Source organism: Nocardia sp. NPDC051030 (assembly GCF_040683015.1).
In the GTDB taxonomy this organism is placed as follows: domain Bacteria; phylum Actinomycetota; class Actinomycetes; order Mycobacteriales; family Mycobacteriaceae; genus Nocardia.
In genome coordinates this window covers 344,235-400,027 of record NZ_JBFBCD010000009.1, presented here as the reverse complement: position 1 = coordinate 400,027, position 55,793 = coordinate 344,235, and the positions used below count along the sequence as shown (strand labels likewise).

General features: G+C 66.2%; 58 protein-coding genes and 1 tRNA gene (1 of these 59 only partly in view). 21 read left to right on the top strand and 38 right to left on the bottom strand.

Going from position 1 to position 55,793, the window contains the following annotated elements; genetic code table 11:
* Together purQ and purS are read right to left on the bottom strand one after the other, a co-directional pair.
* Nucleotides 1-527, bottom strand: the 5' portion of a protein-coding gene (gene purQ / locus AB0N05_RS29850; RefSeq protein ID WP_364699905.1) for a phosphoribosylformylglycinamidine synthase subunit PurQ. It extends 151 nt beyond the left edge of the window; only the first 527 of its 678 coding nucleotides appear in the window; the start codon lies at nucleotides 525-527; its stop codon lies off the left edge, out of view.
* On the bottom strand, nucleotides 524-757 hold the full coding sequence (purS, locus tag AB0N05_RS29845) for a phosphoribosylformylglycinamidine synthase subunit PurS (RefSeq protein ID WP_067704605.1): 234 nt from the start codon (nucleotides 755-757) through the stop codon (nucleotides 524-526). The genes purQ and purS overlap by 4 nt, the downstream gene beginning before the upstream one ends.
* A 171-nt stretch (nucleotides 758-928) precedes the next feature.
* Between purS and AB0N05_RS29840 the strand changes: the two genes are divergently transcribed.
* The gene (locus AB0N05_RS29840) at nucleotides 929-1,573 is read left to right on the top strand and encodes an MBL fold metallo-hydrolase (protein WP_364699902.1); all 645 of its coding nucleotides are present in this window, start codon (nucleotides 929-931) and stop codon (nucleotides 1,571-1,573) included.
* Here AB0N05_RS29840 and AB0N05_RS29835 read toward each other — a convergent pair.
* Genes AB0N05_RS29835 through AB0N05_RS29815 form a run of 5 tightly spaced genes read right to left on the bottom strand, consistent with a single transcriptional unit; the run spans nucleotide 1,558 to nucleotide 5,956 of the window.
* Nucleotides 1,558-1,704 (bottom strand): hypothetical protein, encoded by a 147-nt coding sequence (locus tag AB0N05_RS29835; RefSeq protein WP_364699900.1) that lies wholly within the window; start codon nucleotides 1,702-1,704, stop codon nucleotides 1,558-1,560. The two genes, AB0N05_RS29840 and AB0N05_RS29835, sit on opposite strands and share 16 nt — an antisense overlap.
* Nucleotides 1,705-1,718: 14 nt before the next feature.
* Nucleotides 1,719-3,104 carry a dipeptidase gene (locus AB0N05_RS29830; protein WP_364699898.1) on the bottom strand — a complete coding sequence of 462 codons (1,386 nt, stop codon included), beginning with the start codon at nucleotides 3,102-3,104 and terminating at the stop codon, nucleotides 1,719-1,721.
* A 14-nt stretch (nucleotides 3,105-3,118) separates the two neighbouring features.
* Nucleotides 3,119-3,574: a hypothetical protein gene (locus AB0N05_RS29825; protein ID WP_364699896.1), complete on the bottom strand. Its 456-nt coding sequence runs from the start codon at nucleotides 3,572-3,574 to the stop codon at nucleotides 3,119-3,121.
* Nucleotides 3,571-4,998, bottom strand: coding sequence for an APC family permease (locus AB0N05_RS29820; protein WP_364699894.1), 1,428 nt, complete (start codon nucleotides 4,996-4,998; stop codon nucleotides 3,571-3,573). The genes AB0N05_RS29825 and AB0N05_RS29820 overlap by 4 nt, the downstream gene beginning before the upstream one ends.
* A 46-nt stretch (nucleotides 4,999-5,044) precedes the next feature.
* Nucleotides 5,045-5,956, bottom strand: a complete 912-nt coding sequence (locus AB0N05_RS29815; RefSeq protein ID WP_364699892.1) for a glutaminase — start codon at nucleotides 5,954-5,956, stop codon at nucleotides 5,045-5,047.
* Nucleotides 5,957-6,025: 69 nt separating this feature from the next.
* On the opposite strand from AB0N05_RS29815, the gene AB0N05_RS29810 reads away from it, so the two are divergent.
* From AB0N05_RS29810 to AB0N05_RS29795, 4 genes are all read left to right on the top strand, one after another.
* A complete protein-coding gene (locus AB0N05_RS29810; RefSeq protein ID WP_364699890.1) occupies nucleotides 6,026-7,498 on the top strand; it encodes a glutamate decarboxylase in 1,473 nt (490 codons plus the stop codon).
* The gene (locus AB0N05_RS29805; protein ID WP_364699888.1) at nucleotides 7,495-9,021 is read left to right on the top strand and encodes an amino acid permease; all 1,527 of its coding nucleotides are present in this window, start codon (nucleotides 7,495-7,497) and stop codon (nucleotides 9,019-9,021) included. The genes AB0N05_RS29810 and AB0N05_RS29805 overlap by 4 nt, the downstream gene beginning before the upstream one ends.
* 111 nt (nucleotides 9,022-9,132) lie before the next feature.
* Nucleotides 9,133-9,570 carry an HIT family protein gene (locus AB0N05_RS29800; RefSeq protein WP_364699886.1) on the top strand — a complete coding sequence of 146 codons (438 nt, stop codon included), beginning with the start codon at nucleotides 9,133-9,135 and terminating at the stop codon, nucleotides 9,568-9,570.
* Between the two features lie 129 nt (nucleotides 9,571-9,699).
* Nucleotides 9,700-10,659, top strand: coding sequence for an alpha/beta hydrolase family protein (locus AB0N05_RS29795; RefSeq protein WP_364699884.1), 960 nt, complete (start codon nucleotides 9,700-9,702; stop codon nucleotides 10,657-10,659).
* Between the two features lie 104 nt (nucleotides 10,660-10,763).
* Here AB0N05_RS29795 and AB0N05_RS29790 read toward each other — a convergent pair whose 3' ends face one another.
* Nucleotides 10,764-10,994 carry a DUF397 domain-containing protein gene (locus tag AB0N05_RS29790; protein WP_364699882.1) on the bottom strand — a complete coding sequence of 77 codons (231 nt, stop codon included), beginning with the start codon at nucleotides 10,992-10,994 and terminating at the stop codon, nucleotides 10,764-10,766.
* 341 nt (nucleotides 10,995-11,335) lie between these two features.
* Nucleotides 11,336-12,394, bottom strand: coding sequence for a DUF2330 domain-containing protein (locus AB0N05_RS29785; protein ID WP_364699880.1), 1,059 nt, complete (start codon nucleotides 12,392-12,394; stop codon nucleotides 11,336-11,338).
* Between the two features lie 66 nt (nucleotides 12,395-12,460).
* Here AB0N05_RS29785 and AB0N05_RS29780 point away from each other — a divergent pair, with 66 nt between their 5' ends.
* The 3 genes from AB0N05_RS29780 (at nucleotide 12,461) to AB0N05_RS29770 (ending at nucleotide 15,531) form a co-directional block, all read left to right on the top strand.
* On the top strand, nucleotides 12,461-14,620 hold the full coding sequence (locus AB0N05_RS29780) for a S9 family peptidase (protein WP_364699878.1): 2,160 nt from the start codon (nucleotides 12,461-12,463) through the stop codon (nucleotides 14,618-14,620).
* A 219-nt stretch (nucleotides 14,621-14,839) separates the two neighbouring features.
* The gene (locus AB0N05_RS29775) at nucleotides 14,840-15,094 is read left to right on the top strand and encodes a type II toxin-antitoxin system prevent-host-death family antitoxin (protein ID WP_364699876.1); all 255 of its coding nucleotides are present in this window, start codon (nucleotides 14,840-14,842) and stop codon (nucleotides 15,092-15,094) included.
* Nucleotides 15,091-15,531: a type II toxin-antitoxin system VapC family toxin gene (locus AB0N05_RS29770; protein WP_364699874.1), complete on the top strand. Its 441-nt coding sequence runs from the start codon at nucleotides 15,091-15,093 to the stop codon at nucleotides 15,529-15,531. Before AB0N05_RS29775 ends, AB0N05_RS29770 begins: the two co-directional genes overlap by 4 nt.
* A 55-nt stretch (nucleotides 15,532-15,586) precedes the next feature.
* Here AB0N05_RS29770 and purB read toward each other — a convergent pair whose 3' ends face one another.
* The 3 genes from purB to AB0N05_RS29755 form a co-directional block, all read right to left on the bottom strand.
* On the bottom strand, nucleotides 15,587-17,008 hold the full coding sequence (purB, locus tag AB0N05_RS29765; protein ID WP_364699872.1) for an adenylosuccinate lyase: 1,422 nt from the start codon (nucleotides 17,006-17,008) through the stop codon (nucleotides 15,587-15,589).
* A 91-nt stretch (nucleotides 17,009-17,099) separates the two neighbouring features.
* Complete coding sequence (locus tag AB0N05_RS29760) at nucleotides 17,100-17,705, bottom strand: TetR family transcriptional regulator (protein ID WP_364699870.1); 606 nt, start codon at nucleotides 17,703-17,705, stop codon at nucleotides 17,100-17,102.
* Nucleotides 17,706-17,780: 75 nt separating this feature from the next.
* Nucleotides 17,781-18,953, bottom strand: a complete 1,173-nt coding sequence (locus AB0N05_RS29755; protein WP_364699868.1) for a pyridoxal phosphate-dependent aminotransferase — start codon at nucleotides 18,951-18,953, stop codon at nucleotides 17,781-17,783.
* Between the two features lie 542 nt (nucleotides 18,954-19,495).
* Between AB0N05_RS29755 and AB0N05_RS29750 the strand changes: the two genes are divergently transcribed.
* Nucleotides 19,496-20,377 (top strand): M23 family metallopeptidase, encoded by an 882-nt coding sequence (locus tag AB0N05_RS29750; protein WP_364700121.1) that lies wholly within the window; start codon nucleotides 19,496-19,498, stop codon nucleotides 20,375-20,377.
* Nucleotides 20,378-20,446: 69 nt separating this feature from the next.
* Here AB0N05_RS29750 and purD read toward each other — a convergent pair whose 3' ends face one another.
* Complete coding sequence (gene purD / locus AB0N05_RS29745; protein ID WP_364699865.1) at nucleotides 20,447-21,730, bottom strand: phosphoribosylamine--glycine ligase; 1,284 nt, start codon at nucleotides 21,728-21,730, stop codon at nucleotides 20,447-20,449.
* 95 nt (nucleotides 21,731-21,825) lie between these two features.
* On the opposite strand from purD, the gene AB0N05_RS29740 reads away from it, so the two are divergent.
* Complete coding sequence (locus tag AB0N05_RS29740; protein WP_364699862.1) at nucleotides 21,826-22,203, top strand: PH domain-containing protein; 378 nt, start codon at nucleotides 21,826-21,828, stop codon at nucleotides 22,201-22,203.
* A 34-nt stretch (nucleotides 22,204-22,237) separates the two neighbouring features.
* Nucleotides 22,238-22,663, top strand: coding sequence for an HIT family protein (locus tag AB0N05_RS29735; protein WP_364699859.1), 426 nt, complete (start codon nucleotides 22,238-22,240; stop codon nucleotides 22,661-22,663).
* Here the strand turns inward: AB0N05_RS29735 and AB0N05_RS29730 are convergent.
* From AB0N05_RS29730 to AB0N05_RS29710, 5 genes are all read right to left on the bottom strand, one after another.
* Complete coding sequence (locus tag AB0N05_RS29730) at nucleotides 22,639-24,117, bottom strand: ATP-binding protein (RefSeq protein ID WP_364699857.1); 1,479 nt, start codon at nucleotides 24,115-24,117, stop codon at nucleotides 22,639-22,641. The genes AB0N05_RS29735 and AB0N05_RS29730 overlap by 25 nt on opposite strands.
* Nucleotides 24,114-24,860, bottom strand: a complete 747-nt coding sequence (locus tag AB0N05_RS29725) for a response regulator transcription factor (protein WP_364699854.1) — start codon at nucleotides 24,858-24,860, stop codon at nucleotides 24,114-24,116. Before AB0N05_RS29725 ends, AB0N05_RS29730 begins: the two co-directional genes overlap by 4 nt.
* A gap of 138 nt (nucleotides 24,861-24,998) precedes the next feature.
* A tRNA-Thr gene (locus tag AB0N05_RS29720) sits at nucleotides 24,999-25,070 on the bottom strand.
* Between the two features lie 165 nt (nucleotides 25,071-25,235).
* Nucleotides 25,236-25,478, bottom strand: coding sequence for an MbtH family protein (locus AB0N05_RS29715; RefSeq protein ID WP_019931522.1), 243 nt, complete (start codon nucleotides 25,476-25,478; stop codon nucleotides 25,236-25,238).
* A gap of 135 nt (nucleotides 25,479-25,613) precedes the next feature.
* Entirely contained in the window at nucleotides 25,614-26,447 is an 834-nt protein-coding gene (locus tag AB0N05_RS29710; RefSeq protein ID WP_364699852.1) for an alpha/beta hydrolase, read from the bottom strand.
* Between the two features lie 205 nt (nucleotides 26,448-26,652).
* On the opposite strand from AB0N05_RS29710, the gene AB0N05_RS29705 reads away from it, so the two are divergent.
* Both AB0N05_RS29705 and AB0N05_RS29700 read left to right on the top strand, forming a co-directional pair.
* Nucleotides 26,653-26,823 carry a hypothetical protein gene (locus AB0N05_RS29705; RefSeq protein ID WP_364699850.1) on the top strand — a complete coding sequence of 57 codons (171 nt, stop codon included), beginning with the start codon at nucleotides 26,653-26,655 and terminating at the stop codon, nucleotides 26,821-26,823.
* A gap of 4 nt (nucleotides 26,824-26,827) precedes the next feature.
* Entirely contained in the window at nucleotides 26,828-28,312 is a 1,485-nt protein-coding gene (locus tag AB0N05_RS29700) for a trehalose-6-phosphate synthase (RefSeq protein ID WP_364699847.1), read from the top strand.
* Here AB0N05_RS29700 and AB0N05_RS29695 read toward each other — a convergent pair.
* The 15 genes from AB0N05_RS29695 to AB0N05_RS29625 form a co-directional block, all read right to left on the bottom strand.
* Nucleotides 28,309-29,265, bottom strand: a complete 957-nt coding sequence (locus tag AB0N05_RS29695) for an oxidoreductase (RefSeq protein ID WP_364699845.1) — start codon at nucleotides 29,263-29,265, stop codon at nucleotides 28,309-28,311. The genes AB0N05_RS29700 and AB0N05_RS29695 overlap by 4 nt on opposite strands.
* Nucleotides 29,266-29,275: 10 nt before the next feature.
* Nucleotides 29,276-29,650, bottom strand: coding sequence for a hypothetical protein (locus tag AB0N05_RS29690; protein WP_364699843.1), 375 nt, complete (start codon nucleotides 29,648-29,650; stop codon nucleotides 29,276-29,278).
* A complete protein-coding gene (locus AB0N05_RS29685) occupies nucleotides 29,647-30,216 on the bottom strand; it encodes a hypothetical protein (RefSeq protein ID WP_364699840.1) in 570 nt (189 codons plus the stop codon). The genes AB0N05_RS29690 and AB0N05_RS29685 overlap by 4 nt, the downstream gene beginning before the upstream one ends.
* 48 nt (nucleotides 30,217-30,264) lie before the next feature.
* Entirely contained in the window at nucleotides 30,265-30,771 is a 507-nt protein-coding gene (locus AB0N05_RS29680; protein WP_364699837.1) for a h domain protein, read from the bottom strand.
* Nucleotides 30,768-31,541, bottom strand: coding sequence for a hypothetical protein (locus AB0N05_RS29675; protein WP_364699835.1), 774 nt, complete (start codon nucleotides 31,539-31,541; stop codon nucleotides 30,768-30,770). The genes AB0N05_RS29680 and AB0N05_RS29675 overlap by 4 nt, the downstream gene beginning before the upstream one ends.
* On the bottom strand, nucleotides 31,538-32,956 hold the full coding sequence (locus AB0N05_RS29670) for an MlaD family protein (RefSeq protein WP_364699832.1): 1,419 nt from the start codon (nucleotides 32,954-32,956) through the stop codon (nucleotides 31,538-31,540). The genes AB0N05_RS29675 and AB0N05_RS29670 overlap by 4 nt, the downstream gene beginning before the upstream one ends.
* Nucleotides 32,953-34,167: an MCE family protein gene (locus tag AB0N05_RS29665; RefSeq protein WP_364699830.1), complete on the bottom strand. Its 1,215-nt coding sequence runs from the start codon at nucleotides 34,165-34,167 to the stop codon at nucleotides 32,953-32,955. The genes AB0N05_RS29670 and AB0N05_RS29665 overlap by 4 nt, the downstream gene beginning before the upstream one ends.
* A complete protein-coding gene (locus AB0N05_RS29660) occupies nucleotides 34,167-35,417 on the bottom strand; it encodes an MCE family protein (RefSeq protein WP_364699827.1) in 1,251 nt (416 codons plus the stop codon). Before AB0N05_RS29660 ends, AB0N05_RS29665 begins: the two co-directional genes overlap by 1 nt.
* On the bottom strand, nucleotides 35,414-36,472 hold the full coding sequence (locus tag AB0N05_RS29655; protein WP_364699825.1) for an MCE family protein: 1,059 nt from the start codon (nucleotides 36,470-36,472) through the stop codon (nucleotides 35,414-35,416). The genes AB0N05_RS29660 and AB0N05_RS29655 overlap by 4 nt, the downstream gene beginning before the upstream one ends.
* Before the next feature lie 2 nt (nucleotides 36,473-36,474).
* Nucleotides 36,475-37,506, bottom strand: coding sequence for an MCE family protein (locus AB0N05_RS29650; protein WP_364699822.1), 1,032 nt, complete (start codon nucleotides 37,504-37,506; stop codon nucleotides 36,475-36,477).
* Nucleotides 37,503-38,744 carry an MCE family protein gene (locus tag AB0N05_RS29645; protein WP_364699820.1) on the bottom strand — a complete coding sequence of 414 codons (1,242 nt, stop codon included), beginning with the start codon at nucleotides 38,742-38,744 and terminating at the stop codon, nucleotides 37,503-37,505. Before AB0N05_RS29645 ends, AB0N05_RS29650 begins: the two co-directional genes overlap by 4 nt.
* 9 nt (nucleotides 38,745-38,753) lie before the next feature.
* Nucleotides 38,754-39,569 (bottom strand): ABC transporter permease, encoded by an 816-nt coding sequence (locus AB0N05_RS29640; protein ID WP_364699817.1) that lies wholly within the window; start codon nucleotides 39,567-39,569, stop codon nucleotides 38,754-38,756.
* A 40-nt stretch (nucleotides 39,570-39,609) separates the two neighbouring features.
* Nucleotides 39,610-40,374, bottom strand: coding sequence for an ABC transporter permease (locus AB0N05_RS29635; RefSeq protein WP_364699815.1), 765 nt, complete (start codon nucleotides 40,372-40,374; stop codon nucleotides 39,610-39,612).
* Between the two features lie 301 nt (nucleotides 40,375-40,675).
* The gene (locus AB0N05_RS29630; protein ID WP_364699813.1) at nucleotides 40,676-41,578 is read right to left on the bottom strand and encodes a 3-oxoacyl-ACP reductase; all 903 of its coding nucleotides are present in this window, start codon (nucleotides 41,576-41,578) and stop codon (nucleotides 40,676-40,678) included.
* Between the two features lie 45 nt (nucleotides 41,579-41,623).
* Nucleotides 41,624-41,812 carry a ferredoxin gene (locus AB0N05_RS29625; protein WP_364699811.1) on the bottom strand — a complete coding sequence of 63 codons (189 nt, stop codon included), beginning with the start codon at nucleotides 41,810-41,812 and terminating at the stop codon, nucleotides 41,624-41,626.
* Between the two features lie 154 nt (nucleotides 41,813-41,966).
* On the opposite strand from AB0N05_RS29625, the gene AB0N05_RS29620 reads away from it, so the two are divergent.
* The 3 genes from AB0N05_RS29620 to AB0N05_RS29610 all read left to right on the top strand — a co-directional run bounded on the left by AB0N05_RS29620 (nucleotide 41,967) and on the right by AB0N05_RS29610 (nucleotide 45,288).
* Nucleotides 41,967-43,160 (top strand): acyl-CoA dehydrogenase family protein, encoded by a 1,194-nt coding sequence (locus tag AB0N05_RS29620; protein ID WP_364699809.1) that lies wholly within the window; start codon nucleotides 41,967-41,969, stop codon nucleotides 43,158-43,160.
* Nucleotides 43,161-43,183: 23 nt separating this feature from the next.
* On the top strand, nucleotides 43,184-44,311 hold the full coding sequence (locus AB0N05_RS29615; RefSeq protein WP_364699807.1) for an acyl-CoA dehydrogenase family protein: 1,128 nt from the start codon (nucleotides 43,184-43,186) through the stop codon (nucleotides 44,309-44,311).
* 89 nt (nucleotides 44,312-44,400) lie between these two features.
* On the top strand, nucleotides 44,401-45,288 hold the full coding sequence (locus AB0N05_RS29610) for a neutral zinc metallopeptidase (RefSeq protein ID WP_364699805.1): 888 nt from the start codon (nucleotides 44,401-44,403) through the stop codon (nucleotides 45,286-45,288).
* Nucleotides 45,289-45,297: 9 nt separating this feature from the next.
* Here the strand turns inward: AB0N05_RS29610 and AB0N05_RS29605 are convergent, their stop codons facing one another.
* A complete protein-coding gene (locus tag AB0N05_RS29605; protein ID WP_364699802.1) occupies nucleotides 45,298-45,993 on the bottom strand; it encodes a maleylpyruvate isomerase family mycothiol-dependent enzyme in 696 nt (231 codons plus the stop codon).
* A gap of 66 nt (nucleotides 45,994-46,059) precedes the next feature.
* Nucleotides 46,060-46,479, bottom strand: a complete 420-nt coding sequence (locus tag AB0N05_RS29600) for a VOC family protein (protein ID WP_364699800.1) — start codon at nucleotides 46,477-46,479, stop codon at nucleotides 46,060-46,062.
* A 179-nt stretch (nucleotides 46,480-46,658) separates the two neighbouring features.
* Between AB0N05_RS29600 and AB0N05_RS29595 the strand changes: the two genes are divergently transcribed.
* Complete coding sequence (locus tag AB0N05_RS29595; protein WP_364699797.1) at nucleotides 46,659-47,855, top strand: nucleotide disphospho-sugar-binding domain-containing protein; 1,197 nt, start codon at nucleotides 46,659-46,661, stop codon at nucleotides 47,853-47,855.
* A 117-nt stretch (nucleotides 47,856-47,972) separates the two neighbouring features.
* On the opposite strand, the gene AB0N05_RS29590 is transcribed toward AB0N05_RS29595, so the two are convergent.
* The 3 genes from AB0N05_RS29590 to AB0N05_RS29580 form a co-directional block, all read right to left on the bottom strand.
* A complete protein-coding gene (locus tag AB0N05_RS29590; protein WP_364699795.1) occupies nucleotides 47,973-48,971 on the bottom strand; it encodes a sigma-70 family RNA polymerase sigma factor in 999 nt (332 codons plus the stop codon).
* A 130-nt stretch (nucleotides 48,972-49,101) separates the two neighbouring features.
* Nucleotides 49,102-50,748, bottom strand: coding sequence for an acyl-CoA synthetase (locus AB0N05_RS29585; RefSeq protein WP_364699792.1), 1,647 nt, complete (start codon nucleotides 50,746-50,748; stop codon nucleotides 49,102-49,104).
* 168 nt (nucleotides 50,749-50,916) lie between these two features.
* Complete coding sequence (locus tag AB0N05_RS29580; protein ID WP_364699790.1) at nucleotides 50,917-51,954, bottom strand: LLM class F420-dependent oxidoreductase; 1,038 nt, start codon at nucleotides 51,952-51,954, stop codon at nucleotides 50,917-50,919.
* Between the two features lie 62 nt (nucleotides 51,955-52,016).
* Here AB0N05_RS29580 and AB0N05_RS29575 point away from each other — a divergent pair, with 62 nt between their 5' ends.
* Genes AB0N05_RS29575 through AB0N05_RS29560 form a run of 4 tightly spaced genes read left to right on the top strand, consistent with a single transcriptional unit; the run spans nucleotide 52,017 to nucleotide 55,626 of the window.
* A complete protein-coding gene (locus AB0N05_RS29575; protein WP_364699787.1) occupies nucleotides 52,017-52,982 on the top strand; it encodes an OB-fold domain-containing protein in 966 nt (321 codons plus the stop codon).
* Nucleotides 52,983-52,994: 12 nt separating this feature from the next.
* A complete protein-coding gene (locus tag AB0N05_RS29570; RefSeq protein ID WP_364699785.1) occupies nucleotides 52,995-54,050 on the top strand; it encodes a thiolase domain-containing protein in 1,056 nt (351 codons plus the stop codon).
* Nucleotides 54,047-55,213, top strand: coding sequence for a thiolase domain-containing protein (locus AB0N05_RS29565; RefSeq protein ID WP_364699782.1), 1,167 nt, complete (start codon nucleotides 54,047-54,049; stop codon nucleotides 55,211-55,213). Before AB0N05_RS29570 ends, AB0N05_RS29565 begins: the two co-directional genes overlap by 4 nt.
* Nucleotides 55,210-55,626, top strand: a complete 417-nt coding sequence (locus tag AB0N05_RS29560; RefSeq protein WP_364699780.1) for a nuclear transport factor 2 family protein — start codon at nucleotides 55,210-55,212, stop codon at nucleotides 55,624-55,626. The genes AB0N05_RS29565 and AB0N05_RS29560 overlap by 4 nt, the downstream gene beginning before the upstream one ends.
* Nucleotides 55,627-55,793: the final 167 nt, after the last annotated feature.

Here is a 55,793-nt window from a genome sequence, read left to right as displayed (position 1 = left end):
GAACCGTTCGGGTTCTCGCCGGAGTAGCGGAAGACCACGCGGCCCTCGCCTTCCAGCTCGTCGAGCACGGCATCGGAAGCCTGGAACCGGCCCTCGGCGTTCTTGACCGGGATCAGGATCTGCGCGCCCGGCTCATAGCGGGAGGTCCAGGCGGTCGAGGTGTTCTCGACGGCCAGCCACTGATCGCGGCAGACGAAGTGCAGGCCCTCATTGCGGGTGAGCGCGCCCGGGAGCAGGCCCGCCTCGCAGAGGATCTGGAAGCCGTTGCAGATGCCGAGCACGGGCATGCCCCTGCCGGCGGCCTGCACGACCTCACCCATGACCGGGGCCATCGAGGCGATCGCACCGGCGCGCAGGTAGTCGCCGTAGGAGAAGCCACCGGGCACGACGACCGCGTCGACACCCTTCAGGTCGGCGTCGGCGTGCCACAGGCTCACGGCCTCGGCACCCGCGAGCCGGACGGCGCGGGCCGCATCGACATCATCGAGCGTGCCCGGGAAGGTGATGACTCCGATGCGAGCGCTCACAGCCGGACGACCTTCCATTCCTCGATGACCGTGTTGGCCAGCAGCTGTTCGGCGATCTGCTCGAGTTCGGCGTCGCTCACGGCGTCGTCCACATCGAGTTCGAATCGCTTGCCCTGCCGCACATCCGAGATTCCGGGGTGACCCAGACGCCCCAGCGCGCCGATGATGGCCTGTCCCTGCGGATCCAGGATTTCGGCCTTCGGCATCACCTCGACCACGACACGTGCCACGCGTTGCTCCTCAGCTGGTGGGGCGGCGCTCGGCACGACCATTGGAGTGCACGCGGCCGAGCGGGGGTTTCGCTGATCAGGGTAGTTGGCGCGCCCGGCGCACGTGCCGCCGGGTCGGACCCTCCGCGCGTGCGTGGCGCACGCCACATGTGCCCGAGCTACCGTGGCCATATGCGCATAGCCCATTTCGGACACTCGTGCCTGCTCGTGGAGATGGATGGAACCAAGGTCCTTTTCGATCCGGGCACTTTCTCGCACGGATTCGAAGGCATTACCGGACTGGATGCCATTGCCGTCACGCATCAGCATCCGGACCACATCTGCCCGAATCGCATCGAGGCGCTGATCGCCGCGAATCCGCAGGCCCGGCTGCTGTCGGATCCACAGACGGCGCAGCAGCGCGGCGAGCCGTGGGAGGCCGTGTACGCCGGAAACGTCCTGAAAGTCGGCAATGTCCAGGTCACCGGTGGTGGTGGCAGGCATGCCGTCATCCACCCGGAGATCCCGGTCATCGACAACACCGTCTTCCAACTCGGCAGCACCGACGACCCGTCCCGGTTCGTCCACCCCGGCGATTCCCTCTGGGTCCCGCCGACCCCAGTCGGAGTGCTGGCAATCCCCGCGGTCGCCCCATGGATGCGCATCAGCGAAGCCGTCGACTACCTGCGCGCCGTAAATCCCATGGCAGCCTTCCCCATCCACTTCGGCATCATCGTCCCGGAAGCCCAGGGCATCTATTTCGGTCGATTGAACGAAATGAGCCCATCGAATACCGAATTCCGAGTCATTCAACCCGAGGATCACGCCGAATTCTGATCACCCGCGACATCCACGCCGGTATCGGTGAATCCGCGCCCGCCCAGAACCGTCCCGACGAATTCACGGATCGCGGCGGGCTGCGCGGCACCGGAATAGCCGAAGGGCGACAAGGGGATCGACGAATCCACCGACCGGGCGTAGGTCAGCGCGTGTAGGAGGCGAGGAACAGGGCCTCGGCCAGTGCCATGTGTTCGATTTCGGTGGGGTCCACGCTTTCATTGGGGGCGTGGATCAGGCAGGTGGGCTCCTCTACGCCGATGAGCATGATCTCCGCGTCCGGGTAGGTGTCGGCGAAGACATTGCAGAGCGGGATGGAACCGCCCTGGCCCATGGTGGTGGCCTCGCGGCCGTAGGAGGCGGCGAAGGCCTGCTCCATGGCGGAGCGAGCCGGGCCGCCGGTGCCGGAGCGGAAGGGGGAGCCGGTGGACTCCTTCTCGACGGTGACCTTGGCGTGCCAAGGGGTATTGGATTCCAGGTGGGCGGTGAGCGCCTTGAGAGCCTGCTGCGGATCGGTACCCGGCGGGATGCGCAGGTTGAGGCGGGCGGCGGCGCGAGGCTGAATGGCTGCGGCGGAGCCGACGACCTTGGGGGCGTCGATGCCGAGCACCGTCAAAGCCGGTCGCGCCCAGAGCATATCGGCGATCGAGCCGGAGCCGACCAGGTCGACGCCGTCCAGAACACCGGCGTCGGAACGGAATTGCGCCTCCGGGTACTGCACGCCGTCCCACTTCTGGTCATTGGTGAGTCCGGCGACGGTGGTATTGCCGTCGGCATCACGCAGGGTGGCCAGCAGGTGGATGAGGGCGGCGAGCGCATCGGGCGCGGCACCGCCGAACATGCCCGAATGCATTTCGCTGGCAAGGGTTTCCACGGTGACGACCACATTCACGGTGCCGCGGAGCGTCTCGGTGAAGGTGGGCGTGCCGACCGCGAAGTTGCCGCAGTCGGCGACCACGATGGCGTCGGCGCGCAGCAGATCGGCGTGCTTGGGAACGAAGTCCTCCAGGCCGCCGGTGCCTTGTTCCTCGGAACCTTCGGCAATGAGCGTCAGGCCGACGGGGTAGTCGCCACCGCCGAGCTGCCGCAGGGCACGCAGGGCGGTCAGGTGCATGACGATATTGCCCTTGCAGTCGGCCGCGCCGCGCCCATACCAGCGGCCGTTCTGCTCGGTGAGCTGCCAGACCGGTGTGCGCCAGGCGTTTTCGTTCAATGGGGGCTGCACATCGTAGTGGCAGTAGAGCAGCACGTGCGGCGCACCGGGCGGGCCGGGGCGACTGGCCACCACGGCCTGTGAGCCGTCGGCGGTCTCGTGCAGCCCGACATCGGTGAGGCCCTCGGCGGCGAAGGCGTCGGCCACCCATTGCGCGGCCTTATGGCACTCCTCGATCGGGAACTGGCGTTCGTCGTAGACCGACTTGAACGAAACCAGTTCGGTCAGATCGCTTTTGGCCTGCGGCATGAGCGCCTGTACCGCGGTGCGCAGTGCGGCGGTCCGGGAGTCATCGGCAGCCCCAGCGTTTTTGGTCATCAGCCCTCCTGTTGTCAGTGATCCGTCTCGGATTTCACCGTGTTCCCAGTCTTCAGGGTGCCGGTTTTCTGAAGATAGGCGGCAAGCCGGTCGGGGCAATAGGTTTCGATGGCGAGGGCGGTCGCGGTGAAGATGTCGCGATCGGCGATGACCGGCCGGCTGCCGGGACCACTGGCCCCATTGCTGATCGCGGCATCGTATCGGGCCTTGATCAGCGGCGAATCGGGGTCCTGGCACACCAGTCCGCCGTCCTCGCCGAGCGCGTCGGCGATCACCTGCGGGTCCGGCGCGGCCAGTCCCGCCTCGATGAGCCGCGATTGCAGCACCTGTGCGCGGCGTAGCGAATCCTCATTGTCCTGATGCCGCTGGAACACGATCATGCCCGCGACGGCGACGGCCACCAGCGCCACCGCCACCGACAGGTAGGTGATCCGCCGCACCGAATCGCGGACGTCCCCGGTTTCGGTCATGCCAGCGCCTCCTCGGGAGCCCCGGTCTTCCAGGCGGGTTTGCGGAATCGCAGGAACAGGAACGGAATCAGCAGGCCGACCACACCCATGCCGAGCCCGATGAGCAGCACATAACGCAGGCCATTGCCGCTGCCGTACTGCGAGGGCGGCACGAAGCCGATCAGGAAGGCCGCGATGGAGGAGACGGTGCCCAGGCCGCACAGCGCGATCAGAGCCGGTGCCTTGTATCCGCGCGGATGATCAGGCTGATTGCGCCGCAACCGAATCGCCGCGATGAACATGAGCACGTACATGATCAGATACACCTGTGTGGTGATCACCGACAGAATCCAGTAGGCGCTGGAGACATCGGGGATGAAGGCGTACAGCAGCGCCAGCAGCGTGGTCACCACGCCCTGCGCCACCAGCATGTTCTGTTGCACCCCATGCTTGTTCACGCGCGTCAGGATCGGCGGCAGGTAGCCCTCGTTGCGCCCGATCAGCAGCAGTCCCTTGGACGGTCCGGCCAGCCAGGTGAGCATGCCGCCGAGCGCCGCCGCGACCAGCATGACGCCCAGGATCGGGGTCAGGAATCCGATGTGGAAGTGATTGAAGAAGCCGTCGAACGCCTGCATGACACCGGCGGTGAGGCTGAGGTTCTGCGACGGCACCACCCAGCTGATCACCACGGCGGGCACGATGAAGATGAGCAGCACCAAGCCCACCGCCATGGCCATGGCCCTCGGGTATTCCTTGCCCGGATCGCGCAGCGAGGACACGTGCACGGCGTTCATCTCCATGCCCGCGTAGGACAGGAAGTTATTGACGATGAGCACCAGGCTGGCCAGGCCCGTCCACGCCGGGAACAGGTGTGAGGAGTCCATCGGCGCGGCGGAGGCATTGCCCTGCGCCAGGAAGACGAAGCCCAGGATCACCAGCAGCACACCGGGAATCAGGGTTCCGATGATCAATCCCATACTCGACAGTCCCGCAACGGTTTTGGTGCCCTGCGAGGACACGAACACCGCCGCCCAGTAGATCGTGATGATCACAATGGCCACGTAGACGCCATTGGAGGCCAGCGACGGATTGATGATGTAAGCGAAAGTGCTTGCCACATAAGCCAAGAGGCTCGGGTAGTAGAAGATCGTCATGGCGAACTGGCACCAGACCGCCAGGAACCCCATGGGTTTCGAGATGCCCTCCCCCACCCACTTGTAGACTCCGCCGGTCCAGCCGGAGGCCAGCTCGGCCGCCACGAACGCGGTCGGCAGCAGGAACAGCAGTGCGGGCAGCAGATACAGGAAGACGCAGGCCAGGCCATAGACGGCCATGGTGGGTGCGGCGCGCAGGCTGGCCACCGAGCTGGTGGTCATGAGCGCCAGGGTCACCCAGGACATGTACTTGGTGGCCGTCGCCGCCTTGGTCGTCGTCGTGCCGGACATTCCCGGTCACCGATCCTTTCCGAAAGCGTCTGGACTACAACGGAATTCAGAACACCGAGAAGTGGCCGGCGCGCGCGAAGGCCTCCAGGGCCACCGCACCCGATACCGAATTGCCCTTCTCGTCCAATCCCGGACCCCATGCGGCTATCGCACAGCGATCCGGGACGACGGCCAGGATCGCGCCGCCGACACCACTCTTGCACGGCAGTCCCACCCGATACGCGAATTCACCGGCCGCGTCATAGGTGCCACAGGTGGTCATGAGTGCGATGAGGTGCCGGGCGTCGGCGCGTTCCAGGAGGCGGGAGCCGTCGGCGCGCAGGCCGTGCCGGGCGACGATAAGTCCGGCTTTGGCCAGTTCAGCGCAGGTGATGCTGAAGGAGCACTGCCGGAAGTAGTGGTCCAGCGCGAGGTCGACGGGATTGCGCATATTGCCGAAGCTGGCCATCAGGTATCCGATGGCGCGGTTGCGATCTCCACTGCGCAGTTCGGATTCGGCGATGACGCTGTCGACTTCGAGGGAGCGGTTCCCGGTTTCGGCGCGGAAGAAATCCCGGAGCGTGGACACGGCATCGCCGGTATCGGCCAGCAATTGATCCGCGACCACGATGGCCCCCGGATTGATGTACGGATTGCGCGGTATGCCCGCTTCGAGTTCCAGCTCGATGAGGTCATTGAAGGGCATGCCGGACGGCTCACGATGCACCCGATCCCAGATCGCACCGTCCTGACGACCGAGGACCAGCGCGAGGGCGAAGACCTTCGAGATGCTCTCGATGGCAAACGGGACGTCGACATCGCCGTCGCCGTACACCTGCCCATCCACGGTGGCCACCGCGAACCCGAACTGCTTGGGATCCACCGAGGCCAGGCCCGGAATGTAGTCGGCGACCGCACCTTCCCCGATGTGCGGCGCCGTAGTGGACATCACCTGCTCGATGACATGCCGATAGTCCATATCGGTGAATAGTAACTGTTCAGCAACTATCTTCGGATAACGAAACGGTAGCTTGCAGAACCAGTTTCGATGACCATGGAACTGGAGCCCACTCCCCGGCAAACCCATGCCGTGAGCACCACCGGAGGCCACATGACCGGCAATCCTGAATCCGACGACCTGTTCGCCATGCCCGGCCTGCGCCGCAGCGCCCCCAAGGCGGGCTTCCCCGACACGGAGATGTTCCCCCAGGTCGCCTACGAGGTGGTCCACGACGAGCTCATGCTCGACGGTGTGTCCCGGATGAACCTGGCCACCTTCTGCACCACCTGGATCGACGATCAGGCCCGCCGGTTGATGGCCGAATCCCTGGACAAGAACATTGTCGACAAGGACGAGTACCCGCAGACCGCCGAACTGGAGAAGCGCTGCGTACGCATGGTCGCCGACCTGTGGCATTCGCCCGATGCGGCCGGCACCCTGGGCACCTCCACCACCGGCTCCAGCGAGGCCGCCATGCTCGGCGGGCTCGCGGCCAAATTCCGCTGGCGGCAACGCGGTGGCACCGGCATGCCGAACTTCGTCTGCGGCCCGGTCCAGGTGTGCTGGGAGAAATTCGCCCGCTACTTCGATGTGGAGATCCGTCAGATACCGCTGCGCGGCGACCGGCTCACCATGCACCCGGACGATATCGCCGCCTACTGCGACGAGAACACCATCATGGTGGTGCCCACCTTCGGCCAGACCTTCACCGGACTGTTCGAGGATGTCGCCGGAATCAGCAAGGCCCTGGACGACCTGCAGGCCAAGACCGGCCTGGACATTCCGATCCACGTCGACGCCGCCAGCGGTGGCTTCCTGGCACCCTTCTGCGCACCGGATCTGGTGTGGGACTTCCGATTGCCGCGCGTGAAGTCGATCAATGCCTCCGGCCACAAGACCGGCCTGGCACCGCTGGGCGCGGGCTGGGCGATCTGGCGCGAGGCCGCCGACCTGCCCCCGGACCTCATCTTCAATGTCGATTACCTCGGCGGCAGCATGGCCACCTTCAATCTCAATTTCTCCCGGCCCGGCAGCCAGGTGATCACGCAGTACTACGAGTTCATCCGATTGGGGCGCACCGGATATCGGCGCGTGCAATCCGAGATCTACCGCACCGGACAGCATCTCGCGGCCAAGCTCACCGAAATCGGGCCGTTCGAACTGATTCACGACAGCGATCCGCAGCACGGCATCGCGGCCGTGTCCTGGCGGCTGAAGGGAGATCCGGGCTTCAATCTCTACGAACTCTCGGATCGGTTGCGCACCAGGGGCTGGCTGATCGCCGCCTACCCGCTGCCCGCCGACCGCGAGAACGAGACCATCATGCGGGCGCTCATCCGGCACGGCTTCAGCCACGACATGGTGGACCTGCTGCTCGCCGATATCGTCCGCGGCCTCGAACAACTCGCCAGGCATCCGCAGTCCACGCCGCTCACCAAGGAGGAAGCGGGCGGCTTCAACCACAATGCGACCGCGGCCGTACCCAGCAAGAAAGCCACGCCCGCCAAGGCGACGAAATGACCACCACCACGGGCGCGCACCGGAAGGCCACGACCAAATACCTGAGCGTCTCCGCACTCGGATTCACCACGGCCGCATCGATTGTCACCAGCCTGCGCGGCCTGCCCATGATGGCCAAGGAAGAGATGACGATGTTCTTCTACATCGGCTTCTCCACGGTCCTGTTCCTCATCCCGGCCGGGCTGGTGGCCGCCGAACTCGGTAGCGCGTTCGGCAAGCAGGCCGGTGGCCTGTACGCCTGGATCAGCGGGGCGTTCGGCAAGCGGGTCGGCTTCGCCATCATCTTCCTGTCCTGGATTCAGGTGATCGTCTTCTATCCCACCGGCATGAGCTTCGCCGCCGCGGGCGTCGCCTACGCCTTCGATCGGCCCGATATCGCGCAAAACCACGTGTATGTGGGCGTTTTCGCCATCGCCGCCTTCTGGCTGTGCACGCTGATCGCGTTCATCAGCAATCAGTTCGCGGCCAAGGTGACTCAGGCCGGATTCCTGCTCGGCACCGCCCTGCCGGGCATCATCCTGGTGCTCGTGTTCGTCTGGTGGATCAGCACCGGGCATTCGATCGGCTGGGAGCACACCAGCGATCCGGCGGTGACCACCGTGCAGGACGGCCACGACTCGCCACGGTTCTTCCCCTATATCGTCGGCCTGTCCGGGCTGGCGTTCCTGGCGGGCATCCTGCTGAATTTCGCCGGTGTCGAGGCGCAGGGCGTGCACGCCATGGAGTTGAAGGACCCGGCCAAGGGATATCCCGCCGCCATCATGATCGCGGCGGTAACGGCTTTCGCCATCTTCACCCTCGGCGCGCTCGCGGTCGCGGGCATCGTGCCGTATCACGCCATGGACCTCAATACGGGCCTGTTCGACGCCTTCGACTCCGGCTTCACCGAGATGATCCACACCACCTGGCCGGTGCGCATCCTGTCGATCCTGATCGCCTACGGTGCGCTCGCGGGCATCCTGGCGTGGATTCTGGGCCCCAGCCGCGGCGTCCTGGCCACCGCGCACGACGGCATGCTGCCGCCCGTGCTGCAAAAGGTGAATTCCCGTGGGGTGCAGGTGAACATCCTCATCATCCAGGGGATCGTGGTGTCGCTGCTGTCCTCGATCTACCTGTTCATGGACGACGTGAGCTCGGCGTTCTTCCTGATCTCCGCCATGGCCGTGAGCCTGTACCTGATCATCTACATGGTCATGTACGCGGCGGCCATCCGCCTGCGCTACACCCAGCCGGATCTGCCGCGCGCCTTCAAGATTCCGGGCGGCAAGATCGGCATCTGGCTGTTCGCCGGAATCGGTTTCCTGGCAGTGGCTTTCGCCTTCGTCCTGGCCTTCGTCCCGCCGTCGCAGCTGCCCATCGGCAGCCCGGCCACCTATGTCGCGCTGGTTGCGGGCGGCGCGATTGTGTTCTCGGCCGTGCCGCTGATCATCGAGCGAATGAAGAAGCCGTCCTGGGTGCCCCCGGACGAGGTGAAGGCGCAGGCCCTCGGCCCGAGCGCCGACACCTCACATTTGAACGTGTGAACAGTTCCCCGACGGGGTAACCCGCCTCCGGACGAGCAATCCGGAGGACAAATGGGGCGTGGCAGTGGAACCCACCGCCACGCCCCATTCCCTTTTCCTTATGCTCGCGGCATGAATCCGTACACCATCTTTTCCGACATCGTGGCCGGGCGCGCGCCTGCCAGCAAGGTCTACGAGGACGAAGATGTCATGGCGTTCATGGATATTCGGCCGGTGACTCCGGGGCATCTGCTGGTGATTCCCAAGGTTCCGGCGCGCAGCCTGGCCGAATTGGATCCGGAGTTGGGCGGCAAGCTGTTTCAGGTGGGGCAGCGGCTGGCTGCGGCGCTGCGGGAGTCGGAGGTGGGGTGTGACGGGGTGAATTTCTTCCTGGCCGACGGTGTGACGGCGGGGCAGGAGGTGTTTCATGTGCACCTGCACGTGATCCCGCGCACTCCGGGGGATGGGTTCGGATTGCGGGCGCGGGCGACCTCTCCGCCGCGCGCCGACCTGGACTACCTGGCCGGATCCATCCGCGGCGCGGCCTCGCGTGGCGCTGGTGATTCATAGCCTGACGGCATTACCATATGCGTACCGTCTGGTTTGCCAGCGACACGCCATACGCGGAATCTACCCCGTGACAGGCTGCTCTCGAGTTACGTTGGAACGCGATTGTGGTGGGCTGATGGAGGTGGGGACATGCGTAGAAGGGTCGTTGCCGCAGCGGTTTTCGCGATTGCGGCGGGTTTGCTCAGTCCGGTGGTGGCAACACCGGCAACCGCTCGAGCCGCTCAGGTCGTCCGCGTCGACGACCTGAATTCGACTCGCGCGGCGCTTTTCATCGACTCGCCCGCTATGGGGCGAACCATTCAGGTACAGGTGCTACATCCCGCCGGTGGCGGCGCGCGGCCGAGCTATTACCTCCTGGACGGTCTGGACCCGGGTGCGGCCCAGAGCACCTGGACCAATGCCACCGACGCCGAACCCTTCTTCCAGGGCCGCAATGTCAATGTGGTGATGCCGATTGGCGGCCAGGCCAGCTACTACACGGACTGGGCCTCCGACGACCCGCGCTTCGGCCGCTACAAGTGGGAAACCTTTCTGACAGAAGAACTTCCGCCGATCATCGACGGCTACTTCGCCGGTAACGGAGTGAACGCCATCGGCGGGCTGTCCATGGGCGGCATCGCGGCTTTCGTTCTGGCGGTACGGCATCCGGGCATGTACCGGGCCGTCGCCGGGTACAGCGCCTGCCCGGATCTCACCATCGCGCAGGGCGCGATCATGTTCTCCATCGCCAATCGCGGCGGCAACCCGTTCAATATGTGGGGCGGACCCGGCAGCGCGGACTGGGGAACACACAATCCGGCCGCCATGACCGAGGCGCTGCGCGGCAAGACCATCTACCTGTCCACCGGCACCGGCATCCCCGGCCCGCATGAGCTGGAGATCAAACCGCAGCTGCCGGAGAACATCTTCTTCGGCGGGCCCATCGAATCCGGGGTGGACGCCTGCGTCACCTCGTTCGAGAACCAGTTGCGCACGGCGAACATTCCGGCGCGCGTGGAACACAACCCGGTGGGCACACACTCGTGGTCGTACTGGCAGGACACCCTGCACGACTCGTGGCCGACCATCGGCGGCGCGATCGGCGCTTAGGCCGCTGAATCCGAAGACAGACCCGCAAGACCCGATCGAGCCCGGCCGGATCGAATCCGGCCGGGCTCGATCCGGATTCGAGTTGATCCCGGATCAGGCTCGAATCACGCGCCGGGCCGGTTGAATTCGCCATCCTTGGCGCCCGCCACGAACGCCTCCCATTCCCCGGGGGTGAAGATCAGCACCGTTCCCTCGGGGTCGCGGGAATCCCGCAGGCCGATGTTTCCGCTGGCCAGGAAGGCGATTTCGACGCCGTCGGCGCTGTCGTCCCCGCGCCGCCACACCGCGCCGGACTCGATCTCGCGATTCTTCGATTCATGAGAAATCTCGGGCACTTCGGACGCTCCCCTGGCCGATTACTGCGAGTACTGGACGGTGATGTGGATCGCACTCATGATGCCAGTGTTTGCGCCGGGTTCGGATCGGTTATCCCATTCGTGTCAGCGGAGAGGAGGAATGGTGCGTACGCCATGGTCTCAGCAGCGAGCAGCTCCCATCTCCGACAGCTGTTCGGTGGTCCCGGAGCGGTTCAATCCGGAGCTCGCCGACAGCATTTTGCGGATTCATAGAAGTTGCCCCACCGATTCATGTGCTCGCCGGAAGGCTGCGGTCTTCTACCTGTACGAGGAGCGGCGGCACCTGATTCCCGCGCGTTCGCGACGGCATCGTTAGCCGTTCAAGGTCGCGCCCGGCGGGACAGGCGTCGTAGCAGCCACACCACGACCAGGATCGAAATAACCGACATCACCGACAGCACAACGATCTTCACCACGGAATCACCGTCGGAGTCGAACCCGCGCACCGTTTCGGTGCGGTGGACGACCCGGCGGTAACCGCTGTCATCGGGGGCATTGGTGAAGGTGAAGTCGTGGGCGATCGCCGCTGGTGTGGAGATCAGCACGGTGAGTTCGGTCAGATAGTCGCGTCCGGAGGCGCTGAGCTGCCGTAGATCCGGATCGGACGAGCCGGAGACGCGCCCGGCGAAATCGACCGTCACCGTCTGCGCGGCGGCATCCGCGTCACTGCGCCGCACACGATGCTCGGCGAGCACGTACAGATGGACCGATTGGGTCCGGGTGGCGGCGCTCGACATACGCATCGGGTAGACCAACCGGTCGGATGCGAAGCTCACACGCACCGGATCGAGTTCGCCGGACAATGCGGTGGCCGTGAGCCGCATGGCCACGAAACTCCAGCCCTCACTCAGATACGGCTGCAAGGTGGCGATCACCTCGGGGCGCATCACATAGCCGTTGTCGCTCAACCACCGCTGGATACCCGTGACATCGCCGCCGGTCAGCGTGGTGGCCTCCAACGGACCCAATTCCACGCGGGCCAGGACCGTCGGCGCCTCGGTCGGAGCGGCGGCGCCCGCTCTATCCCCGCCGCCGGACTCGACCCGCCGATCGATGACCACCTCCGGCGCGGTGAGGCGCGTGAGTTCGGTGAAGGTGTCGCTTTTTCCCGCGGTGACGGTCGCGGGAGTGAGCGTCGGCACGATGAGCGCGGCCCGGTCGCCGCCGCTCCGCAGCGCCAGGCGCATGAGGATGGTCTCGGTGGTGCCATCCCAGCCGACCAGCGCCGTCTCGCCGTCCACCTGCACGGGCGTCCCGCCGTCAGGTATGGCGACGCCCCCGCACGCGCATGCGAAAGCCGGTGTGGCCAGGCTGATTCCCCCCGCGCCGAGCACGATGGCCACCACCGCGATCAGGCGCGCTGTCCTACGCAACAGCATGGCCGCGAGCCTAACGCCGCAGGCCCGTTCCGGGCATGTCATCGGATAGTCGCTAACGTGGTCCACATGCCTTTGGACAGTGGTAGCGCGACCTCAGTTTCCGGCGCGGTGGTGACGGCGCCGATCGCCAAGCGGGTGCCGACCGAGCGCGTGCACCACGGTGACGTCTTCATCGATGAGTACGAGTGGCTGCGGGACAAGGAGAATCCCGAGGTCATCGCCCATCTGGAGGCCGAAAACGCCTATACCGACGCACAGACCGAGAAGCTGCGGCCGCTGCGCGAGAAGATCTTCGACGAGATCAAGGGGCGCACCCAGGAGACCGATCTGTCAGTGCCCACCCGCATGGGCGACTACTGGTACTACTCGCGCAGCTTCGAGGGCAAGCAGTACGGCGTGCATTGCCGCTGCCCGATCGCCGATGCCGACGACTGGAATCCGCCGCAGCTCGAGGTCGACGCCGAGATCCCCGGCGAGCAGATCATGCTGGACTCCAATCTGCTGGCCGAGGGCCACGACTTCTTCTCGCTCGGCGCGTTCTCCCTCAGCCACGACGGTGACCTGCTGGCCTACTCGGTGGACACCGTCGGCGACGAGCGCTACGTGCTGCGCTTCAAGAACCTGGCCACCGGCGAGCTGCTCGCCGACGAGATTCCGGAGACCGCGCCCGGCGCGACCTGGTCCCTGGACGGCACGCACGTCTTCTATCAGACCGTGGACGAATCGTGGCGGCCCGACACCGTGTGGCGGCACCGCCTCGGCACCGCGCAGGCCGATGACGTCAAGGTGTTCCACGAGCCGGATGAGCGCTACTGGGTCAGCATCGGCGCGACGCGCTCGGAGAAGTACCTCGTCGTATGGGTCGGCTCGAAGATCACCAGTGAAGGCTGGATCCTGGAGTCCGACAACCCCGAGGGCGAATTCCGGGTGCTGCTGCCGCGCCGCGAAGGCGTCGAGTACTCGGCCGAGCACGCCGTGATCGGCGGCCAGGACCGGCTGCTCATCCTGCACAACGATGTCGTGGACGGGGTGAAGGCGGAGAACTTCGTCCTCGCCGAGGCCCCGGTGGCCGACCCGGCCGAGATGACCATCCTGATCCCGCACCGCGACGACGTGCGCCTGGAGGATGTCGACGCCTTCGCCGACAAGCTGGTGCTCAGCTACCGCCGCGAGGCGCTGCCGCGAGTCGCGGTGTGGCCGTTGACCGCCGACGGCTACGGCGAGGTCGACGAGATCGACTTCGATCTGGCGCTGTTCTCCGCCGGGCTCGGCTCGAACCCGGAATGGGAGCAGCCGACCCTGCGCATCGGCGTCACCTCCTTCATCACCCCCATGCAGGTCTTCGACTACGTGCCCGAGACCGGCGAGCGGCTGCTGCGCAAGGAACAGCCGGTGCTTGGCGGGTACGACGCCAAGGACTATGCGCAGCAGCGCGATTGGGCAGTGGCCGCGGACGGCACCCGGATTCCGATCTCGATCGTGGTCCGCAAGGACGCGCCCGCGGGCCCGAAGCCTTTGCTGCTCTACGGATACGGCTCCTACGAGGCCAGCATCGATCCGGGCTTCTCGGTGGCGCGGCTGTCGCTGCTGGATCGCGGCATGGTGTTCGCGGTCGCGCACGTGCGCGGCGGCGGTGAGATGGGACGGCTCTGGTACGAGCACGGCAAGACGCTCACCAAGAAGAACACCTTCACCGACTTCGTCTCCTGCGCACAGCATCTGGTGGATTCCGGCGTCACCGCCGTGGACCGCATGATCGCCGATGGCGGCAGCGCGGGCGGCCTGCTGGTGGGTGCGGTCGCCAATCTCGCGCCGGAGCTGTTCGCGGGCATTCTGGCCAATGTGCCGTTCGTGGACCCGCTGACCTCCATCCTCGACCCGTCCCTGCCGCTCACCGTGATCGAGTGGGACGAGTGGGGTAATCCCTTGGAGGACAAGGACGTCTACGAGTACATGAAGTCGTACTCGCCGTACGAGAATGTCGAGGCCAAGGACTACCCGGCCATTCTGGCCATCACCAGCCTCAATGACACCCGCGTGCTCTACACCGAGCCCGCCAAGTGGGTAGCCAAGCTGCGCGCCACCAAAACCGGCCACTCCCAGCTCATGCTCAAGACCGAGATGAGCGCCGGGCACGGCGGCGTCAGCGGCCGCTATGAGAAGTGGAAGGAAGTCGCCTTCGAATTCGCGTGGGTGCTCGACACCGTCGGGCTCGCCGACCGATAGTTGTCGGCCAGCTGAACTGGCCGTAGCTTCCGGCACTAGCTGGAAGAAGTGGACCCGACTCTTCACCGGACGGTGGGCAGTCGGGTTTCGCGCTTTCCGGGGGGATTGTCGACATCTTGACAATCGACCACTATTCGCGATCAACCTGGAACCTCGCACGATGGCCGGCGAAGTGTGGCTATAATTCACTATCGATATGTGGCCACATAGGAGATGATCATGGACGTCGGGATTCGGGAACTGCGCGACAGTCTTAGCCGCCACCTGGCCGAGGTTCGCTCCGGCCGCACCGTCACCATCACCGATCACGGACGGCCGATCGCCCGCATCGTTCCCGTCGAGCAGCCGACCCGGCTCGAACAGCTACGAGCCGAAGGGCGCATCCAACCGGCACGCAAGAAGAAGCAGCCGGCGCCGACGCCCGTCCGTGGGAAAGGTGTCGTCAGCGATCTCATCGATGAGCAGCGTCGATGATCGGATACCTGGACACGTCGGCGTTCGTACCGCTACTGGTCGATGAACCGAGCAGTGAAGCCTGCCGCCGATTCTGGGATGATGCCGACGCTGTCGTGTCGAGCAGGATGCTCTACGTCGAAACCGCGGCCGCACTCGCGCAGGCTCATCGCATGACACGCCTCGACGACGTGGGATACGCGGCGTGTCGGCGACTCCTCGACCAACTCTGGTCACAGATCGAAGTCACCGAGGTGGACGAGCCTCTGATCGTGCGCGCTGCGGAGTTGGCGGACTCCCAGGCGCTGCGCGGCTATGACGCGGTCCATTGCGCGTCAGCCGAACAGTTGGAGGACACAGACCTGGTCGCCGCATCGGGCGACAAACGCCTGCTCGAAGCGTGGAGAAGGTTGGGAGTGGCGACCTTCGATACGAATGCTCCCGAGTCCACGACCTGAGTCTTTCCGCTATGACAGTGCGCGGGGAATCCGCAGGCGAATTGCGTTCTCGCAGCTACAGAATCGGGGACGGGGTGTAGCGGGCGGCCTCCGGGTCGGCGTCGACCAGTTTCTGCACCTGGGCGATGACTGCGGCGGTTTGTGCTTCGGCCGCGCCGATGAAGGCGGAGCGGTCGGACAGGGCGGCATCGAGGGCGGCGCGGTCCAAGGGCATGCGGGCGTCGGCGGCCAGGCGGTCCAGGAGGTCGGGCTCGCGGCCCTGCTCGCGCATGGCCAGGGCCACGGCGACGGCGTGCTCCTTGATGACCTCGTGGGCAGTTTCGCGGCCGACACCGGCGCGGACGGCGGCCATGAGAATGCGAGTGGTGGCCAGGAAGGGGAGGTAGCGGTTGAGTTCGCGGTCCACCACGGCGGGGTAGGCGCCGAATTCGGCGAGGACGGTGAGGAAGGTTTCCATCATGCCGTCGATGGCGAAGAAGGCGTCGGGGAGCGCTACGCGGCGGACCACCGAGCAGAAGACGTCGCCCTCGTTCCATTGCGCGCCCGAGAGTTCGGCGGCCATGGAGGCGTAACCGCGCAGGACCACCTGCAGGCCGTTGACGCGCTCGCAGGAGCGGGTGTTCATCTTGTGCGGCATGGCCGAGGAGCCGACCTGGCCGGGCTGGAAGCCCTCGGTCACCAGTTCGTGGCCGGCCATCAGGCGGATGGTGTGCGCGAAGGAGGACGGGCCCGCGCCGACCTGCACCAGGGCGGAGAGCACATCGTGGTCGAGCGAGCGCGGGTAGATCTGGCCGACGCTGGTCAGCACGTTCGCGAAGCCGAGGTGGTGGGCCACCTTCTGCTCCAGCTGGGCGAGCTTGCCCGCATCGCCGTCGAGCAGGTCCAGCATGTCCTGGGCGGTGCCCATCGGGCCCTTGATGCCACGCGCCGGGTAGCGGTCCAGCAATTCCTGGAGCCGGGTCAGCGCGATCACCAATTCGTCTGCGGCGGAAGCGAATCGCTTGCCGAGGGTGGTGGCCTGGGCGGCCACATTGTGCGAGCGTCCGGCCATCACCAGGGTCTGATACTGGGCGGCGCGCTCGGTGAGCCGGGCGGCGATGGCGACGCCGTGCTTGTAGACGTGCTCGAGCGAGAGCCGGATCTGGAGTTGCTCGACGTTCTCGGTGAGGTCGCGGGAGGTCATGCCCTTGTGCACGTGCTCATGCCCGGCGAGCGCGTTGAATTCCTCGATGCGCGCCTTCACATCGTGGCGGGTGACCCGCTCACGCTCGGCGATGGAGGCCAGATCGACCTGGTCGATGACCCGCTCGTAGTCCTGAACGACGCCGTCGGGCACCTCGATGCCGAGTTCGGCCTGGGCGCGCAGCACCTCGAGCCACAGCCGCCGCTCGAGCACGATCTTGTGCTCGGGCGACCACAGGTGCACCAGCTCGGGGCTGGCGTAACGGGTGGCGAGGACGTTCGGAACAAGGCTCACGTGCAGCGATTTTACCGGCCTGCCCCGGACTGGTTTGCCGCAGCATCGCTCTCGGCCGAATCGGTATCGCTCCCGGCCGGATTGCCCTCGATCACGCCGGCGGAGCGACGATATCGATGACTTCCAGCAGCGCGCCCCGGGCCATTCGGCGAGGCTGCGGATCGAGCTCCCCGAGCGCGGTCACGACGGCACCGTCGACCACCGCGCACAACCGGCGTAGCTGTTCGGCCCGAACCACCCGATCGGACCGGCGCAGCACATCGGCGAGCAGCTCATCGAGCTGGGCGCGTAGTCGGAGCTGCACATCGCGTAGTTCGGGATGCCGGGCGGAGGCCACCGAACGCTCATACCGGGCGATCAGCTGGCTGCGGGCGTCCTCGTCCTGAATCTCCGGACCCACCAGCAGGTCCAGCACCAGGTCCACGGTCGCGTCGGCGCCGCGGCGGCGATGGTTCACCTCACCGACCCGGCGGCGCATGGCCTCCAGCTCGGCGAGACCGGAGAATTCGACCGCACGCGCGATCAGATCCTCGAGCGATTCGAAGTAGTAGGTGGTCGACGCCAGGGGCAGATCCGCCCGGGTCGCGACCGAGCGGTGCCGGACCGCCTCGAAGCCGCCTTCGAGCAGCAGCTCGGCGGCGGCTGAAACCAGCGCTTGGCGACGCCGTTCGCCTTTCGGTGTCGTCGCAGTGGTCACGGTGCAATCGTGCCAGTCATGACCCGGGCACGTGGGCGAGTCCGGCATAACCCACTCGAGAAATGTCTTGGCAGATCACGCTATATACCGTTCCAACCGGTCGAGTGCCTCCTCGATATCGGCACTCGCACCCGCGAACGAGAAGCGCACGGTGTGCGACCCGTTGTGAGTGTCGAAGTCGATGCCGGGGGCGAGCGCGACGCCGGTGTGGTCCAGCACATCCGTGCACCACCGCATCGAATCATCGGTCAGGTGAGCGATATCCGCGTACGCGTAGAACGCGCCGTCCGCCGGAGCCAGATCGGTGATGCCCAGCTTCGGCAGGCCGGACAGCAGCAGTTGCCGGTTCGCGGCATAGCGCCGCACATGCCCGTCGAGCTCGGCCTTGGCCTCCGCGCCGAAGGCGTGCACAGCCGCGAACTGGGAAATGGCGGGCGGGCAGACCGTCATATTCGAAGCCAGCCGCTGCAGAGCCGGGCGCAGCGAGCGCGGCACCAGCATCCAGCCCAGCCGCCAGCCGGTCATGGAGAAGTATTTCGACACCGAGCCGATGACCACCGACTCCTTCGAAGTCTCCCACGCCGAGGAGGTCGGCTCGGTGTCCGCGGAAAGCCCGGTGTCATAGACGATGCCGTGGTAGATCTCGTCCGAAATCAGCAGCGTCCCATGGTCATCGCACCAGCGAGCCAATGCGGCCAGCTCGTCCGGGGCGATCATGGTGCCGGTCGGATTGGCCGGGCTCGCCACGATCAAACCCGCGGGCGGCTCGGGCAGCGCCTCCAGCATGGCCACGGTCGGCTGGAACCGGGTCTCCGGGCCGCAGTCCAGCTCGACGACATTGCAGCCCAGCGCCGTCAGCGTGTTCCGATACGCCGGATACCCAGGTCGGGCCACCACAACGGTGTCCCCGAGATCGAACGCCGCCAGGAAGATCAGCGTGAACGCGCCCGACGATCCGGTGGTCACCACCACATCCTCGGCGTCCACCTCGACCCCGTAGGTGCTCCGGTGATGCCCCGCGATGGCCTCCCGCAACGCCAGGATGCCGAATGTCTCGGTGTACCCGAGCAATTCGGAATCCATGGCCTCCTTCGTCGCCCGCAATACCGCCCGCGGCGCGGGTGTGGAGGGCTGCCCGGCGGCCAGCACGAGCACATCCCCGTGGGTTCGTGCCCGTTCAGCTGCTGCTTTCCAGACATCCATCACGTAAAAAGGTGGAATGGCCGACCGGCGAGATTCGATACGCACCCGACAGACGGTAGAGCACCCGCTCCCCCGCCTGTCCCCTAATGGCCGCCGGAATGCCTGAGGAGGACGCTTTGCAGGGGGGACCAACCGCCACCGAGCCCAGCTCGGCGGCCGAAAGACAAGCGCCGTCCAGCGGGGGTGAACCCGCCGCACACGGCCCCGACCCGACGGTCGAGCCCGATGAGCGCGCGGCGGCCGACCCCGAAGCCGCCGAGGCCGACACGCACACGCCCGAAGCAGACGCGCCCGAAGCAGACGCGGAACTCGCGGGGGCAGAGCTGGACGCTGAAGGTGCCGAGGCGGAGGCCGACGCAGCGGATGCAGATACCGCCGAAGGGGCTGAGGCGGACGCCGACGACGAACCCGAGGCAGAGGGGTCCGAAGCGGAACCCGGAGTGCGCAAGCGCGGGTTTCGGGCGGGCGTGGACGGCTTTACGCCCGGGATTCGGGCTGCGCTGAGTTCGGCCGAGGCCGGGCCGTCGAAGGTGCGGCAGCGGGCCGTCGAGGCGGCCGGGCAGGGTGCGGCGTGGGTTCGGGCTCAGGTGCCGGTGGCTCGGGAACGCGGGGGGCGGCTCTGGGAGCAGCGGCCACGGTCTCGGGCGGAGTTCGAGCAGCTGTACGAGAAGGGGAAGGACGAGGCGCGGCGGCAGGCTCCGGTGGTGCGGGCCTGGGCGATCAAGAATCGGGTGCTGATCGGCGGGGTGGTGGCCATCATGGTGTTCGCCGGGGCGGATAGTGCGATCGGGTTGATTCCGACCGATGCGCCCGTGGAACCCGGTGTGGCGCTGCGGGTTCCGGTGGCCTACCCCTTGCAGGTGCAGACGCCCAAGGAGTCGGCCAAGCGGTATCTGGACGCCATCAACAATGGTGAGCGGATTCGTGAGTCGGCGGTGGTGGCGGCCGCGGCGCGATCCACGCTGGAGCGGGCCAAGGCGGAGGCCGCCGCCGCGGTGGCCGGGGAATATCAGCCGTGGATGGCGGGGACGCCGCTGCCGGACGGGACCATGCCGCCCGGATTCGTCATGCCGGGCGTGGGCGGGTTCGTGATTCCCGCGAAGGGCGCGTTCACGTCCGGGTTCGGGACCCGCTGGGGCACCATGCACCAGGGCATCGATATCGCGGCCCCGATCGGTTCACCCATCTACGCGGTGGCGGCGGGCACGGTCATCGACGCGGGCCCGGCGCAGGGCTTCGGCCTGTGGGTGCGCATTCGCCACGATGACGGCACCATCTCCGTCTACGGCCACATGTACGACTTCTCGGTCTCGGTAGGCGAGCGCGTCCCCGCGGGCATGCAGATCGCCCGCATCGGCAATCGCGGCGACTCCACCGGCCCGCACCTGCATTTCGAGATCATCATCAATGGCCAGCATGTGGACCCGCAGATCTGGCTGGCCCAGCGCGGCATTTCTCTCACCGGCTGACCCCGGAACGCGAACGCCCGCCCGAGCCGAGCTCGGGCGGGCGCGAAAGCTGTTCGCCGGATCCGGGATTCAGACCGCGGCAGGAATGGTGATGCGGCCTTCTTCGGCCGCCAGGCCGATATCGCTGCGGAAGTGACCGCCGGGCAGCTTGATCCCCGCAAGACGCGCGTAGGCGTTGGCGCGGGCCTCGGCGAGGTCCGCACCCTGTCCGACGACGGACAGGACACGCCCACCGGCGGAGACCAGCGCACCGTCCTCACGCTGTGCGGTACCGGCGTGCAGCACCTCGGATTCGGTTCCGGTGCCGGTGGATTCGGCTCCGGTGATGACATCGCCGCTGCGCGGGCGGCCCGGGTAGTTCTCGGCGGCCAGCACCACGGTGACGGCCGAGCCGTCCTTCCAGCGCGGCGCGGCGACCTGGTCGAGGGTGCCGGTGGCGGTGGCGTAGAGCAGCTCTGCCAGGGGGCTGTCCAGCATGGCCAGTACGGCCTGGGTCTCGGGATCGCCGAAGCGGCAATTGAATTCGACCACGGCGGGTCCGTTGGTGCCGATGGCGAGGCCCGCGTACAGCAGGCCGCTGAACGGCACGCCCCGGCGAACCATTTCGGCCGCAACGGGTTTCACCACATCGTCGACAATGGCGGTGGCGGTGGCCTCGGGCAGCCACGGCAGCGGCGTGTACGCGCCCATGCCGCCGGTGTTCGGCCCGGTGTCGCCGTCGCCGACCCGCTTGTGGTCCTGGGCGGGCAGCAGCGGCACCACGGTCTCGCCGTCGACGAGGCAGAACAGCGAGACCTCGGGTCCGTCGAGGAAGGATTCCAGGAGCACCGGATGCCCGTTCTCGAGCAGTTCCGCGGCGTGTTCGCGCGCCACCGACCGGTCGGGGCTCACCACTACGCCCTTGCCCGCGGCCAGCCCGTCGTCCTTCACGACCCAGGTGGGCCCGAAGCGATCGAGTGCGGCATCCAGCTCGCCCGGGTGATCCACGATCTCGCTGTGCGCGGTGCGAACCCCGGCGGCGTTCATGACGTCCTTGGCGAACGCCTTGGAGCCCTCGATGCGCGCGGCGGAGGCGGACGGCCCGAAGGCCGGAATGCCCGCGGCGCGCACCGCGTCGGCGACGCCGAGCACCAGCGGCACCTCGGGTCCGATCACGACGAGGTCGGCGGCCAGCTCCTGGGCCAGCGCCACCACGTCCTCTCCGGAGGAGGGGTTCACCGGCCGCACATCGGCATGCTGGGCAATGCCCGCATTGCCGGGCGCGGCGGTCACCGCGGTCACGGCCGGGTCCTTGCGCAGGGCGAGGACGAGGGCATGTTCACGGGCTCCGGAACCGATGACGAGTACGCGCACGGCAGACAGCTTAGAGGGTGGGAGTGCGTTCCAACTGGGGGGATGATGGTCGGTGAGGGCGGTCACCGGAAATCCACTATGAGGATGTGCCTGCGATGGGCTTGATCGACGGAATCATGGGCAATGCGGGTCGCATCGATCCCGGCGGCGCACAACAGGAGTACGGCAGGCTGCTCGGTCACGGAGAAACGGTTCATGCCGCGTATCTGCTGGTCCGCGATGCCATTCTCTTCACCGATCGCCGGCTGATCATGGTGGACAAGCAGGGCCTCACCGGTCGCAAGGTGAGCTATCACAGCGTCCCGTATCGGGCGATCACGCACTTCTCGGTGGAGACGGCGGGCACCTTCGATCTGGATGCGGAACTGATGATCTGGGTGTCGGGTTCCCACGAGCCGATTCAGAAGCGCTTCAATCGGCAGGTCGACATCTACGAGGTGCAGGGCATCCTGTCGCACTTCGTCGCGGTCTGAGCGCACCGGTCGCGCCCCGCGTAATCTCCGGGGCATGGCTTCCGTTTTCTCCGCAATCATCAATGGCCAGCTGCCTGGCCGGTTCGTCTGGGAGGACGACGAGTTCGTCGCATTCCTGACCATTGCCCCGGTGACGCAGGGGCACACGCTGGTGGTGCCGCGCAAGGAGATCGATCAGTGGCAGGACCTCGATCCGGAGACCTTCGCGCGAATGGGCGCGCTGGCTCAGAAGATCGGCGTCGCCGTGCGGGCCGCATGGGACGCGCCGCGCGCGGGCCTGCTCATCGCGGGCCTCGAGGTGCCGCATCTGCACATGCATGTGTTCCCGGCGTTCGAGCTCGGTGATTTCGATATCACCGGCGCGGATCCGGAGCCGAGCAAGGAATCCCTGGACGAGGCGCAGGCCAAGCTCAAGCAGGCGCTGCGCGACCTGGGTTACGGCGCCAACGTCCCCGACTGACCGTCGCGGGGCAGCCGCACGGTGAAGGTCGTTCCCACGCCGGGCTCGCTGGTCACCGACACCTCGCCGCGGTGCGCGGTGACCAGCGCCTGCACGATCGAAAGTCCCAGTCCGGTACCGCCGCTCACCCGGCTGCGTGAGCTGTCGGTGCGATAGAAGCGTTCGAAGACCCGCTCGGCCTGTTCGGGTTCCAGGCCGGGCCCGGTATCGGCCACCTCCAGCAGCACCTCGTCCGCGGCGGGGGTCAGGCGCACGGTCACCGCCGCCTCGGGCGGGGTGTGCACCATGGCGTTGTTGATGAGGTTGGCGAAGATCTGCCGCAGCCGCGTCTCATCGCCCAGCACCTCCAGAGTGCCCGCGCCGGAACGGATTTCCAGGTCGATCTGCCGGGTCGGCGCGTCCGGATGCTGCACGGCCGCCAGCGCGCGAGCGCTGTGCACGGCATCGCTGGCCAGGGTCAGCAGGTCCACGGGCCGCCGGTCCATCGGCCGCTGCTCGTCCAGGCGGGCCAGCATGAGCATTTCCTCCACCAGCAAGCCCATGCGCTTGGATTCGCGTTCGATGCGATCCATCAGCATCTCGGGTTCGGTGATGGCACCCTGCCGGTACAGCTCGGAGAAGCCCTTGATCGTCGTGAGGGGCGTGCGCAATTCGTGGCTGGCATCGGCGATGAACCGCCGCATCTTCGCCTCGGATCGCCGCGCACCCTCTTCGGAGGCTTCGGTGGTGGCGAATGCCTGCTGGATCTGGGTGAGCATGATGTTGAGCGATTGCGAGAGGTGATCCACCTCGGTGTCGGTGCCGCGCACCGGGACTCGCTGATGCAGATCCCCGCCCGCGATGGCGGCGGCGGTCCGCTCCACTTCCCCGAGCGGTCGCAGACTGCGTCGAATGACCAGCCGGGCCACGACCGCGAGCGCCGCCAGCACCAGTGCGCCGATTCCGGCTTGCAATCCGATGAGCCGGTCGAGGATGGACTTGGTCTCGTCCATCGGTATGGCGACCGTGCTGCTGCCGTTCGTATTGGTCACCCGCACGATCCGCCACAGCTTCCCGGAGTCACCGACGGATTCGACGGTGACCGCGTGATTGCCGAGATCCTCGGGCACCACCGGTTCGTCCGACGCGGGATCCAGGTGCTGCACCAGCGCGCCGGTCGAATCCAGCACTCGCACATAGAAACGCGTCGGCGGCCCCTCCTTGCCATTGACCGGCACGGACCTCGGACGTGACCGGCCCGGTTCCGCCCAGCTGTGGGTGGCTTCGAAGAGCTGCTGATCGAGGCGCTGGATGAGCACATTGCGCATGAGCGAGGTCACCGCGATGCCGGAGAGCAACAACCCGAGCGCGGCCAGCGCGACCAGGGCGATGGTCAGCGTGGTCCGCAGCGGTACCGCGGCAAGCCGATGGGAGATCCGGGCGCGGGTGTTGTGGGCGACCTCCGCGGCATTCACTTCGCGATCGATTTCCGATTGGGTTCGCGCATCACGTATCCGACCCCACGCAACGTGTGGATCAGCCGGTCAGGTCCGGTGTCGACCTTCTTGCGCAGGTACGACACATAGGTTTCGACCACGCCGACCTCGCCACCGAAGTCGTAGCGCCACACGTGATCCAGGATGCGCGGCTTGGAGAGCACGGTCCCGGCATTGACGAGGAAGTAGCGCAGCAGTGTGAATTCGGTGGGCGACAGGGCGATCGGCTCGCCCGCCTTCCACACCTCGTGGGTGTCGTCGTCGAGTTCGATATCGGCGAAGCGCAGCCGGGAGGATTTGGCCTCCGGCGCGGTGCGGTGCGCCCGGCGCAGGATGACCCGCAGTCGCGCCACCACTTCTTCGAGGCTGAACGGTTTGGTGACGTAGTCGTCCGCGCCGAGGGTGAGCCCGGTGACCTTGTCGTCCACATCGTCGCGTGCGGTCAGGAACAGCACGGGCGCGTCGATCCCGTCCGCCCGCAACCGCCGCAGCAGCCCGAACCCGTCCATGCCCGGCATCATCACGTCCACGATGAGCGCATCGGGCCGGAAGGCCCGCGCCCGATCCAGTCCCTCGCTCCCGCTCGAGGCACTCACAACCTCGAACCCCTGATACCGCAGGCTGACCGTCAACAACTCCACGATCATCGGCTCGTCATCGACGACCAGGACCTTCGCCTCTGCCACCTGATCTCCGGAACGCTGCACGGGCACACCTGTCATGACGGTAATCCTGCGTCCACCATCGTCGAGTTCCCTGAACCCTCGCTGGGAGTTTCCTGGGAGCGATTCGGACCAACTACGCACTGTGCCCATGAAAAACGCCGGTGATCTGCAAGATCACCGGCGTCTCGAACCCCGAGCCCCCTGTCAGGATTGAACTGACGACCTTCGCTTTACAAGAGCGGTGCTCTACCACTGAGCTAAGGAGGCGGAAAGCGGTGCCCATCATAACCGGGTGGGCCGGCTGCGCGGAAAAGCCGGCGTCTCCGGTCAATCGGTACCCGCATCGGAGCCGGGGTGCGGCCGTTCGACGCTCAGGGCGTCGCTCGGCCGCATCCGGAAGCCGTTGCGCAGTATCGGACTAACCGCTAGGTGTCAGGACTGAGCCGCCTGACGGGCCGCGTCATCGGCGGCCATGGCATCTCGAAGGCTCTTGGGACGCATATCCGTCCAGTTCTTCTCGACGTACTCGACGCAGGCAGCACGGCTGTCCTCGCCGAACACGACTCGCCAACCCGCCGGAACCTCGGCGAAGGCCGGCCACAGGGAATGCTGCTCTTCGTCGTTGACCAAGACGAAGAACCGGCCGTCTTCGTCATCGAAGGGATTGGTGCTCATTTCACCTCACTGGATACTGGCGCTGTGTACGGATACGGCGACGGATCGCCCTCGCTGCGGCACCGCAGTGATGGAACGAACCCCCGACGTTGATTCGACCCTAGCAAGGCGGGCGTTACGCAAGGGCGGTTACCTTCACGCTCCGAGGAATTCCAGCAGGATCTTGTTCACGACTTCGGGGCGTTCCAGGTAGCCGAAGTGCCCGGCATCGGGAACTTCCTGGTAGCGCGCGCCCGGAATGACGTCCGCGACCTCGCGGGACAGGTAGGGCGGGATCATGCGGTCATCGGCGAAGCCGACCGATAGGCACGGCACCTTGATGCCCCGGTAGGCGGTGGTGCGGTCGAAGTCGTGGTCCATGCGCCGCTGCGCCCGGACACCGGGCGAGGCCGGGCCGCCGGTGAATTCGAACAGGTCCAGCCAGTCCCGGGCGGCATTGGTGTCGGCCATGGTGGCGGGCGAGAGGTTCATGAGCGCGGTGAGCGCGGCCTCGTACTTGGCGGGCAGCCGCACACCGGAGTCGTCGAATTCGTGCTCGCCCAGCGACATGGTCTTCTGGAACTGATCGAGGCGGGCGTGCCCGGCCAGGAAGACCGCCTTGCGGACCAGGTCGGGGCGGGCCAGGGCGAGTTCCTGGGCGACGCGCGAGCCCATGGACTGGCCGACCACCAGGGCCGGTCCCTCACCCAGGAATTCGATGAGTGCGGCGGTATCGCGCACCAGCTCGTCGATGTGGATCCCGTTCGGGGCCTCGAAGGAGGGCGCGATGCCGCGATTGTCGAAGGTGCAGACCCGGTAACCTGCGGCGATCAGCGCGGGCACCTGGTGCAGTTCCCACACCCGGCCCGGGCTGCCGGTGCCCATGATCATGACGACCAGCGGGGCCGACCCCTTGACGTCGGTGCCCTGCTTCGGGTCTCCCTTGACCTGGTAGTTCAGCGAGATTCCGTTCACCGTCGCCAACGGCATGCTGCGACACCCCTTCATCAGGTCCAACGACTCGTGCTTCCGTTCACCGTATCTGTCTCCGGGCCCCCAGCGTTTCGAGCGTCCGGAGTACCCCGGTTTCGAGCGTTGCGTTTCGAGCTCTGTTGCACCGAGTGCACGGACCCGTCAACCCAGGCAGATACGATGGATCTTTCACGACCTGTGACTTCCCCGAGAGGACATGATTATGGCCGCGAACAGCAGCGCCAAGGACATCGCGGACGACGATCTGGAACCGCTCGCCGACGAAACCGCCCGCCAGGCCCAGCGCGTGGTGGCGGCCTACGCCACCGATGCGGACGAATGCCGCATGTTGCTGTCCATGCTGGGTGTCGCTCCTATTACGCGAGGCGAATAGGCTCGTGCACCCGGACAGCTCCGGTTCCGGTTTTGTAGTCGTCGCCAACCGGCTACCGGTCGACCTGGAGCGACTACCCGACGGCACCACCCGCTGGAAACGCAGTCCCGGCGGTTTGGTCACCGCCCTGGAACCGGTCCTGCGCAATAACAAGGGCGCCTGGGTCGGCTGGGCCGGCGTACCGGATGTGGAGATCGATCCGATCGTCGAGGACGGCCTGGAATTGCATCCGGTCCCGCTCTCGGCCGATGAGGTCTCCGACTACTACGAGGGTTTCTCCAATGGCACCCTGTGGCCGCTGTATCACGATGTGATCGTGCGGCCGGTCTACGACCGCAATTGGTGGCAGGCCTACGTGCAGGTCAACCGTCGTTTCGCCGAATACACCGCGAAGGTGGCCGCCGAGGGCGCGACGGTGTGGGTGCAGGACTATCAGCTGCAGCTGGTGCCGAAGATGCTGCGCATGCTGCGCCCGGATCTGACCATCGGTTTCTTCCTGCACATTCCATTCCCGCCGGTGGAACTGTTCATGCAGATGCCTTGGCGCACAGAGATTGTCGAAGGCCTGCTGGGCGCCGATCTGATCGGCTTCCATCTGCCGGGTGGTGCGCAGAACTTCCTGTATCTGGCCAGAAGGCTTGCCGGACAGCCGACTTCGCGCGGCAATGTGGGCGTACGCTCGAAACTCGGTGTGGTGCAGGTGGGTTTCCGCACCGTGCGGGTGGGAGCGTTCCCGATCTCCATCTCCTCCACCGAGATGGACGAGTACTCGCGCCGCCGCGATGTGCGCGAGCGGGCCGCGAAAATCCGTGCGGAACTGGGCAATCCGAAGAACATCCTGCTGGGTGTCGACCGCCTCGACTACACCAAGGGCATCGACGTCCGGCTGGCCGCGCTGGAGGAGCTGCTGGCCGAGGGCCGCATCGACCCGGCGGAGACGGTGGTGGTCCAACTGGCCACGCCGAGCCGCGAACGCGTCGACTCCTACATCCAGATGCGCGGCGATATCGAACGTCAGGTGGGACGCATCAATGGCGAGTACTCCCGGGTGGGCTACCCGGTGGTGCACTACCTGCATCGCCCCATCCCCCGCGATGAACTCATCTCGTTCTTCGTGGCCGCGGACGTCATGCTGGTGACCCCGCTGCGCGATGGCATGAATCTGGTCGCCAAGGAGTACGTGGCCTGCCAGGGCGGCCTCAACGGCGCGCTGGTGCTGAGCGAATTCACCGGTGCGGCAGCGGAATTGCGTCAGGCCTACCTGTGCAACCCGCATGACCTGGACAGCGTCAAGGATGCCCTGATCGATGCCATCGAGGACGATAAGGACACCCGCCGTCGTCGCATGCGTTCCATGCGCCGTCAGGTGCTGACCCACGACGTGGACCGCTGGGCCCGCGCCTTCCTGGACGCCCTCGCCACCGACCGCGTCGCCGGGAGCGCCCTGCTCACCGACGACGATGTCGATCCGGGGACACTGCGCCGCTAGCCCTGCACGCTGGCGTCGAAGCTGTACACGACCCCGGTGAGCCGTTCCGACTCGAGCCAGAGCCGGGCGGCGAGCTCGGGGTCGTGCGCCGCGGCGCAGGCCTCGTTCAGGACCGGGTAGCCCTTGAGTCGCCCTGAGGGACCGAAGAATTCGCCGCCGCGCGCCGTGGGATCGACGGCCGCGCGCAGTGTCGGCAGCGCGCCCATCTCGGCGGTTTGCAGCAGCGGCTTGAAGATCCAGTCCACCTTGGGGCTGGTCAGCGGCATGAGCATCGGGGGCAGGAGCTTGTTGAAATCGGTGCGCGCCGCACCCGGATGCGCCGCGAGCGCGACCAGATTCGTATCCATGCCATTGAGCTGCCGCTGAAGTTCGAAGGTGAACAGCAGATTCGCCAGCTTCGACTGTCCATACACCGCGAACTGCTGATACTTGCGCCGCTGGTAGAACAGATCGTCCACGTCCAGCGCCGAGGATTTATTCGCCGAGGTGCCACTGGACACCGTAACGATCCGTCCGGCGGGTGCGGCCAGCAAGAGATCCAGCAGCAGTCCCGTGAATGCGAACGGCCCCAGATAGTTTGTGGCGAGGGTGGATTCGAATCCATCGGCGGTTTCGGTCCGCTGATGGCTCATGGTGCCCGCATTGTTCACCAGCAGATCGATGCTGTCGTACTCGTCCCGTATCCGCGCCGCCGCGTCCCGCACGGATTCCTGCGAGGACAGATCCAGCTCCACAATGGGCAGCTGGGCCTCGGGCGCGGTCTGATGGATGAGTTCCACTACGCCCGCGGCCTTTTCGACATTCCGGCAGGCCAGCAGCACCCGCGCGCCGCGCTCGGCGAGCATGCGCGCGGTCTCGAGCCCGAGTCCCGCGGTCGCACCGGTGACAACGGCGGTGCGCCCCTTCAGATCCGGGATATCGGCCGCGGTCCAGGGCGTCGTCTTTTCGCTCACCCGAGCGAGCCTAGATCGGGTCGACGTCCGCGACCAGCCAGCGGCCGTCCCGCTTGTCGAGTTTCACACGCAGGCGGGTCTGGTCGTCGGTGCCCTTCGACGGATCCTTGCCGACGCTCTTCTGATTCAGGAGCACCATGACCTCGGCATGGTCCGCGCTCGCCGAAATCACCCCGGCGGCTTCGATGGTGGCGGTGCTGTCGAAGCTGGAGCCGAACATGCCTTCCGCGGCCCGGCGCGCCACCAGGACCGAATCCGTGCGGGCATCATCGACCTGCTGGTCCTGCCACGCGCCGTACCCGTTCCAACCGGCGACGCCGAGGCTCCCGCCGAGCAGCATCCCGGTGCTGGCCAGCAGGCCGACCGCGTACTTTCGCCGGATCACTGCATCCGCTCCATTCCGGTCACCGAGAGCTTGCCGTCGTCGGCGCGGGCGACGGTCACCCGGAACCGGCTCAAAAGTACTTGCGGCCCTTCGGCTCCGACATTGGACAGGGTTTGCTTCACCAGCACGAGTGCCTGCGCGGAATGGTCGTCCGAGCTTTCCAGGGCGGCCTCGATGACTTCGCCCTTCGCCTTCACCTGCGCCTTCTGCACGAGCTGGGAGAAGTCGTCCTTGCCCTTGGCGAGGTCGGCGGCGAACACACCGGAGGCCATGGCCAGCACCCGAGCGAAATCGTCCGGGGCGGTATCGAAGTCGAGATTGGTGACACCGGTGATGGCCTGCTCGGCGAACTGGATATACGCGGCGCGCTGGACCTCTCGGTCCGCCGCGATATCGCGCTGGTGCAGAAAGTATCCCGACGCGCCGAGCGACACGAAGGTCAACAGGGTGCAGACCGCCGCCGCGAACAATATCCACACGGTGCCGCGCGTACTGGAAACCTTTGCGGGCGTTTCGGATTCGGTGAAGGTCGCATGGCGGTACCCCGCACCCCTGATCTCACTCATCACCACTGATCTTGCGCTGGATCACGCCGAAATGCGAATAGACGATGATCAGATCGGGTCGACGTCCGAGACCAGCCAGCGGCCGCTCTGCTTGTCCAGCTTGACCCGCAGCTTGCTCTGGTCGTAGGTGCCCTTGGCCGGATCCTTGCCGACGGCCTTCTGATTCATGAAGACCATGACCTCGGTGTGGTTCGCACTCGCCGAGATCACGCCGGTGGCCTCGATCGTGGCCGTGACGACCAGTTCCTTCTCCTTGGCCCCGGGTGCGATCACATCATTGGTGACCTTCATCCAGTCGGCCTTGAAGTCGGAGGTCATATCGTCGACGACCTTGGGCATCTGCTGGTCGACGCTCTGATAGCTGTAGCCGAACATGCCCTCGATGGCACGCCGGGCCACCACGACCGAGTCATTGCGGGCATTGTCGGCCTCGCGTTCCTGCCAGGCGGAGTAGCCGGTCCAGCCGCCGACAATGAGGCTCGCGACGAGCAGGACGCTCGCGCCGGTGAACAGCCACAGATTGAACGATTTGCGAATCTTCAACGTGCGCTTCACAGCACCATCTCCATTCCGGTCACCGACAGCTTGTCCCCGTCCCCGCGGGCCAGGGTCACCCGGAACCGGTACTGGCGCTGCTGCGGACCTTCGGCCCCGGCATTGGTGAGGGTCTGCTTCACCGCGACGAGCACGATCGCGGAACGATCGTCGGAGCTCTCCAGTGCGGTTTCGACGACCTCACCCTTGGTTTTGACCTGCGCCTTCTGGACGACCGAAGAGAAGTCGTCCTTGCGCTTGGCGAGATCGGCGGCGAAATCGCCGGAGGTGACGGCCAATACGCGGGCGAAATCGTCCGGAGCGGTGTCACCGCTGATATTGGTGATGCTGGTCATCGCCTCGCGGGCGAACTGCGTGTACTCGGTGCGCTGGGCCTCCCGGTCGGCGGCGACATTGCGCTCGTGCAGGAAGAATCCGCTCGCGCCGAGGGATGCCACGGCCAGCACGACGAAGACCGCCGCGGCGATCCGCATCCACATCGGTCCGCGCTCGGCCGAAGCAGCTGCGGGCGCTTCGGATTCGGCGGTGTCGGCGTCAGTCGACTCGGTGACCTCGACGCCGGTCGACTTGGTGAGCTCGACGGCGGCCGCCGGGGTGGCCTCGACGGGAGCCTCGGCGACCGGCTTGTCCAGCTTCACGGTATCGGCGGCCGCGATCTTCACCGTGGTCTCGAATACCGGTGAGGCGACGGCCTTCTCCTCCGGCGGCGGCCCTTCCGAGCGCACCGCGCGCCGACGGGAACGGTTGTTCACCCCACTGGTATCACTCATCGCATCTGCTCCTGCACCATTGCTGTCAAACTCGACGGAACGACCCCGGACCCGTCCGGTCCGATGTTGGCCAGACGATACGTGCGATTGTCGGGTCCGAGGAAGGTACCGCTGCTCGGATCGTACGACCGCGTCTTGACCGAGGCGGGTTGGGTCCCATTGGGTGCACCACCCTGATCCGCGGCCGGCGCGTTCGAGTTCCCCTTCTCGAAGGGCAGCGGCATATTGCCCTCGGGCACGTACCCCTGCGGATCGCGGCACAGTTCCGGCGTCGGAGCCCGCCTGCCGGGGTACTCCATGCACGGCGTATTGCGAATGCCGCGGACCGCGTAGGGCGCATCCTGGGCCGCCTTGCAGTACAGGTTGTCCGGCGTGGCCGGGTGGTCCAGGTTGCTGGCGTCGCGCCGCTGGTCGGACGACAGGAAGCCGACGGTGCAACCCACCGGATCGTTGACGCCCACCATGAAGTCGACCATCGCACCGTATTCGATGGGCCCTCCGGTGGCGACGGAGAGCAGGCCGGCGATCAGCGGCGGGAAGACGACCAGGAGCTCTTCGATGCTCGGGTTGTAGATGTAGCTGACCTGTCCGACGCTGACCAGATTGCGGGCGAGCAGCGGCAGGGTCGGCTGGAGATCCTGGAAGAGCTTGGTGGCGGTGTTCGCCGCGCCCGGCGTCTTGTTGATGACATTGCGCAGCGCCGGATCATGTTCGCGCAGTTGGTCGGTCAGCGTGGCCAGATCCTTGGTCCAGCCCCGGATGGCGTCGTCGGACTGGACCTGGGTGTCGAGCAGCGGTCCGATCTTGTCGATCAGATCCTTGGTGGCCTGCGTGTTGTTCTTGGCCTCCTGCACCAGCAGCGATGCGGAGTCCAGGAATCGCGCCAGGTCGGGACCCGCGCCGTCGAATGCCTTGAAGGCATCGTCGATGACCTGCTTCAGCTTGGTGTCGGCAACACTGTTGAGCAGCCGATCGGTCCGGTCGAGCAGGGTGCCGACGTCCTGCGGCAGCTTGGTGCGCTCGACCGGAATCACCGATCCGCCGGACAGGTTGCCGCCCTTGGGATTCTGCGCGGGAACCAGGTCGACGTATTGTTCACCGATCGCCGACACGCTGCGCACCACGGCGTCCACATCGGACGGAATCTTGTAGTCGCTGTCGATGGACAGTTTCGCGTCCACACCCGCGGGCGTGAGCCGAACCTCTTGCACCTTGCCGACATTCTTGCCGCGGTAGGAGACATTGGCGTGCTCGTAGAGCCCGCCGGTGGAGTCCAGTTTCACGGTCACGTCGTAGACGCCGATCCCGAACATGGCGGGCAGCTTCACGTAGACCCCGGCCATGACGGCCAGGCCGATCACGGTCAGGACGGAGAAGATGACCAGCTGGGTCCTGACGAAGCGTGTGAGTTTCACTGTCCACTCCCTTGCGGCACGGTGATCCCCGGAATCGCGGGCAGACCGGGCACCTGGCCCAGGCCCGGGATGCTCGGCACCTGATCCGACTTCGGTTGCAGCGGAGCGGTCTTCGGATCGACCGGGCCGCCGTCGGTGCCGCCGACCTGACCCAGCGCGCCCTCGACGCCGGCGACCCGCGGGCCGAGCGGGGTCGAGGTGAGGAAGTTCTTCTGCAAGCGCGCCGCGGTGAGATCGAAGACGATCTTCACGTTCAGGTAGTCGCCGCGCACCGCGCCGTCCAGCGAATGCATGGGGAACGGGAAGGTGAGCAGCATGCCCAGCGCCTGGGTGAGATTGCTGCCGGTATTGGCGATCTGCTCCAGCGCCGGCCACAGGTTGGCCAGGTCGGCCTTCAGCGCGTCGCCGCCGTCCTTGACGAACTGCGACACCACATCGCTCAAACCGCCCAGTGCGGTCAGGGTATTGGTGATGGTCTCGCGCCGGTCGGCGAGGACGGTCAGCGCCGGATGAATATTGTCGATGGCATCGGCCACCTTGTCCTTCTGCTGCGCCAGGACCCCGGAGAACCGGTCCAGCCCGCCCATGGCATCGATGATGTCCTTGGTCTGGCCGTCCAGCGTGGTGACGAGCGAGTTCAGCTGCGGCAGCAGGTCGCGGATGGCGTCGGTGCGGCCGCTGAACGCCTTGTTCAGCTCACCGGTGATGTTCTCCAGCTGGCTGATTCCGCCGCCGTTGAGCACCACCGAGAGGGACGAGAGGGTCTGCTCGGTGGTCGGGTACGCACCTGCCCGCTCCAGCGGGATGATGTCCCCCGCCTTCAATTCGCCCTGTGCCGCAACGTCGGTGGGCGCGGCCAGTTCCAGGTGATTGGAGCCGAGCAGACTGGTCTGCCCGATCTTGGCGGTCGCGTTCGCCGGTAGTTTGACGCCCTTGTCGATGCTGACGGTGACCAGCGCGTGCCAGCCCTCCACCTCCATGCCGGTCACCGAGCCGACGGTGACGTCATTGACGCGGACCGGCGAATTGCGGGTCAGCGTGGTGACATTCGGCATCTGGATCTTGACCTGCCAGGCGCCCTCACCGGTTCCGGCGGCGCCGGGCATGGGCAGCGAATTGAGCCCATCCCAATCACATCCGGTGGTGCCGAGCGCGATGGCAATGCCGATGGCCAGTCCGGCCACCCGTTTGCGTCCCAGGATGGTTCTCATCAGTTGCCTCCCGGAAGAGCCAGATCGGCAAGGGATTTCGGCGCGCCGACCTGTGTTTGTCCAGCGGCACGGGCCGCGAGGTCCGGGGTGCTGTACTTGATCTGGTCGGGTGTCGCGCCGGCCGCGGTGGCCGGGCTGAGCAGGAACGGCAGATAGTTCATGGTCAGGTTCTGCAATTGCGGTCCGAGCACCGTCGAGCACAGGTCGGCGCTCTTGTCCGCGGTGGGCCTGCCGTCGGCGCGAATCGAACCACAGATGAAGCTGAGCGGATCGGCGAAGTTGGTGAGCACCGGGTAGCCGGTGACACTGCCGGTCAAGGGCTTGTAGATCTGGTAGAAGTTCGTCAGCGCGGTGGGACCGGAGTGCAGCAGACGCTCCAGCTGAGGCCGCTTGTCGACCAGGATCTGGGTGACGTCGGTCAGGCGCTGCAGATCCTCGGTGAGGGCACCGCCGCGCTGATCGATGAAGCGCTTCACATCACCGACCGCGACATCCAGATTGTCCAGTCCCGCACCGAGATCGGTGGACACATTGGCCAGCACCTGCGACACCGAGGCGAGCCGCCCACCGAACTGCACGATCTGGTCGTTGCTCTTGGAGAGCACGTCCACGAACGTCTGGAGGTTGCGGATGGTCGCGAACAGATCGGTGCGGCCGTCGGACAGGGTGCTCAGCGCGCCGGACAACTCCTTGAGCGCAGTGCGGAAGGCATCGCCATTGCCGTCGAGATTGTCGGCGGCGGTATTGACGAAGCGTCCGAACGAGCCCTGCTTGTCCTCGCCGACCGGGCCGAGAGTCGTTGCGAGCTTGTTCAGTTCGGCCTTGATGTCATCCCATTCGACGGGGATGGCGGTGTGCTCGATCGGAATGGAGCCACCATCGTTCAGCTTGGGGCCGCCGGTGTAGGCGGGTGCGAGCTGAACGAACCGCGCGGACACCAGGTTCGGCGAGACCAGCACGGCCTTGGCGTCGGCGGGCAGATCCACGCCGCGGTCGATGGTCATCTTCACGGTGACCCCGTCCTTGCCGGGATCCACGGAATCGATCTTGCCGACCTTCACGCCGAGCACCCGGATGTCGTCACCGGCGTACAGGCCGCTGGTGGCCGGGAAGTGGGCGGTGATCTTCTTCTTGCCGATCTGCCCGATCGTGGAGTAGCCGACCGCCACCAGCGCGGCGATCACCACGACCGCGGCGGCGATCTTGGCTGCCCGTGGCAGCGTTCCGAGTTTGCTTCGCACTGCGTTCATTTCTGCGGTCCCGTCAGTCCGGGAGTGATGGTCGGACCGGTGCTGAACTGGTTCTTCAGCGCGTCGGGCAGGTTCTGCGGCCAGACCATGGCGTCGATCAGCGTCTCCAGGCTCGAACTGCTGAAGTTCGAGATGTAGGCCTGGAAGTAAGGGCCGGAGCCGACCTGCTCACCCAGCGCACCCGCGTACGGTCCGACGGCGTCGAGCGCGTCCTTGAGGTCCTGCTGATTCTTCTGCAGCACACCCAGCACCGAATTCAGTTTGTCGAGAGTGGGTTTGAGTTCCGCCTCATTGTCATTGACGAAACCGGAAAGCTGCTTGGCCAGGCCGTTCACATACACGATGAGCTGGCTGAGCGCACTGCGCCGCGAATCCAGTTCTCCGAGCAGCGAATTGCCATCTACCAGCAGGGAACTGATCTTCTGGGCCCGATCCGACAGCACCTTGGTGACGCCCTGTGCCTTGGCGAGCAGATCGGTCAGCGCCTGATCGCGGGTATTGATGCTGCGGGACAAGGCGGTAATGCCGTCCAGCGCGCTCCGCAAGGGCGCGGGCGTATCGGCGAAGGTTGCCGACAGTGCGTCGAGGGTGGTGTTCACCTGGTCCATGTCCAGCCCCTTGACGGTGTTGGACAGATCGCCCAGCGCGTCATTGAGCGAATACGGAGAGGTGGTGCGATCCAAGGGAATCGGATCGTTCTTGGAGATCGTCCCGCCGCCGGCCGGAGTCACCTCCAGCGACTTGCGACCGAGCACGGTATTGGTCTTGATGGCGGCGGAGGTCTTGTTGCCCAGCGGAATTCCCTCGTCGAGGGTGAAGCGCACCTTCACCTTCGCCCCGTCCAGTTTCACCTCGTCGACACGGCCGGACTTCACCCCGGCCACCTGCACCTGGTCACCGGCGAGCAGGCCGCCCGCGTCGCCGAAGTAAGCGATGTACTCGGCACCGGAACGCATGAAGGGGACTCGGTCGAATTGCAGGGACGACAGTGCGACGGTCACGGCGACCACGATGCCGACGACGCCGATATTGATGGTGGAGCGGTTCGCGTTCATGGCTACTTGGCACACCTTCCGAGGTTCTCCTGGCCGCCGGGCGTCCCCACGAGCAGCGGTTTGCCATTGGGGCCGTCGACCAGAATGTCGGTGCCGCAGACGTAGATGTTCAGGAACGAACCGTAGGAGCCGATGCGCACCAGCTTCTTGTAGGACTCGGGCAGATTCTGAATCAGCCATTCCAGCTCATCGGACTGATCATCCACAGTCGTTGCGGTACGACCCAATTGCGCGATGGTGCTCTTCAGGTCCGGACGGGCCTGCCGCAGCAGATTGGTGAGATCACCGGTCGCACCGGCGATCCGGGGAATGGCGTCGCCGATCGGGTCCTTGTCGGCGGCCAGGCCGCTGACCAACCGCTGGAGTTCGTCAAGGGTGGTGCCGAAGGCCGCGTCCCGCTGGTCGATGGTGCCGAGCACCGTCCGCAGATTCTCGATCACGCTGCCGATCAGGGCATCTCGCTCGGCGAGGGTCTTGCCGAAGGAGCCACCACTATTGAGCAGCGACACCAGCGTGCCGCCCTGGCCCTGGAAGACCTGCAGCAGTGCCTCGGTGAGATCGTTCACCTGGGTCGGATCCAGGCCGCGCAGCAGCGGTTTGAACCCGCCGAGCAGCATGTCGAGATCGAGCGCGGGCTTGGTCCGGTCGGTGCCGAGCGTGCCGCCCTTGTTCAGGATCTGCGCGGTGCCCGTGCCTTCGACGAGTTCCAGATACCGGTCGCCGACGAGGTTCTCGTAGCGGACGGTGGCCTGGGTGCTGGTGTAGACCTTGTACTTGCGATCCACGTCGAAGTCGACGTGCGCCAGCTTGTCCTTGCCGACATACACCCGGCTGACCGAGCCGACGGGCACACCGGCGATCCGCACCTTGGCCCCGGGCAGCATGCCCGAGGAGCTGGTGAACACGGCGTGATAGCCGTTCTCCCGAGCGAAGCGCATCTGGCTGAAGATCACCCCGAGCATGGCCAGCACGACCACCATGATCAACGTGAACAGACCGAGCTTGACGGTGACCGCACGCGGTTTGAATCTCACTTCTTCACCCCCGGGATGCCGCTGAACAGCAGCTGGAACACGTTGGCATTGAAGTGCGGGTTGGTCTCCGGGTAGAAGACCTCGCCCTCGGAGGTGTCCGTGGCGAGGTAATTGGCGTTCTGGCCGTTCACGTGGTCGAGCACGCCCTCACAGTGCGGCCCGCCGGTGGCGTTCACCTTGGGCAGATCCATCGGGTACTGGTACGGCGTACCACCGGGCATGACGCCCGCGTTCATGGTGACCGCCGCATAGCGGCCACCGAATTCGTCATTGACGATCGCCATGTTCGAGCCGAGGCCGACAATGGTGCAGTAGATGGCGGACTTGTATTCGTTCAGCGTCGCGACCGTCGGCTGCAGCAGATTGAGCGCCTGCGCCAGCGGTGACGCGGTCTCGTTCAGCACCGAGGTCCCGGTATCGGCCAACCCGATCACGCTGGCCAGCATGGCATCCAGCTGCTGCTGTTCGGCCACCAGCGTGGCACTCGTGACCACCAGATTGTCGGTGGTGCGCAAGAGATCCGGCGCGGTATCGGCGTAGATATCGGCGACCGTGGTGGTCTTCTGCAAATCCGTTTGCAGGGTCGGCAGGCTCGGGTTGATCGCGCGCAGGAAGTCATCGGCGTTGACCAGTGTCTGGCCGAGCTTGTCGCCACGACCCTGCAGCGCCGAACCGAGTGCGGTCAGTGTCGAGTTCAGCTTCTCCGGCTCGATCTTCGCGAGCACATCGTTGAGGTGCTGGAAGATGGTATTGAACTCGACGGTCACAGCGGTGGCCTTGACCGTCGAACCGGATCGCAGCGAATCGGCCGAAGGATGTTGCGGTGCCACGAAATTGATGTATTTCGCGCCGAAGACGGTGGTGGATCGAATATCCACGACCGCGTTCGCCGGAACCAGCTTCAATTTGTCCGGGTCGACCGCGAGTTCGATATTCGCGCCGTCCGCGGTATTCGTCACCTTGTTCACCCGACCGATTTCCACGCCGCGGATCTTCACCTTGGCGTCGGTGTCGAGCACCAGGCCGCTGCGCGGGGCGGCGACGTTCACCTTGACGGTGTTGTCCAAGCCGCCCGCGAACATGACCAGGCAGATCGCGACGGCCGCGACAATGCCGAGGACCAGGCCGAGTCCGGCCAGCTTGACGAACCAGCCCTGCTCGACAGTTCTTGTGGGTCTTTGCTTCTGCACGAAGGCGGAGCCGATCGGGCTCACGTCCCTGTCGCGTTCTGTCACCATGTCGCCGCCCTACCCGGAGAGGTGGAAATTGCCGGAGGTGCCGTAGATGGCCAGCGACATCAGCAGCGTCACCATGACGACCGCGATGAGGGATGCTCGCACGGCATTGCCCACCGCGACGCCGACGCCGACGGGTCCGCCCGAGGCGTGATAGCCGTAGTAGGTGTGGATGAGCATGACCGCCATGGCCATGAAGATCGCCTGCGCGAACGACCAGAGGATGTCGCTGGGGATCAGGAAGGTCTCGAAGTAGTGGTCGTAGACACCGCCGGACTGCCCGTAGATCCCCACCGTCGCAAAGCGACTGGCGATGAAGGAGGCGATCACCGCCAGCGAGTACAGCGGGATGATGGCGATGATGCCCGCCAGCATGCGGGTGCCGATCAGGAAGGGCACCGGCCGGATGGCCATCACCTCCAGTGCGTCGATCTCCTCGGAGACGCGCATGGCGCCCAGCTGCGCGGTGGTGCCCGCGCCCAGGGTCGCCGCCAAGCCGATGCCGGAGATCACCGGCGCGGCGATGCGGACATTGATGAATGCCGCGAAGAAGCCGGTCAGGGCCTCGACGCCGATATTGCCGAGCGAACTGTAGCCCTGCACGGCGATGGTGCCACCGGCGGCGAGGGTCAGGAATCCGACGATCACGACGGTGCCGCCGATGACGGCGAGTGCGCCGGTGCCCATGGAGATCTCGGCGATCAGCCGGATGGTCTCGGTGCGGTAGTGGATGAGCGCCCGCGGCACGGAGGCGATGGACTGCGCGTAGAACAGCGCGTGCTTGCCGATCGAGTCGAACCAATCGGACACGCGCCGTGCGCGATTCATCACACGGGGAAAACGAGATTGGATCACGAAAGCCATCAGATCACCGCGCCGTGAACTTGATACCAACGGCTGTTACCACCACGTTGATCACGAACAACGCCATGAACGCGAAGACGACGGTCTGATTGACCGCATCACCGACACTCTTGGGGCCGCCCTTCACATTGAGTCCCAGGTAGCAGGCCACCAGCCCGGCGACGAGACCGAACAGCGTGGCCTTCACTTCGGAGATGACCACCTCGGGAAAATGCGTCAGCAGCGTGATGCCATTGACGAACGCGCCCGGGTTGACGCCCTGAAGGAAGACGGAGAAGACGAACCCGCCCAGAATGCCGACGGCGGAGACCAGGCCGTTGAGCAGGAATGCCACGAACATGGAGGCCAGCACGCGCGGCACGACGAGGCGCTGGATCGGGTCGATGCCCAGCACCCGCATGGCGTCGATCTCTTCGCGAATGGTGCGTGCGCCGAGGTCGGCGCAGATGGCGGTCGCGCCCGCACCGGCGACGATGAGCACGGTGACCATCGGGCCGACCTGCGTGACGGTGCCGAAGGCCGCACCCGCGCCGGAAAGGTCGGCCGCGCCGATTTCACGGAGCAGGATGTTGAGCGTGAAGCTCACCAGCACCGTGAACGGAATCGCGACCAACAAGGTCGGAACTATGGAAACCCTTGCGACAAACCAGGATTGATCGACGAATTCGCGTCGCTGGAATGGTGGCCGCACCAAGGCGCGAGCGACGTTGCCGGTGAGTTCGAAGAACCCTCCGACCGCTCGCAACGGTACGGCGAGGACATCATGCATTCCCGCGATTCCTCCTGCCCCTGCCTAGCTATAGCAACCGAGATTTGAATGTGATCTCGGTCCCGCCCGAAGATTAGAACACGTTCTCGTGCCATTCGGGAAGGTTTCGAGCTTTTGAACAGGGGATCTTTCTGAACAAAAGTCCAGTTTTGAGAACATGTTCACCCCCTGACCATACTGATGGGTATGGCATCTTTGTGAGACGCCACACATAGTCGATCCCCATTCCTACCAGCGGTCGACCCCGTGATCAACCGCTGGTCGCGGGCGTGAAACCCCCGCTACCGGAACTAAGGGTCGACTAACCGAGATCCATCAGCGATGACGCGGAAAACGTAGCTGTCGCCGAGCGTTCGGCGAAATAGCCGCCCAGCGTGTCCGCCAGACCTTCCCGTGTCCACTCCCCCTCGGCGTCGAAACGCCGCTCCACCACCGGAGCCGCCATCAGCGCCACCATCGGGCCGTAGACGACGAACAGCTGCCCGTTGACGGCCTCGGCCGCCGGGGAGGCGAGGAAGGCCACCAGACGCGCCACATGGTCGGGAGAGAGCGGATCCGGGCCCTCTTCGGGTGCCGCGGAGAAGACCTTCTCGGTCATGGAGGTGCGCGCCCGCGGCGCAATGGCATTGGCGGTCACGCCGAATGCCGACAGCGCCCGCGAGGCGGAGAGTGTCAGAGCGGTGATACCCGCCTTGGCGGCACCGTAATTGGCCTGCCCGGCCGGGCCGAGCAGACCGGCCTCGGACGAGGTGTTGACGATGCGGCCGTAGACCGGCGCACCGGCCTCCTTTGACTTGGCCCGCCAGTACGCGCCCGCATTGCGGGTCAGCAGGAAATGCCCGCGCAGATGCACCGCGATCACGGCGTCGAAGTCCGCGTCGGACATGTTGAACAGCATCTTGTCCCGGGTGATCCCGGCATTGTTGACCACGATGTCCAGCCCGCCGAAGGTTTCCTCGGCGGTGCGCAGCAGCGCGTCGGCGGTGGCCGATTCGGCGATACTGCCGCCGACGAACTCCGCCTTCGCGCCCAGCGCCCGGATATCGGCGAGGGTCGCGCTCACCGCGTCGTTCTCGGCCAGGTCGTTCACAATGACCGAAGCGCCGGCGCGGGCCAGCTCGAGGGCCTCGGCCCGCCCCAGCCCCGCACCGGCTCCGGTGACAATGGCAACCCGGCCGGCAAGACTCACATCAGAATCGCTCACCGGGCCGACTCTAGAACGTGTTCCACCCGTGGAGCAAGGCTGGGTTCAGCCGAGTTTCAGCGCCGCCTTCGGGCACTGCGCCACCGCGGTCTTCACATCCCGCTCCGAGCCCGCGGGCACCTCCGCTCCGATGATGTGCAGGACGTCGTCATCGTCGAGATCGAACACTTCGGGGGCGATTCCGACGCAGATTCCGTTCGCCTCGCACTGGTCGAGATCAACAGTGACCTTCATAGCTTGCTCCTTCAAGACTGGTACGGCCCGAGCCTAACAAGCACGGGGGTACAGGGACAGCCGAAACAGTTCCTCGGGGCTGTAATACTGGAACATGTTTCACCTGCTGTGTAATGATCGGCTGAACCCTGAGACGAAGGCTAGAGGTATCGCCATGCGGATCGCATACACGCCGCAACAGGAACAGCTACGTGCTGAGCTGCGTGACTATTTCGCCCGACTGATCACTCCAGAACGCCGTCAGGCGCTCTCTGCCCAAACCGGAGAATACGGTGAAGGCAATGTCTACCGCGAGGTAGTCGCCGAGATGGGCCGCGACGGCTGGCTCGCCCTGGGGTGGCCGAAAGAGTATGGCGGCCAGGATCGTTCGACCATGGATCAGCTGATCTTCACCGATGAGGCCGCCATCGCGGGCGCCCCGGTGCCGTTCCTGACCATCAACTCGGTCGCGCCGACGATCATGCACTACGGCACCGAGGAGCAGAAGAAGTTCTTCCTGCCCAAGATCGCCGCCGGTGAACTGCACTTCGCCATCGGCTACTCGGAGCCCGGCGCGGGCACCGACCTCGCCTCGCTGCGCACCTCCGCGGTGCGCGACGGCGACGACTGGATCATCAACGGCCAGAAGATGTGGACCAGCCTCATCGCCTACGCCGACTACATCTGGCTGGCCGCCCGCACCGACCCGAGCGCCAAGAAGCACAAGGGCATCTCGATGTTCATCCTGCCGACCACGGCGGAGGGCTTCTCCTGGACTCCGGTGCACACCATGGCCGGACCGGACACCAGCGCCACCTACTACCAGGACGTGCGGGTCAAGCACTCCGACATGGTGGGCCCGGAGAACGGCGGTTGGTCGCTGGTCACCAACCAGCTCAATCACGAGCGGGTCGCGCTGACCTCCTCCGCACCGCTGGCCCTGGCCGTCGCGCAGGTCACCGAGTGGGCGCGGAACACCAAGAACGCCAATGGCGGCCGCGTCATCGACCAGGAATGGGTGCAGATCGCACTGGCCCGCATTCACGCCAAGGTCGAGTACCTGAAGCTGCTCAACTGGGAGATCGCCTCCCGCGCCGACGCGGGCGGGGATGCCGCGCCACGCCCGTGGGACGCCTCCACCTGCAAGGTCTACGGCACCGAACTCGCCACCGAGGCCTACCGCGCGCTCATGGAGGTGCTCGGACCGCAGGCCTACCTGCGCCAGGATTCCGCGGGCGCGCAGCTGCGCGGCCGGATGGAGCGCATGCACCGCGCCTGCCTGATCCTCACCTTCGGCGGCGGCACCAATGAGGTGCAGCGCGACATCATCGCCATGACCGCCCTCAAGCAGCCCGCCGCCGCGCGGTAATTCTCGAAAGCTGAGTACTCCTCATGGATTTCACTCTCACCGAAGCGCAGCAGGACCTGGCTCGGCTCACCGCCGAGGTGACCGGCAAGCTGGTCACCGCCGACCGGCTGCGTGAACTCGACAAGAACACCGGCGCGGACGGCACCCCCACCGTGCGGTTCGACGACACGCTGTGGAACTCCCTCGCGGAGACCGGCGTGCTGGCGGCCACCCTGCCGGAGTCCGTGGGCGGCAGCGACCTCGGCGTGCTCGAGCAGTCCTCGATCCTGCGCGAGCTCGGCAAGTCCGTCGCCGCGGTGCCCTACCTGTGGTCGATCGTGCTCGGCGCGGGCGCGCTGGCGCGGTTCGGCTCCGAGACGCAGCGCGAACTGGCCGCCCAGGCCGCCACCGGCGCAACGATTCTCACGGTGGCGCTGAGCGAGGAGCGCAACTGGGAGCTCGCCAAGCCGGTCACCACGGCCGACGAGAACGGCACCTGGCGCATCACCGGCCTCAAGACCACGGTGCCGTACGCCCGGCAGGCGTCGCGAATCCTGGTGCCCGCCACCGTCAACGGTGCTGCCGCCGTCTTCCTGGTCGATCCGTCCGACGCCACCGTGCGCGTCTCGGACCAGATCGTCACCGACCGGTCCCCCGAGGCCGAGGTCGAATTCGCGGGCACCCCTGCGGAATTGGTCGGCACCCTGGACCAGGGCCCGGAAATCCTGGACTGGCTGCTGCACCGCGCCTGGCTGGGCCTGGCCGCCACCCAGCTCGGCACCCTCGAGAAGGGCCTGGAGCTGGTCGCCGACTACGCGCGTGAACGCGAACAGTTCAATCGCAAGATCGGCAGCTTCCAGGCGGTGGCGCAGCGCCTGGCCGACGCCTACATCGACGTGCAGGGTGTCCGCCTGGCCGTGCAGCAGGCGGCCTGGAAGCTCGCCGAAGGCCTCCCTGCCGCAAGCGAAGTCCACACCGCCAAGTACTGGGCCGCCGAGGCCGGTCACCGTGTGGCACACACGGTCGTGCACATACACGGCGGCGTCGGCATCGACCGCGACCACATCGTGAACCAGTACTTCACCGCCGCCAAGCACAATGAGTTCGCGCTCGGCGGTGCGAACGATCATCTGCGCGCCCTCGGCTCGCTCCTGGCGGAGCCTGCCAACTAAGATCGAAAAGCGGCGAGGCGGTGGTCCATCCGGACCACCGCCTTTCTGGCTTTTCCTGGGGGTGTGTGGTGAGTCCACGGTATATAACCGTGTCGCGGCAGTCGCTGATGCTCGCGATCCCGCTGGTGATCGTGCTGGGGGTGTTCGTCGGACTGGTTACGGCTCAGGCCATTCGGGCCGACGACTCGAATCCGAACGCCAGCGCGGCGACGACCACGACCACGCTGCGGCCGGTGTCGACGTCCACGATCCCGACCACCTTCCTGAAGCCGGTCGCGGCGACACCGGAAGCCAATACGCTGAATTCCGGTCTGCGCCTGCCGGACTGGCAGTGCGAGCTGCAACCCCTGAACGATATGAGCGCCGAGAGCCAGCGCACCTTCGTCGAATCCGGGCTGCAATGCCTGGAGCGGATCTGGCTGCCCGCCCTGCGCGATGCGAACATCGTCGGTACGGTGCCGCCGGTCAAGCTCGTCCTGGTCGAGAACGACCAACCGGCCTGCAACAATCACAAGACGGCCAGCCCCACCGAGGTCGCCTTCTACTGCGCGAACACCGTGTACTGGCCCGTCGCCGACGAAAGCCGCAAGGATCTCGGCGCGAAGGACTGGGACCTGTATCTGTTCCTGCTCATGCACGAATACGGCCACCACGTACAGGAATTGACGGGCCTGTCCCGCGTCGCGGATCACCGGCAGCAGGATGCCGGTGTGGACTCCCCCACCGGACTGCTGCTCAGTCGCCGCGTGGAACTGCAGGCCCAGTGCCTGGCCGGAATGGCCATGGCCGCGGCCGAACAGGGCGGCGCGCTGTCCGCCCGCAAGGTCGGCCACATCATCGACGACGAGTCCAATATGGTCGAGGAAGAGGTGCACGGCTCCTCCGCGAGCAATTACCGCTGGACCCAGGCCGGTTATCGGGACCGGGCCACCACGGCCTGCAACACCTGGACCGCCGCCCCGGACGAAGTGAATTAGCTTCCGCCGCTAGGGCACCAGAGGCCCGGCGAGCACCCGCTCGCCCGCCGCACGGTCACCCGTCCACGTAAATACCGCGTCCGAAGCGGGCGTACGTCCCCACAGTGCCAGCAGCAGATCCGATGCGGTGCCTGAGATTTCGGCGACCGCCTCCCCCGGGCCATAGGTCCAGCTCTGGCCGGTATCGGTGGCCCGCAGCGCGAGCGCGACCTCCGGCGCGGTCGCCAGCCCGCGATAGATCATGCGCTGCGCGAACATCTCGAACACCTCGGTGATCCCGTCCTCGGCCAGCTCGGTCTCGAACGGTTCGGCCGTTCCCAGCGCGTTCTGCCCATCCCACAGATGCATCAGGGTCTCCTGCGCCCGCCGACGCCGCCAGAACCCGACCGTGCGCGGCATCGACCGCGCGAATATCCAAGCCTCGGTCTCCGGATCCACCGACAGCGCTTCGACAATCGCCGCGGCCGTCCCGTCGTACCAGGGCCGCAGCTCCCCCGGATCCCTGGGCGCAGGCTCCCCCTCATACTTCCCGTGCAGTTCCGCGACCGCGGTGACCACCCACATATTCCCTTGCCCCACATGGTCTGCCAGGTCATAAAAGGTCCAGTCCCCGCACGACGGCACCGGCGCGCCGAGATCCACATCCGCATCGATCAATTCACCGAACGAAGTGAGCTTGTCGCGGAGAATGCCCAGGAAATCCATAGCGGTCACGGTAATGGGAACCGGCCCGCAGCGCCGATCGATCCGCGGGCCCCTCTCGGGTGGGCGTCAGTTCGCGCCGGGGTACGCCATGTAGAACGGCTCCCACTGGTGGCCGTCCAGGTCGATGAAGGTGCGGCCGTGCATGCCGACCTCGGCCTCCTGTGCGCGCTTGTCGGCATTGACCTCCTCGGTGGCGCCGGCCAGGACCGCGGCGTCGGTGAGGGCGTCGACCTCGGCGGCACTGCCCAGCGAGATGGCGTAGAGACCGTTCACGGTGCCGACCGAATCGCCGAGCGGGCGGGTGCTGAAGGTGGTGAAGAAGTCCTTGGTCAGGAGCATGAGGCAGATATTGTCGTCGACCACGATGCAGGCGGCATTGCCATCGGTGAAGTCCTGGTTCACCTTCCAGCCGATGGACTCGTAAAAGTTCTTGGAGCGCTCCAGGTCGGAAACGGGGAGATTGATGAAGATCATCTTGCTGGCCATGGCGGTCCGTCCTTTCGCTCCGCAATCCCTATTGCGGTGTCACTCGGTGTCTTAGATGAGGACGGGATGAGCCGGGAAAACTCATCGGCCCCGCTCCGATGTGGTCTGTGACACATCATTTGCTCATCGCGTCATCGGGGGCCGATCAAGCGTGCGAGAGTGGCGGGTGGAGGTGCCCGATGAAGTACAGCTACCTGGTTGCCCTCACCGGAAGCGGCGGAACGGTGCCGCCCGAACTCGGCGTGGTGCGCCGCCTGATCCGCCGCGGGCACCGGGTGACCGTGCTCGCCGAGGAATCCATGGCCGCCCAGGTGGCCGCCACCGGAGCACTGCTGAGACCGCGCGCGGGTCATGGATACGCCCGCGACACCGCCGCCGAAATCGACAGTGACCGGCCCGATCTGGTGCTGGCCTCCTATTTCGCCTTCGGGGCCATGGTCGCGGCGCAGGCCCGCGAGGTGCCGTTCTCGGTGCTCATTCCCGGTATCTACCCGCTGCCGGTGGAGGGCGGCCCGCCACCCGGCTCCGGATTCCGCCGGGCGAACGGACCGGTCGGCCGTCTACGCGACCGCATGGTCGGCACCATGGTGCAACGCCGCTGGGACCAGGAACTGCTGCCCCAACTCAATGCTCTCCGAGCCGATTTCGGCCTGGAACGCGTGGCCCACTATCAGGACCAGGCCCAGCTGGCCCACCGCCAACTCGTATTGTCCAGCGAGACTTTCGAATTCCCCGGCCCCCGCCCCGACGGCGTCCGCTGGGTCGGCCCCATCCTCGACGATCCGGACTGGGCCGCCGACACCGCGTGGACGGTCCCCGACGGCGGCAACCCCGTGGTCCTGGTCTCCCTCTCGACCACGTTCCAACGCCAAACCGACTGTCTCCAGCGCATATCCGACGCCCTCGCCACGCTCCCGGTGCACGGCGTCATCACCACCGGCCCCGCCGTGGACCCCGCCGAGCTGACCGCCCCGCCCAATGTGACAGTCCTGCGCACGGCCCCGCACCGGCGCATCATGCGCCACGCCAGCCTGGTCATCACCCACGGCGGCCACGGCACGCTGATGAAATCGTTCGCCGCCGACCTCCCCGTCGTGATCCTCCCGCACGGCCGCGACCACGCCGACAACGCAGCGCGTGTCCGCGCCCACGGGGCCGGAATCACCCTCCCGCGCACCGCTTCTCCGCAGCGTATGGCCCGCGCCATCCGCCGTATCCTCAAAACTCCGGCCCCTTATCGCGCCGCCGCCGCTCTGGGCGGCATCATCCGCCGCGAAGCCCACGCCGACCATCTCCTGCACGAACTCGAACCCACCTCCGAAGGCCCGGACCTGGTCCCCGACCGCGACTTTCCGGTCCGAGAACTCGAATCCTGATACTCGAGTCCTGATAGCCGAACGGCCCGCAGGGAGGAATCCCGGCGGGCCGTAACGCATGTCGCCGCTGTGCGCCGGACCACCCCGGCGCAGCCCCGAAGGGTGCGGCGACGGGGTCTAGGGGCGGAGTTCGGGGGCGAGCCCGAAGAGGGGGAAGAGCTTCTCGGTGTCGAGGAAGAAGGTGAGGCCGGAGATGCGGTCGCCGTCCAGCTCGAGGGTGGTGATGGACCAGGGGACCCACACGCCGGGCTCGTCGGCGCTGGGCTTGTAGTGGCCGAAGGCGGGAAGGCCATTGGCGCCCAGCGGGATCAGGCGGGAGTCGCGGCAGGCATGGCCGGTGCCGAGCATGAAGGCGGCCACATTCTCCGGGCCGGAGATCCAGAGCGAGAACGGCGGCATGGACAGCGCCACATCGGCTTTCAGCAGCTCGGTGAGCGCGCTCATATCGTAGGACTCGAAGGCGGTGACGAAATCGTCGACCAGCTTGCGCTGCTGTTCATCGGCCTCGTCGAACACGTCGGAGACGGTGGAGCTCTCCTGCACCTTGGACATGGTGGCGCGGGCGCGCTGCAGGGCGCTGTTCACCGAGGCCGGGGAGACATTGAGCATGTCGGCGGTCTCGCTGGCCGAGAAGCGCAGCACCTCCCGCATGATGAGGATGGCGCGCTGGCTGGCGGGCAGATGCTGCACCGCGGCGACGAACGCCAGCCGCAGCGTGTCCTTCGTGCTGGCCGCCTCGGCCGGATCCGCACCGAAGGCCAGGGCATTCGGAATCGGTTCCACCCATACGTAATCCGGCTCCGGAGCCGGGAGTGAGGAATCCGGGGTGGAGGGGCCGTTCAGGTCCATGGGCCGGGCACGGCGCTGCGGACCGTCCAGCATGTCCAGACAGACATTGGTGGCGATCTTGTACAGCCAGGACCGAATGCTGGACCGGCCCTCGAACGAGTCATAGGACTTCCAGGCGCGGGTGAAGGTCTCCTGCACCGCGTCCTCGGCCTCGAAGGAGGACCCGAGCATTCGATAGGCATAGGCGCACAGCTCCCGCCGATGCCCTTCGAAGGACTGCAATACCTCGTCCGTAATCGTCGCGGACCGGCCTGCCTGCTCGCTCATGAGGGACACTCTGTCACAACCCACCGACAAGAATCACGGGTCGAAATTGACTGTGCCCGCCTGTTTTGCAACAGGCGGGCACAGCTTTCACAGGAGCCTCGTGCGTCGCTATTCGGCGGGTGCCCGGTTGCTACTTGGCGGGGGCCTGAGCGTGATTGTCGGCCTCGCGCTCCTGCGTCTGCGCCAGCGCCCACTTGTAATCCGGCTTGCCGGCGGGCGACCGCTTGATCTCGTCCACGTACCACAGGCTGCGCGGCAGCTTGTAGGACGAGATCTCCTGGATCAGCGTGGGCCGCAGGTCATCCAGCGTCGGCTTCTGCTCGCCGCGACAATGCACGACCGCGACCACCCGCTGTCCCCAGCGCTCGTCCGGCACGCCGACCACGAGCGCGTCGAAGACCTCGGGATGCGCCTTGAGCGCGCCCTCGACCTCTTCGGGGTAGATCTTCTCGCCACCGGAGTTGATGCTGACCGAGCCGCGACCCAGCATGGTCACCGTCCCGTCCTCCTCCACGCGGGCGTAGTCGCCCGGGATGGAGTAGCGGGTTCCGTTGAACTCCTTGAACGTCGCGGCGGTCTTCACCGGGTCGTTGTAGTAGCCCACCGGGATATTGCCCTTGCGGGCGAGCATGCCGACCTGCCCGGACCCGGCCGCGACCGGATTGCCGTCCTCGTCCAGCACCTCGGTGGAGGCGTCGATCTTCACTCGCGGCCCGCCGGTGTGGGTGGCGCCCTTGGTGGCCACGGCCAGACCGCCGAACCCGGTCTCCGAGGAGCCGATGGAGTCGGTGATGAGCGCGTTCGGGAACTTCTCGATGAACTCGTCCTTGAGCGAGGGCGAGAACAGCGCCGCGCTGCTGGCCAGCACCCACAGGGTCGAATGCTGGTACGGCTGACCGGTTTCCGGGTTTCCCTCGGACAGCGCGTCCAGCATCGGGCGGGCCATGGCGTCACCGACGATGAAGATCATATTGACGCCGTGCTGCTCGATCGCCTTCCACACGGTGTGCGCGCCGAACTCCGGCAGCATGACCGCCTTGCCGCCGTCGAACAGGCTGTGCAGGGTCGCGGTGAACGCGCCGCCGTGGATCAGCGGCGGGATCGGGTAGCGCACCATCGGCGCATTGCCGCTGGCACCGCCCTTGGACTGTTCCCACTCGTCCTGGATGAATTCACCGGTGTAGAAGTTGATGCCGCCGCCGAGAACTCGCCACCAGTCCTCTTGCCGCCACATCACGCCCTTGGGCAGGCCGGTGGTGCCGCCGGTGTAGATCATCATGATGTCGTCGGAGGAGCGCGCTTCGAAGTCCCGCTCGCCGTGCGAGCCGGCCAGTGCCGCTTCGTATTCCACCGCGCCGGTCGGCGTCGGCAGATCGGTGCCGTCCTCGACGAAGGTGACCGAGGTGATCTTCGGGACGTTCGGCAGCACATTGGCCACCTTGTCGCTGTAGCGCCGCTCGTGGATGAGCGCGACCATGTCCGAGTTCTCGAAGATGTATTGCAACTCGTTCTCGACGTACCGGTAGTTCACATTGATCATGACTGCCCGGATTTTGAAGATCGCCACCAGAGCCTCCACGGCCTCGATGGTGTTGCGCGCGTACACGCCGACCTTGTCGCCCGGCCGCACGCCCTGTTCCTGCAGGTAGTGCGCAAGCCGGTTGGCTCGGTCCTCCAGCTGGGCGTAGGTCACCGAACGGGTGTCATCGACCAGCGCGACACGTTCCGGCATGAGATCGATGGAGTGTTCGACGAGGTCCGCTATGTTGTAGCTCACAGCATCAAAATAGAACGTGTTCTCGTATGAGGCAAGGCGCAAATTCAACTTGGCCCGATGACCGGATGTGGCCCACGCCACAGACTACGGACCCGAATGCCGAAAAGGAATAGCACGATGCGAAACCCGCCCGGGGCACCCGGGCGGGCTGCAAATTTAGAACGCGTTCTACGATCCGATGATCGGCTTCAAACGCGCGAATTGCTCGGCATCGCGCACGCCCACGAGCATCATGGTGACGCCCGCCTTCTCCCACACCAGCAACTGCTCACGCACGTGCGCCTCATCGCCGATGATGGTGGTGTCCAGGATCAGCTGATCGGGCACCGCGGCCGCCGCCTCCTCCTTGCGGCCGGTGCGGAAGAGATTGGTGATCTCGTCGACCTGCTCGCCGTAGCCCATGCGCCGGTAGACCTGGGCATGGAAATTGAGTTCCTCCGCACCCATGCCGCCGATGTAGAGCGCCATGAACGGGCGCAGCCGATCCAGTTCGGCCTGCGGGTCATCGGTGAGGATTACCTGTGCGGTGGCGGCGATGTCGAAGTCCTCCCGCGAACGCCGGGCACCCGGGCGCGCGAATCCCTCATCCAGCCAAGAGTTGTACATATCGGCCAGTCGCGGCGTGTAGTAGATGGCGAGCCAGCCGTCGGCGATCTCGGCGGTGAGCGCCACATTCTTCGGCCCCTCGGCACCCAGCCAGATCGGCAGATCCGCACGCAGCGGGTGGGTGATCGACTTGAGTGGCTTGCCGAGCCCGCTGGCGTCGGATCGGTTGTAGGGCAACGGGTAATGCGGCCCGGCATTGGTCACTTTGCCCTCGCGGGCGAGCACCTGCCGGATGATGTCGACGTATTCGCGGGTGCGCTGCAACGGCTTGGCGAACGGCTGCCCGTACCAGCCCTCCACCACCTGCGGCCCGGAGACGCCGAGGCCGAGAATGGCCCGGCCGCCGCTGAGGTGATCGAGGCTGAGCGCCGCCATGGCGGTGGCGGTGGGCGTGCGCGCCGACAGCTGCACCACGGAGGTACCCAGCTTCACCCGATGGGTGCTCGAACCCCACCAGGCCAGTGGCGTGAAGGCGTCCGATCCCCAGGATTCGGCGGTGAAGACGGCCTCGAATCCGGCCTCCTCGGCGGCGATCACCAATTCCTGAGCCTTGGCGGGCGGCTGTTGTCCCCAATATCCGAGTTGCAACCCAAAGCGCATGTTCGGTTCCCTTCCCACTTGGGCTCTTGCGACCATCTTTAGAACCTGTTCTACTCGATCTCGTGACTCTGGGGAACACCGAAGTACTCGCCGCACCGCTGCGGATGACATTCGACTACACCCGTTCCGTCGGACCGACCATCGGACGATTCCTCACCGGCCTGCGCGGCGGACGAATCGTCGGCGTGCGCGGTACCGATGGGCGCGTGATCGTGCCGCCTGCCGAATTCGATCCGAAAACCGCGGAACCGCTGACCGATTTCGTGGACGTCGCGGACGTGGGCACCGTCGAGACGTGGAGCTGGGTGGCCGAACCGCTGCCCGGCCAGCCGTTCGACCGGCCCTTCGCCTACGCGCTCATCAAACTCGACGGCGCGGATACCGCGCTGCTGCACGCCGTGGATGTGGCCACTCCGGCCGATATCTCCACCGGCATGCGGGTGCGCGCCCGCTGGGCCGCCGAGCGCACCGGCGACATTCACGACATCGCCTGCTTCGAACCGGGCGAAACCTCCAATGCCCCGGCCGAATCCGATGCGAACACCGAACCGGTGACCGGCATCATCACCCCGGTCGATCTGGAGTTCAAGCACACCGCCTCGCCGCAGGAGACCGAATTCCTGAAGGCCATCGCCGAGGGCAAGCTGCTCGGCGCGCGCGCAAAGCTGGACGGCAAGGTGTACTTCCCGCCGCGCGGCGCGGACCCGCGCACCGGCGAACCGACCGAGGACTATGTGGAGGTGTCCGACAAGGGCATCGTCACCACCTTCTGCATTGTGAACGTGCCCTTCATGGGCCAGCGCCTGAAACCGCCCTATGTGGCCGCGTATGTGCTGCTCGACGGCACCGATATCCCCTTCCTGCACCTGGTGCTGGGCGTGGACGCGAGCGAGGTCCGCATGGGCATGAAGGTCGAGGCGGTGTGGAAGCCCCGCGAGGAATGGGGCCACTCCATGGCCAATATCGACCACTTCCGGCCGACCGGCGAGCCCGATGCCGTGTACGAGACCTTCTCGCACCACCTGTAAAGGCTGAAAACGTTGAGCGACAACGCAACCGATATCGCGGTGGTGGGCTTCGCCCACGCACCGCACGTTTCGGAAACCTGGGGCACCACCAATGGCGTGGAAATGCTGGCCCCCTGCTTCCGCGAGCTGTACGCCGACCTCGGCATCAGTACCCCGGATATCGACTTCTGGTGCTCGGGTTCCTCCGATTACCTGGCGGGACGGGCCTTCTCGTTCATTTCCGCGATCGACTCGATCGGCGCGGTGCCGCCGATCAATGAATCGCATGTGGAGATGGACGCCGCCTGGGCGCTGTACGAGGCGTGGGTGAAACTGCGTTCCGGACAGGCGCAGACGGCGCTGGTCTACGGCTTCGGCAAGGCCTCGGCCGGAACGCTGCGCCAGATCCTGACGCTGCAGACCGATCCGTACCTGGTCGCGCCGCTGGGCCCGGACGCCTACTCGATGGCGGGCCTGCAGGCCCGCGCCGGTATCGATGCCGGTCGCTGGACCGAGCGGGATATGGCCGAGGTCGCGGCGCGCAGCGCTGCCCGCGGTGCCGCCGTCGACGAATCGGATATCGAAAAGCTGCTGGCCGCGGCGTATGTGGCCGATCCGCTGCGGGCGCATGACATCGCCCCCATCACCGATGGCGCGGCCGCCATCGTGCTGGCCGTCGGCGACCGGGCGCGCGAACTGTGCGAACGCCCGGCCTGGCTGACCGGCATGGCGCACTACATCGACACCCCGATCCTGGGTGCACGCGACCTGACCGCCTCGCAGTCCACCACCCTCGCGGCGAAGGCCGTAACCGGTGGCGACGCAAGCGGTTTCGATGTCGCCGAGCTGCACAACCAGTTCAGCCACGAACAGCTGATTCTGGCCCAAGCCATCGGGCTGGACGAGCACACCCGGATCAATCCCTCGGGCGGTCCGCTGGCGGGCAATCCGATGTTCGCGGCCGGTCTGGAGCGAATCGGCTTCGCCGCCAAGGAAATCATCAATGGCACCGCGAATCGCGCACTGGCACACGCCAGTAGCGGTCCCGCGTTGCAGCAGAACCTGGTCGCCACCCTGGAGGCAAAATGAGTTACGCGGCCGCGGTGCTCGGCACCGGACAGACTCACCATGTGACCAAGCGGTCCGATGTTTCGATGGCGGGCATGTGCCGCGAGGCCATCGACCGCGCTCTCACCGATTCCGGCCTGACCATGGCCGATATCGACGCCGTCGTGATCGGTAAGGCCCCCGACTTCTTCGAGGGCTCCATGATGCCGGAGCTCTTCCTCGCCGATGCGCTCGGTGCGACCGGTAAACCGCTGCTGCGCGTGCACACCGCGGGCTCGGTCGGCGGCTCCACCGCGGTCGTGGCCGCCAGCCATGTGCAGGCGGGCGTGCACGGCAAGGTGCTCGCCATCGCCTGGGAGAAGCAGTCGGAATCGAATGCCATGTGGGCACTGTCGAATCCGGTGCCGTTCACCATGCCGGTCGGCGCGGGCGCGGGCGGCTACTTCGCCCCGCACGTGCGCGCCTACATCCGTCGCGCCAATGCGCCGCTGCACATCGGGGCCATGGTGGCGGTGAAGGATCGCCGCAATGGCGCGCGAAACCCGTTCGCGCACCTGAAGCAGCCGAACATCACGATGGAATCGGTGACGGCGTCCCAAATGCTGTGGGATCCCATTCGCTTCGATGAGACCTGCCCGTCCTCGGACGGCGCGTGCGCCATCGTGATCGGCGACGAGGCCTCCGCCCGCGCGGTCGAGGCGACCGGCAAGAAGGTGGCCTGGATCCACGGCACCGCCATGCGCACCGAACCGCTCGCCTACGCCGGGCGCGATCAGGTGAACCCGAAGGCCGGGCAGGCGGCCGCCGCCGCGCTGTGGAAGCAGGCCGGGATCACCAATCCCCTGGAGGAGATCGACGCGGCCGAAATCTACGTCCCCTTCTCGTGGTTCGAACCCATGTGGCTGGAGAACCTCGGCTTCATGCCGGAGGGCGAGGGCTGGAAGCTCACCGACGCCGGTGAGACCGCCATCGGCGGAAAGCTGCCGGTCAACCCGTCGGGCGGCGTGCTGTCGTCCAACCCGATCGGCGCGTCCGGCATGATCCGCTTCGCCGAATCCGCCAAGCAGGTCATGGAGCGGGCCGGGGACTATCAGGTCGAAGGCGCGCGCAAGGCGTTCGGGCATGCGTATGGTGGTGGCTCGCAGTACTTCTCGATGTGGGTCGTGGGGAGTGAGAAGCCGTGACGACGACAACCGAACACCCGGCCAGGATCGCCGGTGCCGCCTCGCAGGGCGCCGTGCGCGCCCGCGACAAGGCGGCCTGGGTGGCGTTGTTCGCCGCCGACGGCATTGTCGAGGACCCGGTCGGGCCCTCCTTCTTCGACCCCGAAGGCAAAGGCCACCGCGGCGCGGAAGCCATTGCGGCCTTCTGGGACAAGGCGATCGCACCGACCGAGTCCATCGAGTTCCGCTTCGAGGACTCCTTCGCCTGCGGGGGTGAGGTGGCCTTCACCGGTCTCATCCGCACCCGCATGGGCGGACAGGTCATCGACGCCGAGGGCGTCTTCACCTACAAGGTGGACGAGGACGGCAAAATCCTTGCCCTGCGGGCCTTCTGGGAGCAGGAACGCGCCATGGCGACCATGAAGCCGGAGTAGCTCTTCAATTCTCGTGCCCGCCTGCTATCGCAGGCGGGCACGCAGGAAATACAAGGCGGGGGGGGGGGGGGGGGGGCCCGCCCGCCGGGGGGGGGTGGAACGGGGCGGGCGCGGGCGGGGGGGTTTCTTGGCGGGTCTGGCTTATTACGTTGGTGCGCCCCCCGCCG

Excerpts from the sequence above, each read along its gene's own strand:
- AB0N05_RS29715 (WP_019931522.1), bottom strand. The coding sequence starts at position 25,478 with ATGAGCACCAATCCCTTCGATGACGAAGACGGCCGGTTCTTCGTCTTG.
- AB0N05_RS29640 (WP_364699817.1), bottom strand. The coding sequence starts at position 39,569 with ATGAATCGCGCACGGCGCGTGTCCGATTGGTTCGACTCGATCGGCAAG.
- AB0N05_RS29620 (WP_364699809.1), top strand. The coding sequence starts at position 41,967 with ATGCGGATCGCATACACGCCGCAACAGGAACAGCTACGTGCTGAGCTG.
- AB0N05_RS29655 (WP_364699825.1), bottom strand. The coding sequence starts at position 36,472 with ATGAACGCGAACCGCTCCACCATCAATATCGGCGTCGTCGGCATCGTG.
- AB0N05_RS29665 (WP_364699830.1), bottom strand. The coding sequence starts at position 34,167 with ATGAGAACCATCCTGGGACGCAAACGGGTGGCCGGACTGGCCATCGGC.
- AB0N05_RS29600 (WP_364699800.1), bottom strand. The coding sequence starts at position 46,479 with ATGGCCAGCAAGATGATCTTCATCAATCTCCCCGTTTCCGACCTGGAG.
- AB0N05_RS29825 (WP_364699896.1), bottom strand. The coding sequence starts at position 3,574 with ATGACCGAAACCGGGGACGTCCGCGATTCGGTGCGGCGGATCACCTAC.
- AB0N05_RS29615 (WP_364699807.1), top strand. The coding sequence starts at position 43,184 with ATGGATTTCACTCTCACCGAAGCGCAGCAGGACCTGGCTCGGCTCACC.
- AB0N05_RS29800 (WP_364699886.1), top strand. The coding sequence starts at position 9,133 with ATGAATCCGTACACCATCTTTTCCGACATCGTGGCCGGGCGCGCGCCT.
- AB0N05_RS29820 (WP_364699894.1), bottom strand. The coding sequence starts at position 4,998 with ATGTCCGGCACGACGACGACCAAGGCGGCGACGGCCACCAAGTACATG.
- AB0N05_RS29735 (WP_364699859.1), top strand. The coding sequence starts at position 22,238 with ATGGCTTCCGTTTTCTCCGCAATCATCAATGGCCAGCTGCCTGGCCGG.
- AB0N05_RS29740 (WP_364699862.1), top strand. The coding sequence starts at position 21,826 with ATGGGCTTGATCGACGGAATCATGGGCAATGCGGGTCGCATCGATCCC.
- AB0N05_RS29565 (WP_364699782.1), top strand. The coding sequence starts at position 54,047 with ATGAGTTACGCGGCCGCGGTGCTCGGCACCGGACAGACTCACCATGTG.
- AB0N05_RS29705 (WP_364699850.1), top strand. The coding sequence starts at position 26,653 with ATGGCCGCGAACAGCAGCGCCAAGGACATCGCGGACGACGATCTGGAA.
- AB0N05_RS29810 (WP_364699890.1), top strand. The coding sequence starts at position 6,026 with ATGACCATGGAACTGGAGCCCACTCCCCGGCAAACCCATGCCGTGAGC.
- AB0N05_RS29605 (WP_364699802.1), bottom strand. The coding sequence starts at position 45,993 with ATGGATTTCCTGGGCATTCTCCGCGACAAGCTCACTTCGTTCGGTGAA.
- AB0N05_RS29685 (WP_364699840.1), bottom strand. The coding sequence starts at position 30,216 with ATGAGTGAGATCAGGGGTGCGGGGTACCGCCATGCGACCTTCACCGAA.
- AB0N05_RS29710 (WP_364699852.1), bottom strand. The coding sequence starts at position 26,447 with ATGCCGTTGGCGACGGTGAACGGAATCTCGCTGAACTACCAGGTCAAG.
- AB0N05_RS29795 (WP_364699884.1), top strand. The coding sequence starts at position 9,700 with ATGCGTAGAAGGGTCGTTGCCGCAGCGGTTTTCGCGATTGCGGCGGGT.
- AB0N05_RS29780 (WP_364699878.1), top strand. The coding sequence starts at position 12,461 with ATGCCTTTGGACAGTGGTAGCGCGACCTCAGTTTCCGGCGCGGTGGTG.
- AB0N05_RS29645 (WP_364699820.1), bottom strand. The coding sequence starts at position 38,744 with ATGGTGACAGAACGCGACAGGGACGTGAGCCCGATCGGCTCCGCCTTC.
- AB0N05_RS29775 (WP_364699876.1), top strand. The coding sequence starts at position 14,840 with ATGGACGTCGGGATTCGGGAACTGCGCGACAGTCTTAGCCGCCACCTG.
- AB0N05_RS29840 (WP_364699902.1), top strand. The coding sequence starts at position 929 with ATGCGCATAGCCCATTTCGGACACTCGTGCCTGCTCGTGGAGATGGAT.
- AB0N05_RS29595 (WP_364699797.1), top strand. The coding sequence starts at position 46,659 with ATGAAGTACAGCTACCTGGTTGCCCTCACCGGAAGCGGCGGAACGGTG.
- AB0N05_RS29725 (WP_364699854.1), bottom strand. The coding sequence starts at position 24,860 with ATGACAGGTGTGCCCGTGCAGCGTTCCGGAGATCAGGTGGCAGAGGCG.
- AB0N05_RS29625 (WP_364699811.1), bottom strand. The coding sequence starts at position 41,812 with ATGAAGGTCACTGTTGATCTCGACCAGTGCGAGGCGAACGGAATCTGC.
- AB0N05_RS29590 (WP_364699795.1), bottom strand. The coding sequence starts at position 48,971 with ATGAGCGAGCAGGCAGGCCGGTCCGCGACGATTACGGACGAGGTATTG.
- AB0N05_RS29805 (WP_364699888.1), top strand. The coding sequence starts at position 7,495 with ATGACCACCACCACGGGCGCGCACCGGAAGGCCACGACCAAATACCTG.
- AB0N05_RS29660 (WP_364699827.1), bottom strand. The coding sequence starts at position 35,417 with ATGAACGCAGTGCGAAGCAAACTCGGAACGCTGCCACGGGCAGCCAAG.
- AB0N05_RS29785 (WP_364699880.1), bottom strand. The coding sequence starts at position 12,394 with ATGCTGTTGCGTAGGACAGCGCGCCTGATCGCGGTGGTGGCCATCGTG.
- AB0N05_RS29770 (WP_364699874.1), top strand. The coding sequence starts at position 15,091 with ATGATCGGATACCTGGACACGTCGGCGTTCGTACCGCTACTGGTCGAT.
- AB0N05_RS29815 (WP_364699892.1), bottom strand. The coding sequence starts at position 5,956 with ATGGACTATCGGCATGTCATCGAGCAGGTGATGTCCACTACGGCGCCG.
- AB0N05_RS29635 (WP_364699815.1), bottom strand. The coding sequence starts at position 40,374 with ATGCATGATGTCCTCGCCGTACCGTTGCGAGCGGTCGGAGGGTTCTTC.
- AB0N05_RS29675 (WP_364699835.1), bottom strand. The coding sequence starts at position 31,541 with ATGAGTGATACCAGTGGGGTGAACAACCGTTCCCGTCGGCGCGCGGTG.
- AB0N05_RS29580 (WP_364699790.1), bottom strand. The coding sequence starts at position 51,954 with ATGCGCTTTGGGTTGCAACTCGGATATTGGGGACAACAGCCGCCCGCC.
- AB0N05_RS29830 (WP_364699898.1), bottom strand. The coding sequence starts at position 3,104 with ATGACCAAAAACGCTGGGGCTGCCGATGACTCCCGGACCGCCGCACTG.